This window comes from Mesorhizobium sp. Primo-A, assembly GCF_003997175.1.
Lineage (GTDB): Bacteria > Pseudomonadota > Alphaproteobacteria > Rhizobiales > Rhizobiaceae > Mesorhizobium > Mesorhizobium ciceri.
Map to the genome: position 1 here is coordinate 1 of NZ_RZTG01000022.1, position 57,671 is coordinate 57,671.

Consider the following 57,671-nt stretch of genomic DNA (forward strand, 5'->3'; position numbering starts at 1 on the left):
CCTCGATATTGCCGGTTGCCGCACCTGGAACGATCACCGCCACCAAACCGGCGTTACCCGCCTGAAGGTCGCCATTGGCGGTCACCGCGATGTTGCCGGTCAGCGACTGGCTCTGCGCATCGATCGCATCTTTGCCGAGCGCCAGTGCGGTCACAGCACCCGTGGTGACGCCAATGTCGCCGCCAAGCGCTGTATCGCGAACGTAAATGCCATGGCCGCCGGTGGAGTTGCTCGCGCCCGCAATGTCGACGGTGAGGGTGCCGGCGCCGTTGTTGAGGATGTTCGCCGCGTCGCCGGTCCCGCCGACGAAGCCCCCGACGCCGGTCACCGAGATGTCGCCGCCGCCGCCGGTCCCGCCGATCAGGGTCAGGCCGTTGGTCGCCCCGGTCACTGCCTCGAGGACGCTTACGCTCACTGCATTGTTGCCGGTCGCCACAATACCCTCGGCGAGGGTGCCGGTGATCGTGCCGGTGGCAGTGACGCCGACCGTGCCCGTGCCATTGTTGGTGGCCACGATGCCCGTCGTGCCGGAGACATTGTTCGCGCTCATGTCAACCGCGCCCGCGCCAGCTCCGGCGTGCCAGGCGACGATCGCCGTGTTGCCGGTGGCGGTGACATCGCGCGCTGCCACTATTACATGGCTGCCGACCGATGCGGCAAAGATGCCGTTGCCGGTGGTCGCGGCAATTGGACCCCCTGCGACCACCGTCGTCCTGCCCGTGCCGAGATTCTCGGCGTCGATGCCGAACCGGGCGTCAATCGACCCATTGGTGGTCACCTCGATATTGCCGGTTGCCGCACCTGGAACGATCACCGCCACCAAACCGGCGTTACCCGCCTGAAGGTCGCCATTGGCGGTCACCGCGATGTTGCCGGTCAGCGACTGGCTCTGCGCATCGATCGCGTCCTTGCCAAACGCCAGCGCGCTGACATTGTTGGTCTTGACCGAAACGCCGGTGCTGGTCGCTACGTCGCGGACGGTGATGCCTTCGCCTGTTGCCGCAGAGACACCTGCGGCGATGTTGATGTCGACCGAACCGGCACCTCCCGTCTGCGCCGCATCGAAGGCATTGCCGGTGCCGTTGTTGATGATGCTCCCACCCGTGTAGGTGATCACGCCGCCGGCTGCCGAGAGCGAGAGCGCCGCGGTGCCGCCAGCTGTTGGCATGTTGCCGGCATCAATGCTGATCGTGCCATTGTTGGTGACGTTGAGACCACCGGCGCCAGTGTTGGAAACTGCGAGGCCCTTGCCGCTTACCGTCGTTCCTGCATCGATGTTGAGGATGATCGGTGTTGCGATGGCACCAGAGTAAGCTCGGTCATTGGGCGGGTTATCAGGATACGTCGTGTCGATGGTGGTGGTATTGTCGCATTGGATCGTGGCGCCAACAACGAAGCAAGCCGACCAGGCCTGTCCCGGTGCCAGCAGGGTCGCGCCCGCAGCTGCGGCAACGCCAACAGCGGATCGCAGTGCAAGCCGGCTCACTTGAGAACGCAGCTTCCACCGCAAAGCCGAATTCGTGGAAGCCATTCCCGGAATCGAAGGCGAAAGAACAGCCTGCCTGTGCCCGATCATTCTTGCCATCACGCTCAGTTCCCGTCGAATTCTCGAATGCGGCGGAGACTGCGGCCAAGGCTGTGGACCGAACAGTCGTCATATGACGACTGTTCGTCGGTTTGTGGGTAAGCAATAGATTGCTGGCCGGCTTGTTGCCGGCTGGCCACATATTCTGTTGTGCTAATTATCGACCAAGGTGAAAATAGTGGCAGGCAGAGCTGACGCCACCCGTCAGAGCTCTGTCCGCACAATGCCTACGCACCTTTCAACAACACCACGAGCTGGCTCTGCCGGCGGCTTCCGGTTTGGCGAATATTCGCTCCAGAGAGACCGGGTGATCTGCGCCTCGACTTCGCGTGCGGCTCCGGCTCGCTGCTGCTGAACGTGCGCAAGCGCATGGGGCCGCACGGCATCGGCAGAATCTACGGGCAGGAAAAGAACATCACCACCTACAACCTCGCGCGCATGAACATGCTGTTGCATGGCGTGAAGGACACTGAATTCGAGATCTACCACGGCGATACGCTTTCCAATGACTGGGACATCCTGCGCGAATTGAATCCTGCAAAGAAGCCTTCCTTCGATGCCATTTGTGGCCAACCCGCCCTTCAGTTTGCGCTGGGATCCGACTGAGGCGATGGGCGACGATGTGCGGTTCAAGAACTATGGGCTGGCGCCCAAGTCGGCCGCGGACTTTGCCTTCCTGTTGCACGGTTTCCACTACCTGAAGGATGAAGGCGTAATGGCCATCATCCTCCCCCACGGGGTGCTGTTCAGAGGTGGGGCGGAAGAGCGCATTCGAACCAAGCTGCTGAAGGACGGTCACATCGACGCCGTCATCGGACTGCCCGCCAACCTGTTCTATTCGACGGGTATCCGGTCTGCATCCTTGTTCTGAAGAAGTGTAAGAAGCCCGACGATGTTCTCTTCATCAACGCAGCCGAGCACTTTTGAAGGACAAGCGTCAGAACAAATTAGGGGATGGCAAGAACGGGACAACGGACCATATCGGCAAGATCATCGAAACCTACAAGTTCCGTAAGGAGGAGGGCCGCTATTCCAAGCGCGTCAGCATCGATCGTATCGCCGACGAGGGTCACAACCTCAATATTTCCCGCTACATCAGAACGGCTGAGGATGAGCTCGAAATCGATCTAATAGCCGCCAATGAAGACTTGGTCGACATCGAGAAGCAGTTTCGCGCAGCGACAGCGAAGCACAACACATTCTTGCGCGAGCTTGGGCTTCCAACCTTGCCGCTTTCAAAAGGATGACGCCGGGCTCGAATCGACCATCAAGCAGCGCGCCGGTGCGCCTTGAGAGCTGCTGATTTCCCACGTCCGCTTTCGGTCTATATCGATGTTGGCTTGTACGGCGGTAATGAGGCGCATTGCTGCCGCTAGCTCACAGCTAGCTATCATCCGCTACGAGGATGGGGAAGCACAAGCAGTGCGCTGGAAATGGCGTCGGGCTCTGTTCACTTGCTATGCCTAGGAATGTGCATATATTGTGCGTAAGAGAGAGGTCGGAGATTTGTCATGACCCACGCACAGCTCGCACAATCGAAAGTGGTCTCAGGTTTTGTCGACAGCCTGCAGGAGCCGCGCACGCCTTATATCTCGCCGAAGCGCCTGTCGCAGGCGCTGGGCGTGAAGGTGGCCAACTTGGCGCAGTTGACCGGCGTCCACCGCAACACGCTCCGTAACCCGTCGTCGGAGCGACTGCAGGGTCGGATGCGCGAGATGGTGAAGGTGATTTCGGCCGCAACGGAACTCACCGGCGACGTCGACAAGGCGATCTACTGGTATCGCAATGAGCCGATCGCCGACTATGGCCATCGCACGGCGGCCGAACTCGTCGCGGGCGGCCAGGTCGAAGCAGTGCTGGCCTTCATCCGGGATCTCGAGAACGGGGCGCGCGGGTGAAGGTCACCCGCGTCGGGCCGGACGAGATCTTCCATCGCTATCTGACACCCAAATGGGCCTGCCCACCAGTGGTGGGGGCGCGGCGATCGATGGCGGGCGCTTCAATCGGCCCGGCGTCGAAGCCGTTTACCTGGGGTCGGAACAAGAGCAGTGCGAAATCGTACGCTAAGGTCGAACGGAGCAGGAACGTTATGCGGCACGGCGTAGCCCTGCCGGGAGGCGAAGCGACCTGAAGCCTTCCGGGAGATGTTGCTCGCTGTCCCAAGTGTAGATACCTGTCAGGTTGATGTGCTCCCAACTCAGCGGCGAGATATGCTTCAATAGCGTATCTGAGATGTTCCTTCCCGCTCGTTTGAGCTCTGTGACCGCGCGGTCGAGATAGACCGTGTTCCAGTGGACGATCGCGCTGACGACAAGATTGAGGCCCGATGCGCGGAATGCCTGACTTTCGAACGACCGGTCGCGGAGCTCGCCACGCTCATGAAAGAAGACTGCGCGTTTGAGTTTGTGCGCTGCCTCCCCCTTGTTGAGGCCGGCTTGGCAGCGCCGGCGCAGTGTCGAGCTCGAGTACCATTCAATCATGAAAAGCGACCGCTCGATGCGGCCGAGTTCCCGAAGAGCCTTGGCCAGTTGGCTTTCCTTCGGTGATGCCGAGAGCTTCTTCAAGATCGTCGAGGGCACGACGGCACGGGTGGTTATCGATGCCGCCAGATGAAGCAGATCGTCCCAGTGATCGAGGATCAGGGTGGTGTTGATTGGCGCTCCGATGTGGTTCGACAGCGCCGGGTATGCATCGCCTTTCTCGAACGTGTGGAACTTCCGATCTTTGAGATTGCGCAGTCGCGGTGCGAACCGCTTTCCGATCAGAGCGAATAGCCCAAAGACGTGATCGCTCGCGCCGCCTGTATCGGTAAAGTGTTCCTGGATGTCGAGGATCGTGTCCTGATCGAATAGTCCGTCGAGCACAAAGGCAGCCTCGCTTTCGGTCGGGCTGATGGGCAAGATGCTGAAGTAGCCGTACTGGTCTGACAGATGGCTGTAGAACTTCGATCCGGGCTCACTGCCGTAATGCAGATTGATATCTCCGCGCTTTGCGGCTCGGTCGCTTGCTCGGAAGAATTGGCCATCAGATGATGACGTCGTGCCATTGCCCCAAAGACGAGAATGCGGATGGCGGGTGTGTGCGTCCGTCACGCAGGCCTGGGCCGCACGGTAGGTTTCTGACCGCGCATGGAAGGTGCGCATCCAACTGATCTGGTGAGCGCTGATGCCTTTGGACGCGCTGGCCATCCGTTTCGGACCAAGGTTGGTTGCATCGGCCAGTACGCCAGCCAGCATGGCCGAGACATTCCTCGGAGTGTCACCCGTGCGAACATGGGTGAAGCAATCCGCAAAGCCGGTCCATTCATGCACCTCCCTCAAGAGATCTGGCACCTCGACCAACGGATAGAGCTCGCTGATCTCGGCATTTAGGTCCTCGGCTGCTGCGGGAACTTCGCCAGCTGCCGGCGTGACGATAAGCGTTCCACCTTCGAGACGAACACCGTCGAGCTTCCCGGATCGTGCCCTGTGCGCCAGGCGCTTCAGGTTGAAGTCGAGCATCTGCCGCGCTTCGGTAAGCCACGCCGCACCGTCCTCTTGGACACCAAGTCCGAGGCGACCTTCATCTTTCAGGATTGTGAACGTTGGCAGCGGCATCAGGTGCTCGTCGATCGGTCGGAAAGATCGGCTGCCGTCGACCCAAATGTCCGCGGATCTAAGGCGGTCTCGCAAAGCGGCGAGCGTAGCAATCTCATAGAGACGGCGATCGGGCTTCTCCTGCCCGAGGATTAGCCGTCGATCAGCTTGGCTGAGGTGGGTGACCGGGACGCGATCCGGAAGGCTCCGCCGCTTCTCGGCATAGAGCCGTTTCAGCAGCGAAATCGCCGCAAGAAGGGGGTCATGGCGGCGCGCTGAGCGGAATGTGAACGCCTGCAGGAACGCACCGGCGTACTTGTTGACGGTCGCATATTGCTCGGCCGCCAAGGTCAAAGGCGACGCCTCGTTGTCCTCGACCATCGACTCAAGCTCAGGCTACATCCGAAGCAACCGGTGCCATCCAACTTCTTGATCGAGAACCTCCAATGCGTTGCGGCCATAATCGTTCGCGGACTGCAGGGCTGTGATCGTGTCCAGGAACATGCGTAGCGCTTTGGCCGTATCCGGCCTGCAGTCCATGTGCCGCTGCTTCTTGCGGTTATTGGCTTGCGAGAACAGCCGGCCTATCAACTTGATGAACATCGACACTGCATCGTCAGTGAGCTTCTGGCCGAGCTTGATAATCTGCGCCACGATCAGCGCGTGTCGACGGCTGGCATTGAAGTCGTTGGCCAGCCATGCCGGTGTGGCGTTGCCCTCACGGATCATCTGATCCCACCGTCCAGATGATATACGCATCTGCAATTTCGGATCGATTTCTAGCTTGCGCAGGAAGGCGATCCGTTCGGTCAGCCCGACCAAGTTTGAAGCACCTGGCGCATCCGGCGCTGATCGCAGCCAATGAAAGCGCGTTTGGCCAATGGCCGGCTCAACCTCCAACAGCCTATCCAATGATTGAAGTGTATCGACCGAAATTTCTTCGATCAGCGCTCTCTCCGCCCGCCGACGGGCAATGGCGCGGGCGGCAAGACCGATCCGTTCGATCGTGTCGATCGCTGGCAAAAGAGATCCGCGTTCACGAAACATGGCGACAGTGGCACTCGCTATCGCGCCACCGTCGTCGGACGTCGTGGCCGCTTGAATTGCAGCCAGCAGCGCAGCTCTACGGTCTTGCCCCGTCGCGCTCCGCGCGGCCAGATAAACCATCAAGCGAGCAATATGATCGCGACGCGTTTCTTCACGGCGTGCATAGAGCGCAAACTTTCCAGCGTCGGCGCCAATCTGCTCAGCAACGTACTTTAGCATTGCGCGAGGCGGAGTTTAGTCGGTCGATAACACCCGGCCTGGATATCGCATCAGGCAGAGCTGAACGGCAAATCCGAACTGATTGTGTTCCCGTCTGCGAAGTCCAATCTCAAGCCTGTCAGCCGACGACAACGAATAGTGTCGGATGAGGCCGTCCTCATCGGTTGGTATATCGAAAAGTCTCTGTCGATCCTGAACCTTGAGAAGCCTCCGTTTACCCATCGCCCAACTCCATCCACGACCAATGTGCCGGGAGCGTCGTCGAGTCGGTCAGGCGAAGAAATCAAAACTGGTGCCCTGCGAGGGCAATCCACAGGGATCGGATGCTGCATAGCAGCACTACAGAAGAGTTCATGATCCTTTCGCCCTTAGCGTACGATTTCGCACTGCTCTTGTTCCGACCCCTTCTTCGTGTATTCGCGGCTCGGCCTCAACAACACGCTGACCGGCCTGGTGCTGGCGCACACGACGCTCGCCATCCCGTTCGTGATCATTGCCGTCAGCAACGGCTTGGCGAGCTTCGACATCAATCTGGAGCGCGCGGCGCGCAGCCTGGGCGCGTCGCCGGTGCGCGCCTTCCTGACCGTGACCTTGCCGCAGATTCGCATTTCCGTGATTTCGGGTATGCTGTTTGCCTTCATCACTTCCTTCGACGAAGTGGTCGTTTCGCCCTTCATCTCCAGTGGCGCGACCTCGACGCTGACCAAGCGCATGTTCGCCAACATACGCGACCAGGTCGACCCCACGGTGGCGGCGATCTCCTCGATGCTGGTGATCCTGTCGATTATCGTTCTGATCGCCGCCCAGTTCGTCCGTCGTCGTGACGGCAGCATCGCCGAGGATCATTAGCTCCCATGCTTGCCATCTTCGACGAGCGGCAACACTTGCATCGGCCGCTCACCCGCATTGCCGGCGGCGTGCTGAAACCGAACCCCGAGCAACCCGAAAGGATCACGGCGCTGCTTGCCGGCCTGCAAACGGCAGGCGTCGCCGTCCAGCCTCCCCGTGAACACGCGCTGGACGGCATCGCGGCAATCCATGATCGCGACTATCTCGCCTTCCTGCAGACCGGTTTCGAGACGTGGCGGGCAGTGCCAGGGAACGGTTCAGAACTGCGATCGAGCGTCCATCCCAGCCGGCATATGGGCCGCCTGCCAGAAGATTTGCTTGGCCGGGCGGGCTTCTACCAAGCCGACGCCAGCTGCGTGTTGGTCGAAGGCACTTGGGAAGCAGCGCGCGCCAGCGCCAACACGGCACTCGATGCCATGGTGCGGGTGCTGGCGGGAGAAAAGGCAATGTATGCGCTTTGCCGGCCGCCTGGCCACCACGCCTACCGCGATCAGGCAGCCGGCTTCTGCTACCTGAACAACACCGCGATCGCGGCCAACTGGGCCGCGTCAAAAGGCGCGCGTGTGGCAATCATCGACGTGGACGTGCACCACGGCAATGGCACTCAGGCCATTTTCTACCACAGATGCGATGTACTCACGGTATCGATGCACGGCGATCCGGCCTGGCTCTACCCTTACTACGCCGGATATGCCGATGAGGTCGGCGCCGGAGTTGGTGAAGGATACAATCTAAACCTGCCAGTGCCACTGATGAGTGGCAGCGAGGTCTATTTGGCTGCCGCGGCAAAAAGTTGCGACGCGGCGCGGCAATTCTCGCCGGATATCCTGGTTGTCGCTCTTGGTTTGGACGCCTCCCAAGCGGACCCCTTTGCCTGTATGGCTGTGGACGAAAGTGGGTTTCACCGAATGGGGAAAATGCTGGGGGCGCTGTCGCGACCGACCCTGATAGTTCAGGAGGGTGGTTATCCCTCTCCGACTCTTGAGCGTTCGCTCGCGGCATTCCTTAAGGGATTTATAGAGGGTCGTAGCTCCTGAGGGTCACCATTGGATGGCCGTTTCCGGCGTACAGCATCAGCTGGACAGTTTATGTGAGCGCTTGGTGTAGAGAGGTCATTCTCATCTACGCATAACCTTTTACTCGGTTCTTGTGCTTGTTCGACCATCACACCACGAAAAAATCCTCAATGCGCTCTTTGCCTCCAGCAGTGCCGGCAGGAGTTCCCGCTCCATCTCCGCGACCGAGAAACGGGCCGACTGGGTCGAGACGTTGATGGCCACGACCGTGCGTTCTGCCGGTCGACGATCGGCACGGCGACCGAGCGCAGGCCGAGTTCTAGTTCCTCATCGACGATGGCAAAGCCATCCGCTTTCGCCTCGCCGATGTCGCCGCCCAGCCGAACTCATCGGAACGGGTCGCGCCTGGCCGCGCGACGAGCCGACAATACCACGTGGCTGAAAGGCGAAACGGTCCGTCCGCATCAAACCCGCCGCTTGCCGGCGGCGGTCGCGCCATCGCCGACACCAGCCGCAAAATCGAAATCCCCATAGCCATCGACTGTGGCCCACGGGTTCCTTCCTCGGGGACTTTCGTACGCCTGCCGGCGCCCGAAACTCTTCACGCAAGCGGACGGGCGCTTCGGGCTGCGACCCTAAAGAGCGGACATTCCGGTTTGGCGTGGGCATCGTCGTGATTTTACCAAAGCGGGAAGTGTGCCGGCAGACTCGAACGATATGGCAGCGGCAATATTACTTCTACTCCGAACGATGGCGGTGACTGAACTGCACAACGATAGTCGCAAGATATCCACCGACACCGAAGAAGGCAAGAAGGCCGTCGCCGATCTCAAGGAAGGTCTGAAGACAAGACGCTGGGTGCATCCCTCTCGACCAGCCAGTTGACCTTCATTCAGCAGAATTTCGGCGATGTCGCGAGGTCAAGACCTGCAATTCCTCCGAACAGGTTCAGCTCGATCTCGAGAGCGGGCGACTAGACGGCCAGTTCGACAACATCGTGTTCGCGCGCGACCGCGCGTCGAAGAGCAATGGCGCGCTTGTGACCAGCGGACCGCTGCTGGTTGGCGGCATCATGGCAACCAATGTCTGCCTCGGCATCCGCAAGAACGAGCCGGAACTGCAGGCCCTTCTCAACAAGGCGCTCGCCGAGATGGTAGCCGACGGCACGTTGGCGGCCACGTCTCAAGAATGGTTCGGCGTCGACCTCAGCCCGAAAGGCTGAGAAGGCCCGCGCAAGCTCGAAAGCTGATCAAAGTCCAAGCACCGCCATGCGGAGTGGCGGTGCTGTGTTATGGCGTCATCGACCTGTCGCGCGAGCGCTTCACCAAGAACCTTTGGACGGAACGTGAATCCGCTGAGCAGCGGTTCCGATCGAATGGCAATCTGGCTTGCCTATAAAGCAACATTTCCTATCTGCGATGATGCCAACTCCCTGATATGACCGAAAAGACAATGTCCGTGCATGGTCTCATTGAGCCAGCATCTGGACCGTCATTACGCAGAGAAGCTCAAACAGGAGGGTGGCACCGGTCAGCGCGGTGACGCCTGAAGGATCGAGCGGAGGCGAAACTTCGACCAGATCGGCGCCGATGATGTCGACGCCGGCCAGCGCGCGGACCATCTTCTGGGCCTCGCGCGTCGTGATGCCGCCGATCTCGGGGGTGCCGGTGCCGGGGGCAAAAGACGGATCGAGCGCGTCGATGTCGAACGAGACGTAGGCCGGCGCCTCACCGACGATCGAGCGTGCCTCGGCCATCACCGCGTCCACGCCGCGCTCCATGAATTCCTCGATGACGATGATGCGGATGCCGGCCTCGCGGGCGAAATCGTAGTTCTCTGCATCGGAGATTGCACCTCTGATGCCGATCTGGACCATGCGCTTCGGATCCAGCAGGCCCTCCTCGACGGCACGACGGAAGGGGGTGCCGTGGTTGTAGCGGTTGCCGAAGAACTCGTCATAGGTGTCGGAATGGGCATCGAAGTGGATGAGGCCGGCTGGCTCCTTGGCGATGCCGCGCAGGATGGGCAGCGTGATTAGATGATCGCCGCCGACAACCAGCGGCCGGGCACCTGCGCGGTGGACGTTTTTGAAGAAGGCGCTGATCGTGTCCAGCGAGCCGGGCAGGTCGAGCGGGTTTACGATCACGTCGCCGCAGTCGCCGGTACGCACCTGTTCGAACGGCGAGAGGCCCGTGACATGGTGGACGCGCCGCACTAGGCTGGATTGGTTGCGGATTTCGCGCGGCCCATGACGCGCGCCCGGCCGGTTGGTGGTGCCGCCGTCGAAGGGAACGCCAATCAGGGCGATGTCGACCTGCTCCGGACGCGCCATAGGCAGGCGCATGAAGGTCGAAGGGCCGGCAAAACGTGGAACGCTGCCTGAATCTAGTGGCTGGAAATCTGCAATGCTCATGGTCTTGTGTCCTGTTGGTGCATCGGGTCACTCGACCGCGAGGCTTTCCGAAGGGTGATGCTATTTCTGTTGCGCGTCGGTCTTGTGGGCGTCGCGCCAGGCGTCCTGCCGGCCGGCGCGCTTGGCCGCGAGGCAGAACAGGGCCTCCGCCAGAAGCCGGCCAGCCAGGATGCTGGTGGTGCCGCTGCTGGCATCGAAGTCCGGCGATACCTCCACCAGGTCGAATCCAGCAAAGCCGTCGCGGGCCGCGATCCTCACGCCGCGAATGATTTCGCGCGAGGTGAGGCCACCCGGTTCCGGGCTGTTGGTCGCCGGTGCGAAGGCGGGGTCGACGCCGTCGATGTCGAGGCTGATATAGAGGTGCGCGCCGTCGGCGCTGGCGATGGTGCGCGCGCGTTCAGCAACTGTTTCGATGCCGAGGCGCTCCACCTCCTCCATGGAAAACACGGTGATGCCCAACTTGCGGTAGAGCGGTGTCCATTCGGGCAGGTTGCGGGGGCCTCGCGCGCCGATGACGACGATGCGGCGGGGGTCCACCTTGTCGAGTTCGGCAATGCGCAGCAGGGGCGAGGCGCGAGTGAGGCGGTCGCCGCCGAAGGATTCGCTGAGATCTAGGTGGGTGTCGAAGACGATGAGTCCGACGGGGGTGTCGCCGGCATCGGCGACGGCGCGCACCGCCGGGTAGCTGATGCCATGGTCGCCACCGATGGTCAGCGGCACCGCCCCGTTGGCCAGCACCGCACCAAGCCGCGCTTTGAGGCGGGCGTAGCTGGCGGCATTATCGCCCCGCACGACATCGATGTCGCCGGCGTCGGCTACAGTGATATGCGCCAGCATGTCGAGGTCCCAGTCGAAGCTGTAGCTGCCGTAGAGGAGCGAGTATTTGCGGATTTCCTGCGGCGCGCGGCGTGTCGCGCCGCCGCGAAATGTGGCGATGCCGTCATAGGGCATCCCCACCACCACGGCGTCGGCCGAAAGGCCGGCCAGGTCGCGAACATGGGGAAACGCCATGAATGGCGGCACGTCACCATACATGCGGGGAACGCCCGCTGGGCTCAGGGCTTCGTTCATGGATGCGGTCCTCCGTCTTGTCTTGTCGATGGTGTCGCTGGCCTAGCGGCCGGCGACGGACTCGTTCTGGAAGAGCATGTTGCGCTGTCTCCAGGTGTCGAGGAATTCCCGCAGGCGCGGGCTTTGCGGATCGTTGAAGAGTTTGGCAGGAGGGCCCTGCTCGACCACCTTGCCGCAGTCCATGAAGACGACGCGGTCGGCGACTTGGGCAGCAAAGCCCATCTCATGCGTCACCACCACCATGGTGATGCCCTCGACAGCCAGTTGCTTCATGGTGTCGAGCACCTCGCCCACGAGTTGGGGATCGAGCGCCGAAGTCGGCTCGTCGAATAGGATCACATGTGGTTCCATGGCGAGCGCGCGGGCGATGCCGACGCGCTGTTGCTGGCCGCCTGAAAGCTGCGAGGGATAGCGCTCGGCGAAATCCGCGAGGCCGACCTTGGCCAGCGCCCGGCGTCCGCTGTCCTTCGCCTTGGCGACGGGGGTGCGCTTGGAAAGGCGTAGGCCCAGCGTCACGTTGTCCAGCACGGTCATGTGCGGCCAGAGGTTGAAGTGCTGGAACACCATGCCGACATTGCGGCGCACGGCATCGATGTTCTGTTCGCTCTCGCGCACCAGTCCCCCGGCGCCGCGCTTGTAGCCGAGCAGCCGGCCCTCGATCTCGATCTCGCCGCTCGTATAGTCCTCAAGGAAGCTAGCGCAGCGCAACAGGGTGCTCTTGCCTGATCCCGAGGGGCCGATGATGCAGACGACCTCGGAGAGATTGATGTCGAGCGATATCCCAGACAAGGCCGCGAACGTGCCGAAATCCTTGGTCAGGTTCCGTATCTTGATGACGGGCTCGGTGGTTTCAGTGGCCATCGTTTGTTCCCAATTGGTGGTTGAGCGGCCTAGAACCGCACCCGGCGCTCAACGTATTTGCCGAGCTGCGCGACTACCTCGACCAGCAGCCAGTAGAGCAGGGCAGCGGCGAGATAGGGTTCGATGACCGCATAGGTCTCGTTGACGAACTGCGTCGTGTTTTTGGTCAGCTCGGCGACGGTGATGATGGACAGCACCGCGGATTCCTTGATGAGGATGATGATCTGGTTGACCGTCGGCGGGGTGATCATGACCAGCATCTGCGGCAACTTGATATGGCGGATGATCTGCGTGCCGGTCAGCCCCGCCATGCGCGCGGCCTCGATCTGGCCCTTGGGGATCGACTGGAAACCGGAGCGGAAGATTTCCGCGAAATAGGCGGCCCCGTAGAAGCCGAGGCCGAAAACGCCGACTGCTTCGGCACTCAGCCTGAGGCCGATACGCGGGCCGCCATAATAGAGCACGAACAGCAGGATCAGGATCGGCAGGCCGCGCATGATCTCGATATAGGCGCGAACGGCCCAGCGCAACGGCGTGAACTGCGTGCTTTCGAGGCAGGCGAGCAACAGGCCGACAGCCAGTCCGAGGGCAGCAGCCAGCGCGCAGATCCAGGCCGTCGTCGCCAGTCCGGCCAGCATCAGCGGCCCATATTGCAGCCACAGGTCGAAGAACTGCGTCATGGCTCAGGCCCTCCGCGCTAGTCGCTGCTCGGCCATGCGACCGAGCAGCGACAGGAGGAAATTGATGACGATGTAGATGATGGCGGCGGCGATGTAGATTTCGAACGGGCGGTAGGTGGTCGCGACGATCTGCTGGCTCACCCGCATCAGTTCCGTCACCGCGATAACGGAAACCAGCGAGGAATTTTTCAGAATGCTGATGGTCTCGTTGACCAGCGAGGGAATGACGAGACGCAGTATCTGGGGGACGAGAATGTGCTGGCGCGCCGCCCATTTGCGTATGCCCACCATGCGTGCCGCTTCCAATTGCCCCCGCGGAATGGCCAAAAGCCCGCCGCGAAATATCTCGGCCTGGAACGCGATCGTGTTGAGGGTCAGCGCGATGATAGCGGCAAGGATAGGAGCCACGTTGATGCCGATGAGCGGCAGCAGATAGTATATGATCAGCAACTGCACTAGGATGGGTGTGCCGCGCCACACGCTTTGATAGATGCGCGAAAAGCGGCGCAGCCATATCTTCTTCGAGGTGACCCCGAAGCAAAGAACGAGGCCGAGCGGCATGCCGAGAATGATGGCGACGCCCGACACCAGAATCGTCATGCCCGCCCCCCAGAGCATGATGGGCAGATTGTCCCGGATGAGGGCGAGCATTGCCACGTGGTCAGACCTTATGGACTTGAGGCCAGGCGTGCAGCCTGGACGTTTTTCGCAGGCGAGGCTGGGAAGCCTCGCCGTTTATCCGGGTGCTGTGAGCCCATGCCGGCTTGTCAGCTCTTAGGTTCGGGCAGGGCATCCGTCGGCAGTTTCATGGTGAAGCCGAACCACTTCTCCTGAAGCTTGGCCATGGTTCCATCGGCGGCGAGCTTGCGGAACTGGTTGTCGATGAAGTCGGCAAGCGCCTTGCTGTCGTCATCCTTGCGGAAGGCCCAGCTGAAATAGGTCGGCTCCCCGAACGTCGTGCGGATGGTTTCGAAGGCGTCGCCGCGCTGCGTCTGCAGGTAAAGCAGATTGGGCAGGGAATTCACCACGGCATCGGTACGGCCGGCAGCCAGGTCGGCATAGGCCTCATTGAAGTCGACATAGGTCTGGATGTTGGCGATCGGCGCCATGCCTTTTGCCTTGAGTGCCTCGGAAAAGGCCTCGGTGCCCTTGAGCTGTGCCGAGCCGGCCTGCGTGCCAACATTCTTGCCGCTCAGGTCTTCGGGCGTGTTTAGCGACGTATCGCCCTCGCGCTTGACGTAGGAGAACGACGCGTCGGCGATCGGCAGAGACAGCCTGTAGGTATCGTAACGCTGTTTGTTGACGGTGACGGACGTTATGATGGCGTCGAATTTTTCGGTCTGGAGGCCCGGCAGCAAGCCCTGAAACGGCAGGTCGAGCCGGTTCACCTTCACGTCCGGTAGCGCCTTCATGACTTCTTCGAAGAGGTCGACGCCATAGCCGACGACCTTGCCGTTATCGACATATTCGAATGGTGGGTAGCGCGCCTCGGACGCGATGGTGATCTCGCCCTTCTCCTTGATCCGATCCAGAAGATCGGCGGCTGTGGCGATGCTCGCCACAGCGAGCGAGAGTGACGCGGCCAGCAGTATCGAAGTGCACAGTTTCAGAGCGGATCGCATGACTTCCTCCAGCTTCGTATGTTCTCGTTTATTATGGATTATTTGGAGTCCGAGGCTTCTGTAAGCGCTCAGGAATCTCACATGCGTGACGAGCCTCAAACCTCCAAGTCGCCGGCCGACTGCGTTGCCGGCCCGGTTGTTGAACTTCCCAGCGGCAGGACGGCACGCCGCCATCTGGTAGGGCAGCATGGCAGGATTGAATCTTTGATAAACATGGAATGAATAGACTATACATCGAAATTGGCGATGTAAGGCTGATGCCGGACACCGCCTGCACAGGTTCGGGGAGGAGTGTCAGAATTGCGTCTGTCGGTAGCCGATATCCGTGCGCTCAGGGTTTTCCGTTCCGTGGTCGAACATGGCGGATTCACTGGAGCGCAGCTTGCCTTGGCGATGAGCCAGTCGACGATCAGTTTCCAGATCAATGCGCTGGAGGAGCGGTTGGGGTTTTCGCTGTGCCAGCGCGGCAGACGGGGCTTCGAACTGACCGACAGGGGCAGCGCTGTTTATGAATATTCCCATTCGCTGACATCCGCGCTGTCGGCGTTCGAGATGCAATTGGGGGAATTGCGCTCCAAGGCGACGGGCGTGCTGCGCGTCGGGATCGTCGATGCGACCGTTACCGATTCAAACCTTGGCCTCGATGACGTCATTCACCAGTTCATCAAGAAGGCCAGCGAAGTCGATCTGCGCATCACCATAGGCTCGCCCGAGCAGCTGATCGCGGACACCGCCAAGGGCGGGATCGATTTCGCGATCTCCCCGCGCATCAAATTGCTGCCCGGCTATTCGCAAACTGAGTTCCATCATGAAAGGAACTCGCTCTATTGCAGCGAGCGTCACCCGCTGTTTTCCCGCAAGCTGGTGACAAAGGCCGATGTGGAGGCATCGCAGATGGTGGTGCGGCCCTATGCCAACAAGTCGGAACTGCAGCATTTTCCCAACGCGCATGTCGGCGCCTATGCCTCGAATATCGAGGCGCAGGCGATGTATATCCTGAGCGGCCACTTCGTCGGCTATCTGCCGGATCACATGACCGTCACGTTTAGACAGAACGACCGGCTGAAGGCGCTGCTGGTACCCGAGGCACAGATACGCTCGCCCTTCGTCATCATCGCGCCAAAGCACAAGAAGGCGTCGCTGTCGGAGCGGATTTTTGTCCAGGAACTGCGCAAAAGGGTGGGGAATGCCGAAAAAACTGCCGGTAAAGGGCAACCGACTGAAGCGAAAAAGCCGCTTCCCAAGATACGCGGCGTGTAAAAACTTCTTTACGCATCAATCCCGAAAGGGGGGGGCGCTTTTCGGGATCAATGGTCTGAGCGCGGTGCTTAAAGGCGCGGCGCCTTGGCGTCGATTCGGTAGTGCGCTTCGGTTGGAACGCAGTCTTCCCCGTTCACCGGAATGAGGTCCTGCGGGCAGGCCGAGAACGCGATGATCAAATCCATTTCCGCGCGCATCGACACATAGGAGCCCGGTCCCGACACCGGTGCCTCGAACGAGACCGAACCGTCTTTGCGGACGGGAATGTTCATGAACAGGTTGAGGGGCGAAGGGGTTTCGGATGACGTCAGCCCGAGCGCGCCGAGAGCGGCCGCCAGGTTGTCAGTGCAGTTGTCATGGTGGCCGACATGGCCCAACTGCTGGTAGCGATAGCGGTCGCAGGCGGCGATCAGCGTATCGTGCACGCCGCCCGACGTATCCTGGATCAGGGTCAGCATCGGACGCCGCTTGTTACTGCGCAGCGTGTCGCCGTTCTGGGGATTCACCTTGAGCATGCCGCCACGGCTGTGCTCCATCGACATGAATTCCGCGATGTCGTCGGCGCAGAAGGCCCAGGTGTCCACCACCTGGGTGCCATGGGTGTTGATGACGGTGATCACCTGGCCTTGGGCAACGGGCGCCGCCACGCCCTTGCGGGCGGGAATGAGTTGAACCTGACCGTCACTGGCGTTCGTTGGCATCGTTGTGTTCCTTCCGTTCAGCGTCCGCGCGCTTCGCGTTCGACGAAGATGTAGCCGAGAAAATTTAGGAGCACCTGTGCTGCGAGAAAGCCGGTGATGCCCGAAGGGTCGTAGGCCGGGGCGACCTCGACGAGGTCGATGCCGACCACGTCGCCGCGCTTCACTAGGCCCTGGAGCATTTCCATTACTTCATAATACAGGAAGCCGCCATGGCTGGGCGTGCCGGTGCCCGGCGCAATCGATGGATCGAAGCCGTCGATGTCGATCGTCACATAGTAGCGCGCGCGCTCCGGGATGGTTGCCAGCACGCCTTCGACGCCGAGCTTGCGCGCCTGGCGGACGGAAAGGATGGTCGAGCCGCGCTGGCGTGCGTCTTCGTAGCCGTCGCGGGCCGTAGAGGAGACGTTGCGGATGCCGAGCTGGCTGAGGCCGCTGACATGCGACTGTTCGGCCGCTCGGCGCATCGGGTTGCCGTGGCCTTCGCGTACGCCGTGACGCACGTCGACAAAGTCGAGATGGGCGTCGATCTGCACGATATGGATAGGGCCATGTTCGCTGAACGCCCGGACGCAGGGGATGTTGATGGCATGGTCGCCGCCCAGAACGACGGGCAACGCGCCTCGTTCGAGAATCTTGCGGACCGCCTTTGCCGTATTGGCGTGGCTGGTGACGGTATCGGTGTGCACAATATCCGCATCGCCGATGTCGACGATCCGCACCTTGTCAAGCGGCAGATAGGTCTGGTCGTCCTCATGGTCGTAGGCGCCGCCATGGCCGAAGGAAAACAGCGTCGACGCCTCGCGGATGGCGCGCGGCCCGAAGCGCGCGCCGGAGCGGTACTGCGTGCCCATGTCGAAGGGAACACCCAGCACCGCCACATCGGCATCGATCTTGTCCCAATCCAGGCAGATCGGCCGTTTACCGAAGGTGCTAAGTCCTACGAAGGGGAGATCGAGCCGTCCGCCCTCATACCCGTGTCCAGACATCGAAACTCTCCCTGCTTGGATAAGCTTCAGGCCATCCGGTGACGACCTTCGACATGAGCCGAAGCGCCAGGGTGGGGTGAAGCACGACAGGCCTGCGGTCTGTCTGTCTCGTGGCTAGCAGGTGCAGCCACTCCTATCTATCACGAGTATCGGGCGTTCATATCGATTTAATCGGATCATGCCGCCTGCCTCAGCGAGACCGCGTCAGCCATTCGCGCCATCATCATCTCAGCTTGTGGCGCAACTGCTGACAACCGATTTGGGGTGTGGGCATCGGAGATCACTCGCCGACGTCAACTGTCCTCGAACTGTGGCGTGAGCGTGTCGTTCAGCCCGTCGCCCAAGAGGTTGAAGCCGAGCACGACGGCGATGATCGCAGTCCCGGCCAGACCGTCATCCACGGGGCCTCACTCAGGAACTGTCTGCGCCGGCTGGCGCCGGCGGAGCCCGAGAAAGGCAAGGCTGCCCTCGGCGAGGACGGCGACCGCCATGGTGATGGTGATTTGGACGACGATTGGAGCCAGCACCTTGGGCAGAACATGTGCGAGGATGATGTTGCGGTCGCGCGAGCCGAGCGCGCGCGCCGCGGTGATGTAGTCCTCGTTCTTGATCGACAGCACTTGGCCTCGCGTCAGCCTAATGAAAACCGGCGTGGCCGAGACGCCGATGGCGATCATTGCGTTCTGAAGGCTTGCCCGAGAAACGCCGCCAGCGCGAGGAGCGGCGTTATGTCTGGCGTCCGCAATTGGTCAAGCTCTACGACGAAGCCAAAACATACATCGATGGAAAATGGCTGACGATTGCCATTTCATCGGCAGATGAACTGCATGATGTGACGGAGCTTCTCACTATGAAGCGCCGGCCAAAGTTGCGCGGTTGAAGGCAACAAAAATCCTGGATCCGCGGCGCGCGATGGCTCCGAGGACTCCAGGCAGCGGCCTAGTCTACATCACACAGCAATTCGACATCGAGGTCGTCGTGGAAGGCTCTCGTATGGTTTGGCGAACCTAAGGACGATGAACGCGACTAATTACAGGCTGGTAGGCCGCTGAAATCGTAGCCGACGACGGCGCCGCCATCGCCGCTATCATTACCTTCGCCGAGACCGCCGATCACGGCAGCTAGGCGGTTATAGAGTAACCGCTCATACTCCTGTTCCGGCTCGCTGTAGGTGCCGTCCGCGATCTAGAGCAGACCCATACGGTCCCGGATCACTATCTCACCCCGTTATTCGGATTTTCTACGCAGAGCAGCGATCACGTCGTGCCAGGACTCTGGCAGCTCAGGCAGTAGAAGAAATTTCTTTGTTCCAGCATAGCGTCCGTCCGAAATGGTCTCGCCGCCACCGGTTTGCGGCTCAAACTGAGACGAGAAATATAGGAATGGCGCCCATTTCAGCTTCCTCGACCGGCGGCAACCAGGGTCAGCTCGGCCAAGGTGAGCCAAGGATGATCGAGCAGAAATTCTGGCGGACATAGTTCATGTCCTTCAGCGCTAGGACGTCAGCCTTCACATTTCCGAACGTCGTCAACGGCTTCTTGATGATGCCGTTGGCGAAGTGGTCTATGATGTTCTCCTTGAAGTTCGTCTCGCGCGGATGATGGACGCACACACTGTCGCGCTGCTCATGCGTGAAGTCGTGATAGGCGACGCCGAGCACGTCCATCTCCACACCGGCGGTCACCAGCCCGATTGTGGGACGCATATGCTCTGGGATGCCGGGGGTTGTGTGGAGCGCAATGGCAGTCCAGACGTCCTCGACATCACGCTCCGGCACCCCGTAGCCCTTCATGAAGTCGCGCGCGGCATTGGCGCCGTCGACCTCGAAGCGCAGGTCAGGGCTGGCATATTTCTCGGTGAGGCCCATGTCGTGGAACATGGCGCCAAGGTAAAGCAGTTCCGGATCAAATTTTAGGCCGCGGCGCTCGCCGGTCAGCGCGCCCCAGAAGAAGACGCGGCGACTGTGGTTAAAAAGCAGGTCGTCTTCGGTATCGCGCACAAGCTGTGTGGCGGCCCGCGCGATAGCGCTGTCAGGCACGCGAATTTCGGCGATGATCTCAGACATGGAAAAATCTCCTTCGTTGGGCAGCCGCCGGCGGGGCTTGTCGGCATTACGCAACAAGGCCCTGCTTCGGGCAACGAACGGGATCGTGCGGATCAGGACAGCCGTGCGTCGTTTCCTGACAAATGCCCGTCTGAGCCTTCACGTCTCAACCCGCCGTGACTTCGCGATCTATTCCGATTCCGCCCCCCGGAAGCTGGCGCGATATTGGCCGGGGGTCACGCCAATACGGCTGGTGAAAACAATCCTCATCCGGTCTGCGGATCCGAACCCGCAATTGAAGGCGACGGCTTTCAGCGGTCTGTCGCTTCCTTCCAGCATACTGCGCGCCGCATCGACGCGGGCGCGCTCGATGAACTCATGCGGTGTAATCCCCGTCGCCTGCACGAAATGCCGGGCTAGATTTCGCGGGCTCATGCCGACGACAGCAGCAAGCGACTCCAGCGTGTGGCGATCCCCGATGTTGCCCATCACGTGGTCCTGAATGCGTGCGATGGGCGATTCCAGATCGGCAGGTGCCGTAAGGTAGGGACTGAACTGCGACTGCCCGCCCTGGCGTTGGGCCACCACGACCAGCCGCTTGGCGACCTTGAGCGCCGTTTCCGCGCCGTGCTGCTGCCCGACGAGCGCCAAGCCCAAATCTATTCCCGCAGTCACACCGGCCGCGGTGATCAGCCGCCCATCGCGCACATAGATCAAGTCCGGTTCGACCCTTGCCTTGGGGAACCTGGCCGCCAGAGCCTGCGCATCCTGCCAATGGGTTGTGACGCGTCGATCATCCAGGAGGCCGGCATAGCCAAGGACAAAGGCTCCGGTGCAGATTGATCCATAAACGCTCGAGCGCCACGGCAACTCTTTGACCCACTGGACCAAGTACGGTTCCGGCTCCGTCGCCGGAGGCGTCGGCGCGCCGGCCACCAGAATGATGTCGAAGCCCCCCGCTGCCTCCTCAAAGGTCAGGTCCGCTACCAGTCGCATCCCGTTCGACGCGCGTAGTGGATTGCGGTGAGCGGCAACCAATACTGTCTCATAACGGTCGGCACTGTCCAGAAACGTGTTTGCCTCGCTGAACACGTCCATCGGCCCTGCCGCGTCCAGGGCCTGAACACCCTCATAGACAACGATCGCGACAACGTGTTTCGGCACCTCTTACGGCCTCTCCAGTCAGATGCCGTACTATGCATGTAGTTAGCACACTGCAAAAGGCCCAGTCCGGTCTGTTAATCAACCAACCGAAATGTCCGTGCGTCAGGAACTGGACTTAATTGGTCGATTTTCCAGCCGATACCGGACGATCTATACCGGCCAAAAAAGTCGTCGCGGCGACAGGCGAGTTTGTCGCGCTACTATTGTGATCCTGCCGCCTTGTCAGGCGTCGTCAAGGGCTTGTCCTTCGAGTCCAAAACGAAGAGCGCCAATAGGCTGGCTGGCTCGGTCTCACTCGCGTTCTCGCTGATGCGGTGATGTGAGCCCGGCATTTCGTAGAAGCCTTCACCTGCATGATAGATCTTCGCCGGCTCATCGCCGACTTGGCTGCGGATAGCCCCGGAGAGCACGTAGGCGTAAATAAATGCCGAGGCTGCGTGGTGATGAGCGAGCGATTTGCCTCCCGGAGGATAAGTCACGGTCACAGCAACTATTCTCGTTCCTTCGACATTCGGCAGTGAGTGCTCGAAGGCCATTCTCACCTGCTCCCGGTCCTGTGCCATCACGGGCGAAGCTCCCAGAGCGATCGCCGTTGCTATCAGTGGGACGGAGGCCGTTCGCATTGCTCTTGACAGCGCACTAATCCGATTGGCAGATCCATTGATCAACATCATCGCACTTTTTCTTTAATGTCTCACGCTTGGTTCAAACAAGACCCAGGGCCGAACTGATTGTCACCGCTACGGTTCACGTCCGAAGCCATCGTCACGATATCACGGTCGCTTTAACCTGCTTCTTTCCTTGAGCAGCATAGAGAGCAGCGCCGCCAGACTGATCCCGCAGCCCCCAGCCGATCCGCTCCGTCGCGCCGCCGGCAATGACCTGAGCACCCGCAGCGGCATCCAATACGCTCAGGGCGCCCATTCTGGCGCCAGCGCCACCAGCGGCTTGCTGCCCGGTTATCAGCCCCCAGCGGGCCAGTCGCCAAAAGCCGGACCGGCATTGCCCGGGCGGTCGGAGCGCCGCGCTGACCGAGAGGCAAGATAGGCAAGCAGCTCAATTTCCCACCAACGATTGGGGTCCGGCGCGCGGCAAATGCGCCGAGAGTTAACCACCTGGGAGAGATCAGCGATTCATCGTCGGCAGCCCGCCCGCAATCGCGATCAAGCTCCTGGAGCACGGGATACGTCCTCGTCATCATGTTGAGTTCTGCGGTGCGGAATCCGGGAACGGAGACGCGGCGATCAAGTCGCATGCGTTGGGAGTCTTAAATCCCGGCATGAAACGTTCGCAGACGGCCGCGTTAACGGTGCCATACGTCGTCGCGGGCTTATGCGCAAAGCCAGCGAAATACTCCTGGATAAAGCCCTCTTTGAAATTTGCCCGCGGGTACTTGACCACGATTTCCTCACGCAGCTCCACGGGAAACTGATCGAAGCCCACTCCGATGACATCGAGAAGAACACCTGAGTTGAGTAGCGCTACTTCGGCGCCCATATATCGGGGAATGCCGGGGGTGGTGTGCAGCGCGATTGCTTCCCACACGGTCTGCACCTGGTCTTCAGCAATGTTGTGGACGTTTAGAAACTGTCGGGCGGCATTTGCGCCATCGACCTCAAAGCGTTCGTCTGGGCTCGAAAACTTCTTGATAAGGCCGAGATCATGAAATGCGGCCGCCACGTAGAGGAGTTCAGAGTCGAAGCGCAGTTTCCTCTGACGACCCTGCTCAGCTGCGAAAAGGTAGACGCGGATCGAGTGATTGAAGAGCAGATCGCTGGCGTGCTCGCGTAGGATATCTGTCGCCTCTTTCGCGAGCAAAGAATCGGGAATGACGAGGGCATTGGAGAGATTTAGCTTAGTCATTTGCTTGGTCCTTCAAGACTAGCTTTGGAAGTGGGCAAATCGGGGCTCGCGAGTGCAACGACGAGGCTTGATCGATCATCTCGCTCCGACATCGAGCACGATCTTTCCCTTCGGTGGAGTCCGCACGCGCTCCAACATCAAATGCGCCTCGCGCGCGTCCGCGAGCGGCAAGACCGCCCCCACCCTGGTTCTCAGTTTTCCACCGTCGACGAGACAGGCGATCTCCGCCAGGTCCTGCCTCGTGACGTTGACCAGGAAGAAGGAGGCTTCAACGCCATGGCGTTCTGCGAGTTTCTGATCCGGATTTGACACAGCCGAAATCAGCTTTCCGCCTCGACGAAGGACCTGGAACGAGCGGTTCTGCGTCTCGCCGCCGACCAGATCGATGACAGCGTCCGCGTCCCTAACCTTTTCCTCAAAGCGTTGGGTCTGGTGGTCGATGACCGTGTTTGCTCCGAGATCGCGTACGAAAGTAATGTCGTCCGTCGCTGCAGTCGCAATCGCTTGCAGGTGCGCCTCACGCGCCAATTGAACCGCATACGAGCCGACATTTCCCGCCGCCCCGTGGATCACAACCGTTTGACCGGCTTTGAGCTGCGCGTGGTAAAACAACGCCTGCCATGCCGTCACGGCAACGACAGGAACAGAGGCGGCTTCAGCATAGGTTAGCGACGTCGGCTTGTTCGACACCATCTCAGCGGAAGCCACTGCGTATTCGGCGTAGGCCCCTATAAACCGCGGATTCGTAACGCCATAAACCTGATCTCCCACACGCAGTTCTGAAACTCCGGACCCCTTGGCGACGATTTCGCCGGAGAGATCCGAGCCTAGCGTGAGAGGGAGCGGTTGCGGTAAGGCGCTCTTGCCCGCCCGGATCCAACCATCCCACGGTCCGACGCCGGCGGCTTCAACTTTGACGAGGACCTCGCCGGGGCCAGGATCAGGCCGCGGAACGCGCTCGTACTTCATGATCTCTGGTGGCCCGAACTCGTGCACGCGCCAAGCCATCATTGTTGAATGAGTTCGCTCTCCGTTATCTTGACGAACGATGCTGCTGGAAGTCATGTCATTCTCCTTGCGCTCGGCTCGTCATGACTGCTACCGCCGATGGGTGGACCTTGTTGTCGAGGACGGCCCTGTTGCACTCTCGGCCGACCTGGGGCGAAGCCTCGAATGTCACGCTCTGCGTCGGCGACTTGGCGCTCGCCGGTGACGCATCACGCCTGTTCGATGCGACTGCCGTGAAGCGGACTTTCTCGCTCGTGCCTCGGTGAGAGGTGCCACGGCAGTCGCATGGTCGCTCTCCAAGGCGATTTATCGGACGGCTTGTCCATATATCGCGCTGGACCCTGCTTTGGACAACGAACCCGATCCTGTGGATCAGGACAGTGGAACGTCGTTTCCTGACAAGGTCCATCCGAGCCTTCGGGGCAGCAGCGGTCGTTTATTTCCAACGTACGAGTTGGGCCGCGTTCGCGCATTCGACCGGCGCGGCATGCGGTGGCATAGCCTTTTGGTCGGCGCCGAGCTGCAAACTTCAAAGGCCGCTAAGTTTCCGCCACCGAGAGCTCACCAAGGCTGCAAGGACGTTCGGACGTCGACCTCGAACGACCAAGCCTTGTGGTGCTGCCGATAGAGGAAGGCGGAGCATTCCACGACGCCCTCGATATCGAGCAACCGGTCACGGCGCGAGTCGTCGTCTGGAAAGCGTCGGCGGATTTTGTGGCCGTCGACGGCACCATCGACGATGACGTGGCCGACGTGGATCCCCTCCAAACCGTATTCCTTGCCTGCGCGACCCGCCTCGGTCAGCATACCTCCGCGTGCAACGCTGCCGATCGATATGCAGGGAAGTCCGTGTAACCCACCTCGCCCCGTCGGGTGTAATAGGTTGATCGGTCCGCTTCTGCGAACGGCCAGCCATGCTCGAGATGCTCAGCAAGATCCGGCTCGATCGCATGGCATGCTGTTTCCGTCAAACATGAACTCCAGGATTTCGAGACGGTGCGGATGGCAGTAGGGGACACGGGCTTGGGCAGGTTCCACTATGGATAGTTCAAGATGACATTCGCGATGGAAAGCTGCTGACCGAACTGGATGGGATGTCCGGCGGCGAGGTGACGGTCAACGTCCTTGGGCTGCGTACAAAGGCTCTGCCGGCTAAGATAAGAGTTATCGTAGACGGTCTGGTTCAAGAGGTGCGCGAACTATGACTGCTATCGCTTAGGCGATGTCGCATTTCACATTCTATGTGTCCGATACTACTCACGCACTACCCTGCAAACACGGTCGACGGTCCGAATGGTTCGCTGCTCGGGAAATATCAGAGCCGGCGTGAATGCGTCGAAAGTCATCGCCAAGCCTGAAAAGCTTTAGCTGGCTGCCACGCCTGGCCGGGCTTTCTTCCTTTTCATGGACAATGAGCGATGCTGGTCGGGCGGCGCGACGGGTTGATAGAAGCAAAATTAGCCAATTGTCCGGTGTGATCGTTTATTTGGAGCGATAGAAATGCGACATCCCTGCCCCACAATGCCGTTTTTGGCAGCCCTTCAAAGCGACATAATCACCGACTTGGTCTCCGTGTAAAGGTTCAGCCCTTCTTGTCCCCGTTCTCTGCCCCAGCCGGATTGCTTGAAGCCGCCGGTGGGTATCGCCGCATCAACCGAACCGTGTACGTTGACCCCAATCCGGCCGGCGCGAATTCGCCGTACCATCTTGTGGGCGACGCTCAGGTCCCGCGTCCAGACACTGCCGGCAAGCCCGAAGATACTGTCATTCGCCTGCCGGGCGATCTGTTCCAGGTCGTCGTCATCGAAACTCATGGCGCACAGGACGGGACCAAAAATCTCTTCCTGCACCACCGCCATGTCGGGTCGGGTATCGGTCAGCACCGTGGGGGCAATGAAGTTGCCTTCGTTGCCGATCCGCGTGCCGCCAAACGCCACCGTTGCGCCGGCGCTCCTGCCCTGCTCGATATAGTCCATTACGCGGTTGCACTGGACCGGGGAAATGACGGGGCCCATCTGGACGCCTTCGCTGAGGCCATGGCCGACCCGGATATTCCCGGCCCGCTGGCCGATCCCATCCACGATCTGGTCAAACACTTTCTTATGGGCGAACAGTCGCGATCCCGCAGTGCAGACCTGGCCGCTATTGGCAAAAATGCCCTGCGTGACACCGGGAATGGCAACCGACATGTCAGCATCGGGAAAGACGATAACGGGCGACTTCCCTCCCAGTTCGAGCGACACTTTCTTCAAATTGCCAGCGGCGGCCCTGACGATTATACGACCGATTTCGCTGGAACCCGTAAAGGCAACCTTGTCGATCTGCGGGTGTGAGGCGATCGCCGCGCCCGCCGTCGGCCCAAAACCGGTCACGATGTTGATCACGCCAGCGGGAATGCCGGCCTCCTGGGCCAGTTCGCCGAAGCGCAGCGCTGTCAGCGGGGTCTGCTCTGCCGGCTTGAGCACGATCGTGCAGCCGGTGGCCAGCGCCGGAGCGACCTTCCAGGCCAGCATGAGCAGTGGCGCATTCCACGGAATGATCTGCCCGACGACCCCGACCGGCTCACGCACGGTGAAGGCATGGTACTTGTCCGGCGCCGAGATCGAAATGGTTTCCCCCGTGATCTTGGTCGCCCAGCCCGCCATGTAGCGGAACATATCTACGCTGAGCGCAACGTCTGAATTCCTAGCATTGGCAAGCGGCTTGCCATTGTTGAGAACCTCCAGTTCGGCCAGTTCATCGGCGTTCTGTTCCAGCAGATCCGCGAGTTTCCAGATGAGACGTCCACGCTCGCTGGGCGTGATGCGGCTCCATGGGCCTTCTTCAAAGGCCCGCCGGGCAGCTTTGACGGCCATGTCGATATCCTTGGTGTCGCCCTCCGGAACCTGCGCAATTACGCGTCCCGTGCCCGGATCATATGTGTCGAAAACCTTCCCGGACCGAGCCGGCACCCATTTTCCATCGATAAGGAGTTTTTTGTCCTGTCGTAAAAAGGACGCCGCCTTCACTCCAATTTGGAACTGCTCAGCATATGTGTTCATCGAATTCTCCATCGGTATAGGGAAGCGCCTTGCTCGGATTCGTCCAAAGGCGTCCATCTGAAGCGCCCTTTAGAGCCTGTCACTCGATCACGAAGTGGTCGGGTCCAACCACGCGAGGCTGCCGCTTCGGCGGAATGAAATCGAGCGACCGCATGGGCGACGGCAATTCGGTCACCGGCTTGCCGATCAAGCGGTGCCTGTCGGCGGTCGGCTCTGGGACCGGCACCGCCGACATCAGCTTTTGGGTATAAGGATGTTTCGGATTCCCTATCACCTCGCGGCTGGGCCCGATCTCCACGATCTCGCCAAGATACATGACAGCCACGCGGTGGCTGACACGTTCGACAATAGCCATGTCGTGACTGATGAAGAGGTATGACAGCCGTAGTTCCTCCTGCAGCTCAAGCAGCAGGTCGATCACCTGGGCCTTGACCGAAACGTCGAGCGCCGAGACGGCCTCGTCGGCTATGATGACCTTCGGGTCGAGCATCAGGGTCCGGGCGATACAAATTCTCTGGCGCTGACCGCCGGAAAACTCGTGCGGAAGACGGGTTATCATCGACGGTTCGAGGCCGACACGCTCCAGAAGATGTTTCGCCTTCTCCAAAGCCTTGGCCTTGGTCGCCAACCCATGGCATAGCAGGGGCTCTGCCAGGATTGCACCGACGTTTTGCTTCGGGTCCAGGGAACTGAAAGGATCCTGGAAGATCATCTGCACGTTGCGTCGGAGGTCCGAAAGATCGGACCTGTTGTCGCGCCGCACCGTGCGTCCGTCGAAGACCACTTCGCCGGAATCCGGCGGATTGAGAAACAGGATGCTGCGGCCGGTGGTCGACTTACCGCAGCCGGACTCGCCAACAAGCGACAGCGTTTCTCCAGGCATGATATCGAAGCTTAGACCCTCGACGGCATGGAGACGCCCAACCTTGCGGCGCATTGCTCCGCCACGCACATCGAACCGGGTCACCAGGTTGCGCACGCTCAAAACCGGCTTGGGCACAGCATCCTTGGCAGGCGCGCGGTAGGTGCGGGCCACGCCTTGCCCCAAGCGCGGGACCGCGTCGATCAGCATCCTCGTATAGTCCTCGCGCGGACGTTCGAAAACGTCCTTTACTGCTCCCATCTCCACCACACGTCCCTTGTGCATGACCATGACGCGGTCGGCGATGTTGGCCACTACGCCCATGTCATGCGTGATGAACAGGATCGCGGTGCCGGTATCGCGCTGGACCTCGTCCAGGAGGTCGAGGATCTGTGCCTGTATCGTCACATCGAGCGCTGTTGTCGGCTCATCGGCGATAAGCAGCTTCGGCGAGCACGCCAAGGCGATGGCGATCATGATCCTTTGCCGCATTCCCCCGGAGAACATGTGAGGATAGTCGTTGAACCGCCGCCGCGCGTCCGGAATGCGAACGCGGTCGAAAAGCCGGATGCCCTCCTCCCGCGCCTCGGCATCGCTCAAGGGTCGATGCTGGCGCAGCATTTCCTTGATCTGGGTGCTGACCTGCAGCACCGGATTCAGGCTCATCATCGGTTCTTGGAAGATCATGCTGGCAATGCCGCCACGCACCTGCCGCAATGTCGATGTCGACGCGCCCACCACTTGCTGGCCATCGACAATGACCGAACCGCTCACATGGGTATTGCCGGCAAGCAGTCCCATTATCGTCATGGAAGTGACGCTCTTGCCGGATCCCGACTCGCCGACAAGCGCCAGCGTCTCGCCGGCATGGATGGCCAGATCGACGTCATGCACCACCTGATGCTTGCCGAAAGCGACGCTGAGGCCGTTCACCTCAACCACCGGATTGGATATCGGTTCATTCATGAGCTTGGTGCCGGTGCAACAGTGAAGCCCGCCTGCGAGCGGGAGCGCTCCGACGTTGGAGCCCAGGTGAGCATTTCGAGCCCGTACAGCGCATCCAGTGTCTCGCGCGATACGGGAATACCCTTGTTGTGTGCCAAGGCGATCTTCGCCCCAGGCCGAACGGCAGCGCATCCGGACGCCTTCAGTTCAGGTCTGCGGGCGCTGACCATGAGAAGCGCGCACCCCGGCGCCGGCCTGGCGGCGTCGATCGATTTCAAGGCTGCCGTTTCGCCGCCGAGGAGCGCCGCTAGGGTATCTTCCCCTTGGCCCGAATACAGCACACCCCTTGGATCCGGTTCAGCCAACAGCCAGTCGAAGGTTCCGTCGCGGGCGACGATACCGATAGAAGAGAGATTGTAGTTCATCGCGCCGATCAGCGTGGCCGGAACAAGCGACAACTCGGTCGCCGAAGATATCCGACATAGCTCCCATTTGGCGTCGCTTACATGGGCGGCGAGAGCATCGACTGCGGCTGGTCCGGTTTCCAGAAATGAAATGCCAGCGGCATCCAGCATCGTGAGGCCGTTCGACTTGTGATAGCTGAAGCCATGAGAGGGCCGCGGGCCTGCCTGACGGATATCGTCCAGAACAGCCGGATCGAGTGCTGCACCCGCTGCCACGATATGAGCCCCCCGATCAGCGGTGCCGAACGCATACCCCAGAGCTCTAAGCGACCATGGTAGGATGCGGGTCAGTTCGGAATATGCAACGGTGGTCATGCTCACAGGGCAACCTCATTGTCATGCTTGCGAAGCTGGGGACTCGGCCTGTCAGGCGTCAGGATTTCCGAAGGCAGCGGCTGATCTTGGAAGAAAGTGCCCCGCACATAGCGGATGCTGAGCGGCGTCGAGCCACGAATGCCCAGCGACGCAAGGAAAAAACGTATGAGCTCGGCGGGGACGAAATCGCGATGCGCGAGCGGATCCCGTATTTCGGCGTAGGGTAGGCCATCCAGATACTGCACGCGCGACATGGCGTAGTGCAGATCCGGATGGTCGAGGACGACATCGCCGACGTGCTCGTTATCATCACGGCTGACCAGCACTGCCGCCAGCCTCTGGATCAGTCCGATATGATCGATGAAGGATTCGAAACGCTCGTGCGGATCGACGATTCTCTCGCCGCGTCTCTGTTCGCCATTGTCGATCGAATGGTACCAGAAATGCTGGTGCGTTTCGGCGAGCGTACGGTCGGCAGTTAAGGCCCAGACGTAATTTCTGCGCAGGATCTCGCGCAGTTCACCGATCCTCATTGCTGGCTGAAGTTGCCGCTTGCGGCCTGCGCCGATCTGGAAATAGGGCGCGATGGCGTCACAGAAGTCCGGCACTACGTCGAGAAGCAAGCTGTGAAACTGCTCACTGGTCTCGCCATCCATGACCTCCGCGACGTGCGCAGCAACGTCGCCCCAGCAATGCCACTGACCTTCGCGCAGGCTTGCCGAAATGCGTTTCAAGTTCTCGATGATGGTTTCGTTAGCCGCCACATAGTCCTGCGTCTGTGGGTCAGTCTGCGCATAGATACGTATGGTGCTCTCTATCGAGCTGCGGACAAGTGCAATGCTTCCCGCTTCGACCGGCAGGCTTTTTGCGTAGCCAAGCGCTGCCTCGCGCACGGTCACCCAGGTGGCGACCCAATGCGGCCAGCGTTGGAGGGCTACACACATCCCCTGACCTGAGGAGTTGCCTATTCCAAGCCCGCGCGCGATCGCGATGTCGAGCTGCGCCGCGTCCGAATTGCGCCGCCGCGCCACGGCATTGACGAGATCGATGGAGACAAGCCGAACCAGGTAGATCGCGAAGATGTCCGCAAAGAACGGGTGCGCCAGCGGGTGCTCCTCGGGAATGCCGGGATAGGAAACCGTGCCGTTCCTGCCACTGCTTTGAAAGCCACCGTTCCGCATGAGGTAGGCGATGCCAAGCTCTGGGGCAGGCTGTTCGCCGCGGGACAATGCTTCGACGACGGCGTCGAAATGCCGGCTGCTGCGATTGGCGGGGGTCCAGCCGACCACATCCGAATCCGTGCGCATCTGGCCTTCAGCCTTGATGTCGAAGGTTTCAAATTCCCGCTGGATACGCTGTTGGCTGGCAAGATTGACGAAGAGCGCGCCGAACATGTCGCGATCCGCGCCGTCGGAGCGGCGTCCGACTTTTTCGATTCCGTCCCATGGATATGCTCGGGCGATATAGGAGAAGGAATGGCCTTCCGCGTCGATCCGGTAGACAAATCTCGCCGCGCCGTCATCGTCGCACTCCGCCGAGATCATTCTTATCTGCCAGCGTTCGCGAACGATCCTGCGCAGCAGCATATCGGCAAAACTGACGCGCGAAGCCTTGAAGCAGCGAAGGTTCTCGACGCGCATCAACACATCGGCCGGCCGCATCCATCGCCGCGCCTTCAACGCACCTTCCGGACCCGCGAACTCCTGCAGGCGTTGTTCTATGAATGCCGGCAGCGGCGGCTCGACCTGGCTAGACGTCATTTCCCTGCTCCAATCAGCGATCATTGCGGGACGCGGCCTCGTTCATGCTCGACCCGACTAGATAAAATGTGAAAACGGTAAGGGCGACCGCAGCACCCGGCCCCAAGCTGAGCAGCGGCAGGATCGGCAGGAACATCGAACCGTCGCGCACCATGCCGCCCCAATCCGGAGCCGGCGGAGGCACGCCCAGCCCCAGGAAGCTGAGGCTTGCGGAGGTGAAGATCGCGAAGGCCACATTGATTGCGAACTGCGCCCACACCACGCGCATCGTGTTTGGCATGATATGATGGCGGATGATCCAGAAAGAGCTTGCGCCCGTGGCACGCGCAGCTTCCACGAAGACCATTTCCCGGACAACGAAAACCTGGCCACGAACCAGGCGGGCGACCGTCGGCGCAGTGACGACACCCAGCGTGACCGCCAGGTTGACCACCGATGGCCCGAGCATGGCGGTGATGATCAATGCGAGAACGAGCCCCGGCAAGGCGATGAAAATGTCGATTATCTGGACCAGGACAAAATCGACCCAGCCACGGAAAAACCCGGCGATCAGGCCAATGGGCGCGCCGATCAGCACAGCCACGATCGCCGCCGAAGCACCCACCTGCAACGAAACCCTTGTCCCGTAGATGACGCGCGACAGCACGTCCCGGCCCAGTTGGTCCGTGCCAAGAATATTCTCAGCCGAAGGCGGCCCGAGGACATTGATCGTCGTAGCGGTCGGGTGCAGTGGCGCGATCAAGGGCGCGAACACCGCGATCAATGTGATGATCACCAGAAGCGTCAGGCCAAGGACCAATCGGAACGGAAGTTTTCTCATTGGATTCTAAGCCGATGTTCGCACGAGCGGATTGACGAGGCTGTAGGTGATGTCCGCCACAAGGTTGAGGATCATCACGCCGACGATGATCACCATTCCCACCGACAGCATCACCGGAAAATCCCGGGACGAAATCGCTTCGACCAGCAGCCGGCCCATGCCTGGCATGGAAAAGACGGTTTCGGTCACGACCGCCCCGCCTACCAGTTGTCCAAGCGAAAGTCCGGCATAGGTGATCAAGGGCAATATGCTGTTGGGCAGAATGTGCCGGTAGGAAATGCGCGCCTCCGACAGCCCCTTGGACCGCGCGGCCTGGATGTAAAGGTTGCCTTTCACCGACTGATATTCGGCCTTGTAGACGAGCGTGAAGGAGCTGAAATAGAAGGTCGTAAGCGTGATAATGGGCAGGATCATGTGGATGAGATGTTGCCCAGCGCCCCGTGACCACGGCGACCATCCGGTCGTCGGCAGCCAGCGTAGCTGAACCGAAAACAGGTAGATCAGCAGCAGTCCGAGAAAGAAATTCGGTACAGTGATGCCAACGATGCTTATGGCGGCGGTGAGCCGGTCCACCAGCTTTTTCATGAACGTAGCCGAATTGATTAGCGTGGCCCCCAGGAATGCGATGAGGATCGCCCAGGATGCCAGCTCGAGCGTTAGAGGAAGAGCATCCGCGATCATTTGCGCGACAGGCTGCTGGGTGGAGTAGGATCGACCCAGGTCGCCCGACAATGCCGCGCTGATCCAGTTCCAGTAACGCGACAGGATGGGCTGGTCGAAGCCCAGCTTCGCGTTGAGATCGGCAATCGATTGAGGGGACGCGTTCTCTCCCAGCATGATCGCCGCCGGTGTCCCCAGAAAGGACGTAACCGACGTGAACAGCAGAAAGGTCAGAACGATAACGTTCGGAACCATGATCGCTATGCGGGAAAGTACAAGCGCAAGCATTTCTGACCTCAGTGCATCGCGAGGGGATTGAACGAACGGCTCCGGGCGCGCGTCTCGCAAAGCGGGCGGTTGGTGCGCATCTGATGGGCGGCGGTCATATGGCGATCAAATCCTTTCCACCGGTTGCAGGCGGGATAAGGTTCCACCCGCGCCAGAAGCCGCGGCGCACCACGCCGCGGCAAAGCATGACGATCAGGCCTGCGTTTTCCAAACATAACGGAACCGCGGGATTTCATCCGGCATCGGAGCAAACCCCTTGACGGTGTTGCGCATGGCGTTGAATTCGACGCTGAAGCCGACGGGCATGTAAGGCAGATCGGCAGAAATCTGACGCTGGATCTTCTCGTACAGTTCCTTGCGGCGAGCCTGGTCGGAAATTACCCGCGCCTCATCGATCCATTTGTCCACGTCGGGATTCTTGTAGCCCGTGGAATTTGCGGTGCCTTTGCTGGAGAAGAGGTAGTGGATAAGGCCATCGGGATCCGCCCGTTGCGTCCAGCGCATAGGCGTGAAGCGTATCTCGCCGGAAACCGCCTTGGCGTAGTAGTCGCTTTGCGGAACCGGATCGAGCTCAATGTTGAGGCCGATCGCGTCAAGGTCTTCCTTGGCAAGCTCGGCGAAGCGTCGAAGCGTATCGCCGCTTGGCGCCGCAAGCTTGATGGTGGTGCCCTTCAGGCCAGAATCAGCCACGATCTTGCGCGCCTTTTCCGGATCGTATTCGTAGTGCACCAGATCGGTCGGCGTCCACCAGAGGCCATCTGGCGTGAAGCTATCGGATATCTTGCCTTGTCCAGCCCATATGATCTGGTTGAGGCGGTCGCGGGTGAGGCCGTGCGCTATGGCCTGGCGTAGTTCCGGCTTGTTGTATGGCTCGGCGTCCCACCGCCACTGGTAGGAATACCAGACGCCACCCTTCGATGGCACAAGCTCGATATCCGGGCTGGCCTTGGAAAGGCGCGTATCCAGCGGATCAAGCTGGCTGATGAAATCCAGTTCGCCGATGGCCATGCGCTGAATGCCGACGACGTTCGTGGGAATGTCATGGAAAATAATACCGTCGAGATAGGGCATTCCCTTCTGCCAATAGCTGGCGTTCTTGGTGAGCGCGATGCGCGACCCGCGGACCCATTCGCCGAAAACGAACGGACCGGTCCCGACAGGGTTGGAACCGACGTCGCTGCCGTTCTTCTTGGCCGCCGCCGGTGACGCCATGAGCCCAGCGCGGTCGGCAAACAGCGCCAGCAGGGGCGGATAGGGTTCCTTCATGTCGATGGCGACAGTGAATTCGTCCAGCACTTCGACATTCTTGACGCCTTCCAGCAACTTGAGCTGCGATGAGTTGCCTTTCGGATCGAGACGCGAGTCTAGGTTCCATTTCACCGCCTCGGCGTTAAATGGCGTGCCGTCATGGAACTGCACGCCTTCCTGCAGCTTCAGGATCACGCGCTTGCCGTCGTCCGAAAACTCCCAGCTTTTCGCCAAGGCGGGCTTCAGGGAGAAGTCGGCCTCGGTTTCGAGAAGCGTATCGAATATCAGGAAAAGGATCTGGCGCTCGGTCCATTGCGACGACTGAAGGGGGTCAAGCGTGCGAACGTCGCTGATGAAGCCGACGTTGAGCGTGCCGCCGGTGACCGGCTGGGCATCTTGAGCCAGCGCTACCGTCGGCAAAGAGGCCACGATTGCGAAGCCGCTGACGGCGGCCATAAATTGCCTTCTATCCATGACAAGTCCTCCGTAGGTTCAGTTCCCAATATTATCGGCATTGCCGTTATTAGCCTCGGGACGAGAACCCGAGGCTTGCACGTTATCTGCTCTCGGCTGGCAGCGGCCGGCCGGCCTGATCGACTCCCATGATCCGCATGTCGTTGAACCGATCACCAATGCGATGGTGCGGTCGCCCACCGTTCGCGGCGCCTAACGCGATGACGATCTCGTCATGGGCAGGCGCGTCTGGAATCGTAAATTCCACGGTTAGAAAATGAGCGCGGCTACCCTTCCTCTCGGCATCCTTGTGGGTCAAAGGAACGGTGAGTGAGGTGCCGGCGCCGGCACGTTTGTTGGTGAAGGGGAGAAAGGAATCTCCACCGGCGGCGATGCGGAAGACATTGCCGAAATGCAGCGTGTGGATCAGGCCGGCGGCATGTTCGACTTCACCGTCCGTTCCGGTCACCGCGCACTTTCCAAACGCTTCTATCCGGTCTGGACCGCCCATGATCGCCACTAGGCGAGGCACGAGGGCGTCCGTGAGAGCCGTGGCGTGCTCCATAATGTGCGGCTGAAGATCCTCGACGAATGCCGATCCCGCCCAGGGATTACGGATTACCGCCGCGCAGGCGGCCATGCGAAGCGGAACAGGCGCGGCGCGACCCCCTTCGACAAGCGTGTCCTCGACGAAATCGACGATCTTGCGGATCAAGACGCCAGTCATTTTTCCGCTCCGCCGGCTGCGCGCTCGGCAAGGACGCGGTTGGCGATGCGATGGCATTCGACGCCGACAGGAACGCCACAATAGATCGTGAGATGGGTTATCAGCGCGTCCAGCTCATCACGGGTGACACCGTTGCGAAGGGCGCCGCGAAAATGGAGTTCCCACTCATCCATGCGGTTGAGCGCGGCAATCATCACGATGTTCAGCATGCTGCGGGTCTTGGCATTCAGCCTGTCGTCGCCCCATGCAGCTCCCCAGCAATATTCTGTAACAAGCGCCTGAAAGCCCTTGGAAAATTCGGTCGCTTTGCTCAGTGAATTTTCAACGTATTCGCTGCCCAGCGTCGCCTTGCGGCGCTCCAGTCCACGCTCAAATAACGTCTCGTTCATTCGTCTTCCCTTCATTTTCAGCGTGGGCGCAAGAGAAACTCGCGGACGTGGTCGGACACCAGTTTGGATGCCTCGACCAGGACGCTGTGCTTCAGGCCGGTCAAAATGCGCAATTCCGAATCAGGGATCAGCCGGTGCATCGTCTCGGCCATTCGGATATTCGACCCCTGATCAAATTCGCCCGTCATCACCAGCGTCGGCTGCCTGATTTCGGCAAGCCGATCCACGAGTTCGGTAAGGCCGAACACCCGATACGCCTCCAGATAGGAAGGCACATGGACAGCCTTGAGCTCGGCAATTCTCTGCTCGATTACATCCGGGTGGCGATCGGCAAACTCCTTGGTGAACCAGCGGTCGTGCGCGGCCCCGACGATTGCATCCATGCCACCGTCGCGGATCATCCGCAGGCGCGCCACAACCTTTTCCCGTTCGGCCGGTGTGCGGCCAGCAACGGCGGAAAGAAGAACGACACGCTCGAAGCGAGCTGGATAGGAGTAGGCCAGCTCCTGCGCGATCAGACCACCTAGCGAAAAGCCGACCAGATGGGCTTTGCGCACGCCCGCTTCGTCCATCACCTTAACGATGTCGGCGGCGAACTTCTCGACGGAATATTCCGAGTCGATGCGCGCGGACTGGCCATGCCCGCGCAGGTCGGAACGAACAACGTCAAAACTGCCTTCCAGTTCGCGGCTAACGCCGTCCCAGCTTTCTAGATTGGCGCCGACACCGTGCACCAGCACGAGAGGATGACCCTCACCGCTTCTCTTATAGGCGATCAGACCATCTTTGGTGCGCATCAGCGCCATTCTAGGCACTCCCGTTCAAGCTCATCTTTTTGGTATACCAACAGGCAAACATATGGTCAACCGTATTTAAATGGGCTACTTGTGGTGAATGAATCGAACGCGTAGCTGTGATGACAGGAACGACGGGAGAGCCGCGATGCATGAATGGACTGGGTGATAGATTGCTGGTTCGCCGACGTTGCGCGAGCAGACCGTTGTCACGTTGCGCGAGGCGCTGCTCAACGAGGTGCTCAAGCCGGGTGACAAGCTGGCGGAACGGAAGCTGGCCGAGCAGACCGGCGTAAGCCGCACAAGCATCCGGGAAGCGCTTAGCCAGCTTGAATCCGAAGGGCTCGTCACTCGGATAGCCGGCAAGGGCATGTTCGTGACGCGTCTGTCGGAACAGGAAATCCGGCAAATCTACGAGGCCCGCGCAATCCTCGAATCGGCGATGACGCGCATGTTTGTCGAACGGGCCAGCCTGGGACAAATGGACGAATTGGCGGCGCGTATTTCAGAAGCGGGCAAAACCGACACCGCCGAGCTCGCCCGGCAGCATGCCGAGAAGCTCGATGCGGTGTGGGAGATCATCATGCAAGGCGCAGGCAACGACATCACCAGGCAAATGACCTTTCTGCTACGTGCCCGCGTCACTTATCTGCGCACCATCACCACCCGCGTCGCATCGGCTGAACGACGTAGGAACACGATGGCTTTGCTCAACGGCATTTTCGACGCGTTGCGCGCGCGCGATGCCGACCTCGCCGAAAAGCTCACGCGCGAGTATGTTGAAAGGTCCGCGGCTTTCGCGCTGTCGCTGCTGCGCGACTCTGGGCAGAAACCCAAATCCTCACCACGCAAGCAAAAGATCGACAAATGAACTACGTCAGGCTCGGCAAGAGCAATTTGAAAGTATCCCGGTTATGCCTCGGCGCGATGGGATTCGGATCCGCGCGATGGCGGGCCTGGGTGCTCGATGCGAAGGCGTCGGCTCCGATCCTTGCGCGCTCCCTCGACCACGGCATCAATTTCTTCGATACGTGCGACTTCTATTCTGCTGGCGAGAGCGAGCGCATTCTGGGCCAGATACTCGTTTCCCAGCAGCCGCGCGACAGCTTCGTCATCGCCACCAAGGCGGGCAACCCGATGGCTTCGCACTGCAATGGCCGCGGCTACTCCAGGAAGCATCTGTTCAAGGCAATCGATGATTCATTGGTCCGCCTTGGAACCGATCACGTGGATCTCTTCCAGACACATATCTGGGACAAGGATACAGATCTCGACGAACTGGTCGAAGCCATGGCGGACATCGTGCGCGCCGGAAAGGCGCTCTATGTCGGGGTCACGACGATGCCCGGCTGGACACTCGCAAAATGCCGTGCGGCTGCCAGCGCACGTGACCTTCCGGCGTTCATCTCGATGCAATGCGAATACAACCCCGCTCACCGGGAGTGCGAGCGGGAACTGCTTCCCTATTGCAGTCACGATGAGGTTGCCCTGATACCGTTCAGCCCCATCGCACGCGGCTTCCTTGCCGCGGACCGTCGCGATCCCGGCCAGCAGACGGCGCGCACGAAAAGCGACGACTATACGCAGAAATATTACTACCGCGAGGGCGACCACGCCGTACGCGAAGCCGTCGCTGCCGTTGCCGCTGATATCGGAAAGACACCGGCCCAGGTGGCTCTCGCTTGGACATTGGCGCGCCCCGGCATAGCCGCGCCCATCTTTGGAGCAACCTCGATAGAGCATGTCGACGAGGCCGTCGCGGCATTGGACATAGCGCTTGCCGCCGAACAGATTGACTGCATCGACCGGGCCTACGAGCCACGGCCGCTGAACGCCTCAGGCCACTGAGTGAGCACAATGCCTTGCGGTAAGGTGATATGCTTGTGAAATTGCACTCGTCCACGCACCTTTCAAAGGATCAAAGTCGCCGTGTATGACCTGCGAGTCCATGTTGCGCCGCGGCTGTATACGCAGGTGGCCGATATCATCCGCAACGCCATCGTCGTCGGAGAACTGGCGCCGGGAGAGCGGCTGGTGGAGCGCACACTTTGCGAGCGCATGGGCGTTTCGCGGACGTCGCTCAGGGAAGCGATGCGCGAGCTCGAGAACGAGGGCCTAGTCACGAACCTGCCCAACCGGGGGCTGATCGTCTCTGTCGTCGATCCTAAGGTCGCGAAGGACATTTTTGATCTTCGCGAAGTGCTGGAGGCGCTTATATGCAGGTTGTTTTGCGAGAATGCGGCTGACGATCATATCACGCGTTGCGGGGACATGTATGACGAGCTGATGGAAGCTTATCGCGTCGGTGTACCGCGCGAAATGATTGCCGCAAAAACCCGGTTTTACGACGTTTTGATAGCAGGCGCGAACAATTCCGAGGCGGAACGGATGCTTCGCAGCATACATATGCGGGCCTCACAGTTGCGCATGATTTCTCTTTCCAATGCAGAGCGGCGAAAGGCATCTCAAGAAGAGCTGGCAGCCCTGCTCGACGCCCTGGTGAACCGCAAGGCATCGGATGCCGAGCGGCTTGCAAAAAAACATGTACGCAAAGCCGCACAATTCGCACTCGGGATGATCGAACAGCTTGAAAACCAATCCGTCAGCTAATCGGCGCTTGCAAGCGCCTGACGCCGCCCGTCCGCCGCTACCCTCTTCGAGAGCTGAGGAAAATTATGTCTCGGCGGGCGGAATCCGTACGCGCTATTTCGAAGCTGGGAGCGGACCGACCGTGATCCTTCTGCACGGCTCGTCACTGGCGATCGACGCCTGGTCTACCTGGCACAACACCATCCCGGCACTCGCGGATGAGTTCCGGGTGCTGGCGCCCGATCTGGTCGGTTTCGGTCTCTCAGATGCGTCGGCAGATGGGAAACACGTTCCCCGCCTCGACCGGCGCCATCACGTGTCAGCCTTCATCGAAGCGCTCGGGATCACCCGATGCGCGCTGGTCGGCCATTCCGAAGGCGGTTTCATCGCGGCAATGCTCGCCGTTGAAAATCCGGGTCTGGTCGACAAGGTGGTCGTCGTGAGCAGCGGCGCCACCGCGCCGCGTCTCGGCGGGAATGAGGACCACGCTTGGCAGGCAGCAGCGGCGGCAGCGTATAATGTGCTCGAGGGCTGCGATACAGAGGATGACTTTCTGCGCACCAACGCAAGGCTAAGCATGAAGAATCCGCCGGAGTTCGTGGACCTGCTAAGAAAGAACTACCGCCTAGCCTGCGAGACCGGTCAACTGGAACGCTTCAGGCAGGCTGCCCGGATAAAGGACGACACCGAATATACCCAGATTCAGGAGGACCATCTCCTTCCGCATTTGCCCACCATGCGGGCCAAACTATTCCTAGCTTGGTCGGCCTGTGACGAAACCGTGCCGGTGGCGCGTGGCATCAAGCTGCTGGAACGCGCCCCGCAAGCCGATATGTACATTTTCGCCAATGCCGGTCACATGGTAATGATCGATCGCCCGCGCGAATTTAATGGAGTCATTCGGGACTGGCTTGGCAGCTAGCGCCGGCGTTGCAGAATGGGCCGGGCTGAGGAGTGAAGAAAGCGAGCCTTTCGACGAAACCGCGATCAAGGATGCGATGACAGCCGTGCGCACCGCCACAATAAGCCTTCAGGCGACGATGCTGGACTATTCTCCTGACGGGCACTGAAAAATGTCAACGCAAAGCCCACGCAGGGAGGCTGAGCGCGACAGCCCTGCTGGCGGCACAATCGTCGCCGACCTATGTCGGTATCCAACCGGTTGCGAGGCCCGATCGCGATGATGGAACAGTGTGGCACGATGGCTGACCCTGCTCCGGCCTGAGCTGTCGGTCGGCGCTCGTTGCGACGCCGCGACCTTGCCTAGATCGTGCTTGGCGGCGGCGCCTTGGTATGCCATCGCCGACATCGTGCTCGCCTGCTGGCGGGTCTCGGCCTGGTCGCCAGCGTCGGAATCGGGGGCGCGCTTATCTATGCCCTTCAGACCCGCGATGCGGGTCGGCCGAACGAAGAACTGTCAATGGCCACGGAATCGGGACCCTGTTTTTTCCCGCAAAAGGGACCCCGGCTTTCGGTGTTGAGAGGCACGCCGGTAAGCGCCCGATCAGGCGAAGCTGGTCGGGGTTGCACAGCCTGATCGGGCGCGACTGATTGGCTTTCGAACTTCAGCTTTGAGAGCGGCTCTTGAAGCGCCAGGATTCGTTGCCAGTCTCGGCGATCTCGCAGTGATGGGTGAGGCGGTCGAGCAGCGCGGTTGTCATCTTGGCGTCGCCGAAGACGCTCGGCCATTCCCCGAAGGCGAGATTGGTGGTGATGATGACGCTGGTGCGCTCGTAAAGCTTCGAGACCAGATGGAAGAGCAACTGCCCGCCGGCCTGGGCGAAGGGAAGATAGCCGAGTTCATCGAAGACGACGAAGTCGAGCCGGGTAAGATGATCGGCAATGCGGCCCTGCCGGCCGGCACGGGTCTCGGTCTCGAGCCTGTTGACGAGGTCGACAACGTTGAAGAAGCGCCCGCGTGCGCCGTTGCGGATGAGAGAACGGGCAATGGCGATCGCCAGATGCGACTTGCCGGTGCCTGTCCCGCCGACCAGGACGACATTGCGCTGATCGGCGACGAACGCGCCGGCGGCGAGGTCGCGGATCAGGCTCTCGTTGACCGGCGTGCCGGCAAAATCGAAGTCCTCGATATCCCTGGCCAGCGGAAGCTTGGCGACGGTGAGCTGGTACTTGATGGAACGGGCCTGCTTCTCCGATATCTCGGCCTGCAACAGATCGCCGAGGATCTTCGGCGGTTCGTGCTGCCGCTTAATGGCGACGCCCATGATCTCGTCATAGGCCGCGCGCATCCCGAAGAGTTTCAGCGCCCCCATCAGTTCCAGTACTTCGGTGCGTTCCATGGCTGTTCGTCCTCCTGAGGCTGTCATAGCGGGCGCAGTCGGCGACCGGCTCGTGATCCAGCTTCAGCGCCTGGGGAATGGAAAGGATCGTGCCCGGCGCCGGATCGCGGCTGCGGGCCAGGATGTTGAGGATCACCGCGGCCGACGAGACGCCGTGCTCGATGGCTTCCTGGCAGGCGGCCTCGACCGCGCTCAATCCGTCGGTCAGCACGCAGGTGAGGATCGACACCATCTGCCGGTCGCCGTCATCAACCGCCTTGAGCTTGCGGCGCACCTTCTCCATTGCCGACGGCAGGACCCAGCCAAGGAACGGCGCGCCGTTGCGCAATCCGCCCGGCTTGCGGGCCAGCACCGGCACGTAGTGCCAGGGATCGTAGATGACCTCGTTGCGGCCGAAGCAGCGGGCATGCTCGCCCACGACCACGCCGTCCTGGCGGATAATGATCCGGTCGGCATAAGCATGGATCTCGACGGGCCGGCCGACGGCACTCGACAGCACCGAGTATTTGTTGTTGTCGAAGCGCACCGTGCAGGTCTTCGACACCGACGCGGGAATGCAATGGAAGCCGTCAAAGCGCCCGGCATAGGGAATGAAGCTGGCGCGCTCTTCTTCGAATACGTCCCAGATCGTGCGCTCGCCCTGTTCGGGATGCCGATGCGCCTTGGCATAGGCAACGCATTTGTCGGCCAGCCAGCCGTTGAGATCCTCCAACGTCTTGAAGCGCAGCCTCGGTGTGAAGAAGCGCTCGCGCACCAGCCCGACCTGGTTCTCGACTTGCCCCTTCTCCCTGCCGGCCGCCGGCGTGCAGGCCTCCGGCTCGACAAGGTAATGCCCGCACATCTGCGCAAAGCGGCGGTTGTAGCGGCGATCGCTGCCGATGAAGATCGCGTCCACCGCCGTCTTCATGTTGTCGTAGATGCCACGCGTGCAGGCGCCGCGGAAGAAGCTGAACGCCCGGTCATGGGCGTCGAACACCATCTCCTGCGTTTCGCGCGGATAGGCCCGCACGAAGAACATACGGCTGTGGCAAAGCCGCATGTGCGCCACCTTCACCGTTACCGTCACGCCGTCGAGCAGAACGATCTCGTGGCTCCAGTCGAACTGGTAGGCCTCGCCCGGCGCAAAGCTCAACGGAATGTAGGCTTCGGCCGCGGCGCTGCCGCGATCCGCCGCCCAGCTCTGAGCATGCCGCCACACCGAACTGTAGCTGCCGTCATAGCCGAGGCCGCGAAGCTCCTCAAAGATGCGGATCAGTGTCAGCCGCTCCCGCTGAGACTTGGCCGCATTCGCCGATAGCAGCCGATCCAGCTCGTCACGCCAGGCGCCCATCCGGGGATAAGGCTGATGCTTGCGCTCGTAGCGGAACTCTGTCTCCTCGGAACGCAAAACCTTGCGCACCACCTTCCGGGAGATCTTCAGCTCCCGGCAGATCGCCTTGATCGACTTCCCCTGCACCAGCGACAGCCGGCGTATCTTCGCAATCGTCTCCACAACCAACATCCAAAACACAAATGCCTCCGATCAAACCGGAGGCATCTTGATGACCCATCGTTAAGGGGTCCCGTTTGGACGAAAATCACCCCTCAAACAGGGTCCTCATTCCATGAAAAATCACACGATGTAGCCGAGGAGCGAGCCGGGGCCACTTGCCGTTGCGCTTGAAGAGCGTGTCGTGATCCTGGAGAACGCCTTTCGCAGCATAGTCTTCTCGCAGGTGAGGATCGGGCATGGCATCGCACGAAAGCTTTGTCTGTCGAACTGAGCGGACGGCCGTGGTTGTAGGAATGGGGTTTGCTTGATCTCCGTGCTCGCCCTTTACCTGGCGATGACCCACGGGATTGAGCAAATAGTTCGCGGGCCCCCTGGGACTGCCATATCCCTAAGGAGTGAAGACTGGTGGGCGTTTAGCCCACCAATGACAGCCGCGGTTTGTGCTTTGGCCGCTCGTGCACTGCGTGTCGCGTCAAAGACGGAGCGAAAACCACCAGAGATTGCCAATTTGCGGGTTGAGAATTGCCTTTAGTCCGCAGTCCATCCGCCGTCGATGACCATGGACGACCCCGTCATCAGAGAGGATGCATCGGACGCAAGAAAAACAACTGCTCCGGTTATGTCGTCGACATGACCGATGCGGCCGAGCTTTATTTTGCACATGACCTCCGCCTTAAATGTTTCGTTCTTCAGGAAATTTTGAGCGAGCGGGGTTTCTACAAACGTCGGGGAAATGGTGTTCACACGGATCTTGTATGGCGCAAGATCGATTGCCACCGCCTTGGTCATGCCCTCCATTGCCCATTTCGAGGCGCAGTAGACGCTGCGCGTCGCGGCGCCGACATGGCCCATCTGCGACGACATGTTTATGATGCTGCCACTGACGCCTTGCTCGACCATGCGTCGCGCGACGATCTGCGCGACAAAAAAGGAAGCACGGAGATTGAGGGCCATAATATCATCGAAATCGGCCTGCGTTACATCAAGGAATGGGTTGGTGCGGTTCATCCCGGCATTGTTGACCAGCACGTGAAAAGCCGGCCTGTGTGAAACAGCTTCACTCACTGCCGAAACGTCCCGGATATCGAGAGCGATTGCTTCGGCTCGTCCGCCCGCGCGAGTGATATTGGCAGCGGCAGCCTCGATCTCGCTCAATGTGCGGGCGATCAGAACGACCTCGGCACCAAAGTGGGCGAGCGCATGGGCGGCGGCCAGTCCCAAACCCCGCCCGGCTCCGGTAACAAGCGCCCGTTTTCCGTCCAGCCTGAAATTTGGCGCGACTTGATTTTCCTTCATAAATCACTCTCCATTTCCTTAACTTGAGAATACGTATGCATATGAATTTGCTAAATTAGTATCTGGCGTTGATCAGTTCAGACGGTTGCAGGACCAATGTTGGTAGAGCCGCGAATGATCAGTTCGCCGGGTATGCGAATAGCCGCTGGTGGAAAGTCTGCCGGATCAAACAGCAGGGACAGGGACCGCCCCACCATCGCCTCGATCGGCTGGCGGAAGGTGGTGAGGTCGTATGCCGGCCAGGCGGCCGAGGGAATGTCATCGAAGCCCACGATGGAAACATCGCGCGGAACTTTCAGCCCAAGCCCGAAGCGCGCTGCATCCAGCGCGCCAAGCGCCATGACATCGGCGATACAGAAGATGGCGTCCGGGGGAGTCGGGCCGGACAGCAGATTGATCGCTGCCCTGTAACCCCCGCCATAGGTGTTTTCGCCGAATTGCTCGCTAATGATTTGGACTCCATGGCGGCGCAATTCATCCTGAAAACCGGCGCTACGTTCGCGGTGGGTCGACGTATCAGGGCGGCCCCCTATAAGGGCTATACGCCTATGCCCTGCGGCAACAAGAAGGGCGGCAACTTCCATAGAAGCCGACCTGTTCTCGCAGCACACTGAATTGATCGAAAAGTCGTCGACGGAGCGGTTGAACAAAACCACCCGAGTGTTCCTGTTGTGCAGGATGTCGCGCATTCGCGACGACAACACAGCTGACGTGACGATCAAACCGTCGATCTCGTACTGAAGCATCGATGGCAGCACGTCATCGACTTCGAAACCCTTGGGCACGGAAAGCAACAGGAGCTGCTTGCCCATGGCGTTGAGCTTCTGGGTGTAGATTTCCAGGACGGCCGGGTAGAACGGATTGAGGATATCGGCCATGATCAGGCCAACCATATTCGTCTTCTTCGTCTGCAGGCTTCGCGCGATCCCATTTGGCGTATAGCCCAAGCGCTCCGCCGTCTTGCGAATCTTTTTCTTTGTCTCCTCTGAAATCCTCCCGTCGCCGGCGAGCGCGCGAGACACCGTCGATTGCGATACGCCAGCCTCCCGCGCGACATCCACCGAAGTTGACCGTCTCATGCATTGGATCCTTGCGCAAATCAGCTTTTGCGCCTGTTATGCTGCCTTGCGCGCAGCAATAGCAAGACGATGCGCGAGATCAAACGCTGCTGTCAGGCCGGCGGGGTCGGCGCGATTTTGGCCAACAATGTCGTAGGCTGTTCCTTGCGAGGCGGTAACGATTGGCAGCGGCAATCCGCCAAGAACGGTCGAGGTGTTGGCGAAACCGAGTGTCTTCAGCGCGATCTGGCCCTGATCGTGGAACATGGTGATGATCAAGTCGAGCTTCTCCGGCCCCACACGCAGAAAGACGGTATCGGCCGGATAGAGGCCGGCGACATCGTATCCAAGTTCCTTTAGCCTTTCGATGGCGGGGAGGATAATCTCGATCTCCTCAGTGCCCATTGCGCCGCCTTCTCCCAAATGCGGGTTAAGGCCGGCAACGGCTATTCTCGCACGTTTGCCGCTTGATGATTCGACCGCCTTGGCGCCGGCCACCGTGGCCGCAATGATGGACTCCACGGAGATGTTGTCGGCCACGGCGCGAAGCGGGATATGCGAGGTTACGCGGGCCGTCCAGAGAGCCCCCTGGTTATTCATTTCGCAGCAGAAGCCAGTAACACCGAGGCGACTTGAGAAAAAATGCAGTTCGTCGATCGCCTTGTGACCGGCCAGCCACATCGCCTGTTTGTTGAGCGGACCATAGACAATCGCATCGAGCTGCCCTGCCCCGGCCGCGTCTGCTGCACTCTCCAGCGCCGCGAGCGTGGCAGTTCCGCCCTCCGCACTCGCCACACCGGGTTTGTAGCCGCCTCGATCCAGACCTGAAATCAGCGCCACGCCGCCACGCTCCGGAATCGATGAGACGCTATCGACGACCGGGATTTCACCATCGAGACCAGCGATTCGTATTCCGTCGCGAAAGCTCCCTTTCCCACAAAAGACGGCAACGCGGAGGTCACTCTGGCGCCCCTTTGCATTGACCAATTTGGCACAAAGTTCCGGACCGACACCGGATGGGTCTCCAGCGACGAGGCCGATTGTTGTCACAGACATTTCTCACTCCCGTTTGACAAACTCATTTCAAATGTCTAACAGAGTGCATACGTATGCTCAATCAAAAACAACAGAAGCCATCTCGTATGAACGCCTTTGCAACAGACTCCCTTGAAGCGCGCATCGGCGCGCAAACCACGGAAGCGAGACGACTTTCGGGCCAGATCGTCTGCGGCGGCGGCTTGAGAAAAGCGCTCACAACAGCGCAATTCGATATCGAGAACCCCGCCACCGAAGAGATCATCGGCTCTGCGCCACGCTGCGGCATAGAGGATGTCAATTCTGCGGTGGATGCGGCTTCCCTTGCGTTCCGGTCTTGGTCGGCAACGCCGGCGAGAGAGCGCGGCGCCCTGCTCATGCGGGCAGCCGATCATCTCGACGGCTTCCGTGAAGACATTGCCCGGCTCTCGTCGCTGGAGACTGGCAACGCACTTCCAACCCAATCGCGCAATGAAGCCGGCACCATGGTCGACATCCTGCGTTATTTCGGTGGCCTGGCTGGCGAGATCAACGGCCGGACCTATCCGCCCGATCCTGGCCGGCTGCTCTATACGCGACGCGAGGCGCTTGGTGTCGTTGGCGCGATCATTCCGTGGAATGCACCGCTGATGCAGCTTGCCAGCAAGATCGCCCCGGCACTCGCCGCGGGCAACACCGTCGTGCTAAAGCCGGCCGAGCAAGCACCCTTGGCAGTGCTTCGGGTGTTCGAACTGCTACAGGCGGTTCTGCCACCCGGCGTCGCGAACGCAATCACCGGGCTCGGCGAGGAAGCAGGTCGCCTGCTTTGCCAACATCCGGCTGTACGCAAGATCAGCTTCACCGGATCGAGCGCCGTCGGCGCCTTGATCATGCACTACGCCGCCGACAAGATCATACCAGTCACAGCCGAACTCGGTGGCAAGAATCCGAACATCGTCCTGGCTGATGCCAATGTCGATCGCGCGGCGCGTGGCATTCTGCAGGGGCTTCGGCTTCAGCGTCAGGGCCAGTCGTGTTCCGCCGGTACGCGGATCTATATCCACGACGCCATCTATGATGCGGTGATCGAGCGCGTCCTGGCCGGCATTCCGTCTTTCCGGGTTGGAAACCCGCTGGATGAAGCGACACAGGTGGGCTGTATCGTATCGCGCAAGCAGTTCGATCGGGTCGAACGCTATATTGAAATGGCGCGGCAGACGCCGGGCGCCCGTATCCTTTGCGGCGGCCAGCGTCCCGAAGGTCTGGACAAGGGTTACTACTACTCGACGACGCTGATCGAGGGCGTTCCCGCAAGCTCACCCGTTTGCCGTGACGAGATCTTCGGGCCGGTCGCGACTGTCTCACGCTTTACCGATTTCGAGACCGTGCTGCAGGAGGCCAACGATACGCCTTACGGCCTCGCGGCAACGATTTTCACGGAAAACCTCCCGGCGGCGTTCGACTTCGTGTCGCGCATCGACGCCGGCTTCGTGCAGGTCAACCAGTTTGCCGTCGCGGAAGCCAACATCGAATATGGGGGGACGAAAATGAGCGGCATGGGGCGTGAACTCTCGCTGGCGAGCATGATCCAGCATTTCACCTGGTCGAAGACCGTCATCGTCAACACGTCGGCTGCCTGACCGGGAGAATGCTCAAGTGAAAACCGTCGCTTTCCTTGGCCTTGGCAATATGGGTCAACCAATGACCCGCAATCTGGTCCAAGCCGGCTTTCCAGTCATTGGCTTCGACCCGTCTTCGGCCGCACAGGACGCGGCTGAGAAGCAGGGCGTGAAACGTGCCACCTCCGCCGCCGAGGCGGCTTCATCGGCCGATGTGGTTATCACCATGCTTCCGACCGGAGACAATGTCCGCGACGCCTATCTTGGAGCGTCGGGTGTCATCGCGGCATCCCGCAAGGGTGCGCTCTTGATGGATAGCAGCACGATTTCATCGACCGTCACCGTGGAAATCGCCGCTGCCGCCCGCGCCGCCGGCCGGCGCATGATCGATGCACCGGTTTCAGGCGGGACGCCGCGCGCCCATTCCGGCACTTTGACTTTCATGGTCGGCGGCGAGGCCACGGATGTCGAGCATGCCCGCCCTCTGCTGGAAGCAATGGGACAGCGCATCTATCATGTCGGGGCTTCGGGAGCGGGCCACACGGCGAAGCTCTGCAACAACATTCTGTCCGGAATATGCATGGCGGGAACTGTCGAGGCGCTGGCACTCGGTGTCGCCAATGGTCTCGACCCAGCAATCCTAAGCGATGTGATGCGCAACTCCTCGGGCAACAACTACGCGCTCGAGCGCTATCACCCATTCCCGGGCCTGATGGAGAATGTGCCCTCTGCCAACGGTTTTGCCGGCGGTTTCCGCTCGGATTTCCAGTTGAAGGACATGCGGCTCGCCAAGGAACTGGCGAACAGCTCGAAAGTCCTGGCAGCGATGGGAAATCTGGCAACAGAGCTCTTCGCCATCCATTGCCAGAATGGACATGCCGGCGAGGACTATTCGAGCATCATCAAACTGGCGCTCGATCTCGACAGCTACTTCGAAGGCAGGACGACGGAAGGGGCGACCAAGTGATCCGCAAACTCAAAGAGGGGCGCGATCCGAGCGCCGTGGCAGCCGATCAGGCCACCGTCAGAGCCACTGTAGAGGGCATCATCGCCGATGTCCGTGCGCGTGGCGATGTTGCGGTGCGCGAGCTTTCGATCCGCTTCGACAAATGGGACCGCAAGGATTTTCGCCTGACCGATGCGGAAATACGCGCCTGCCTTGCGGAACTGTCCGAACAGAACCTGAGCGACATCCGCTTCGCGCAGGAACAGGTTCGCAACTTCGCGCAGCATCAGCGCGAAGCGTTGCGCGATATCGAGATCGAAACCCTGCCGGGCGTTGTTCTTGGGCACAAGAACATCCCCGTTCAGTCCGTCGGATGCTATGTGCCAGGCGGAAAATATCCATTGCTGGCTTCGGCCCATATGTCGGTCATTACGGCCAAGGTTGCCGGCGTGCCGCGCATCTTCACGGCTGCGCCGCCCTACGAGGGGCGCCCTGCCGCGGCGATCGTTGCGGCCCAGCACCTGGCAGGCGCGGATGAAATCTACTGCCTCGGCGGTGTTCAGGCGGTAGCCGCCATGGCACTGGGCACACAAAGCATCCAGTCCGTTGCCATGCTGGTCGGTCCAGGCAACGCCTTTGTGGCGGAAGCCAAGCGCCAGCTCTATGGACAAGTCGGCATCGATCTCTTCGCCGGTCCGACGGAAACCCTGGTCATTGCCGATGACAGCGTCGACGCCGAGCTATGCGCGACCGATCTTCTCGGCCAAGCCGAGCATGGTCCCAACTCACCGGCAGTCTTGCTAACCAATTCAGAGGCTCTCGCCAAAGCCACGATCGCAGAGGTCGAAAGGCTGCTGAACATCCTGCCGACTGCCGTCATCGCCCGTCGCGCATGGGAGGATTACGGCCAGGTAATCCTGTGTTCGACAGAGGACGAAATGGTCGGTGAAGCAAACCGCATGGCATCGGAACATGTGCAGGTGATGACTCGCGATCCGGATATCTTCCTCGAGCGGATGACGAACTACGGGGCGCTGTTTCTCGGGCCGCGAACCAACGTCGCCTATGGCGACAAGGTGATTGGAACCAACCACACGCTGCCGACGGCGGGAGCCGCCCGTTACACCGGCGGCCTTTGGGTCGGCAAGTTCCTGAAGACCGTTACCTATCAACGCGTCCTGACCGATGAGGCCTCGGCAATGATCGGAGAATACTGTTCGCGCCTTTGCATACTTGAAGGATTCGCCGGCCATGCCGAGCAGGCAAACGTTCGTGTCCGTCGCTATGGCGGGCGCAACGTCCCCTATGCGGCCGCCGCTGAATAAATCGCGATAAATCGCGGCGACGACTGCGGATGCCGGAAGAGGAGCTGGCATCCAATCTGACACGGGTCGTCCCGAGACGGAGAGGAGACAGACGTGACTGATATGCCGATGGTGGATGCTCACGTCCACTTCTGGAATCCCGAGCAGAACTATTATCCGTGGCTCAACGATCGGCCGCTGATCCCATTCCGCTATGGCGACTACTCCTCGATATGCCGGCCGTATCTGCCGGCCGATTACATGCGGGACGCTGCCGGTCACCACGTTGTCAAGACGGTCTATATCGAAGCCGAGTGGGATCCGAGTGATCCAATCGGCGAGATGGATTATATCGCCTCCCTTCGTCGTGAGACGGGGTGGCCTAACGTCGCTGTCGGCCAGGCATGGCTCGACCGGGACGACCGCGCCCGGGTGCTGGAGCGGCTGGCCGGTTTCGACTTCGTACGCGGCCTGCGTCACAAGCCGAAATCCAATCCCAAGCCCGGCTCAGCCGCTCCAGGCAGCATGGTCGACCCGCATTGGGTCGAAGGTTTCGCCATGCTGTCCAGCTATGGTTTGCGGTTCGATCTGCAGACACCATGGTGGCATCTGCACGAGGCGAGCACGCTCGCCGACCGCTTCCCGCAGACGCAGATCATCCTGCTGCATTCAGGGCTGCCGGCCGATCGCAGTGCCGAGGGGATTGCCGGCTGGAAGGCGGCAATGACCGAATTCGCCAAGCGGCCGAACGTGGCGGTGAAGATCTCCGGCATCGGCCTGCCTGGCCAGCCATGGACGGTCGCCAACAACCGCGACATCGTGAGGTCGATCATCGAGATTTACGGCGTCGAGCGCTGCATGTTCGGGAGCAATTTCCCGGTCGACAGTGTGTGCGGCACGCTCGATAAGATCTTTGGTGGCTACAAGGAGATCACGGCGGATCTCGGACCCGAAGCGCAAAAGCGCCTGTTCCACGACAATGCGGTCCAATTCTATGACATCCGGTAAGCCGCGCCTTGCCTATATCGGCGTCGGCCTGATGGGCGGACCCATGGCCGCGCGCCTTGCAGGGCTTGGCTACAAGCTACGAGTCTTCGACGCCGATGCCGGCCGGCAAGCTGCGGCTATGGCTTCGGGTGCAGTCGGCGCTGCGTCGCCAAAAGACTGTGTCGAGGACGCGGATCTCGTGCTCCTCAACCTGCCGTCGCAGGCGGCAGTCGAAACCGTGGTGTTTGGCCAAGCGGGCCTGTCGGATGCTCTGCTGTCACCGCAGATCGTGGTGGATTTCTCAACCGTGTCGCCGGATTTCTGCCGGTCCATCGGTTGGCGCGTCCAAGCGGCCACGGGATGCGAATGGATCGACGCTCCGGTTTCAGGTGGTCCCTCGGCGGCAGGCGAAGGCACACTGACGATCATGGCCGGCGGCTCGGATTGGGCGATCGCACGCATCCGTTCCTTGATCCAGGACATCGGCCGCCAGTTCACCCATGTCGGACAGACAGGCATGGGTTCGGTTGCCAAGATGATCGCGCAGCTCGTGGTCGGCACGAATTATGCTGTTCTGGCCGAAGCCGTGCGCCTCGCTGAAGCGGCAGGAATGGATGCTGCGCTGCTGCCTGAATGCGTGAAATACGGCCATGCCGACGGCGTTCTGATGCAACAGCTCTATCCACGTATCGCCGCACATGATTTCGCGCCGCGGGCCTATGCGCGTCAGCTGCTGAAAGACCTCGACATGGTGCAGGAGCTCGCCCGTAGTTCGGGCACGGCGACCCCAATGTCCGGCCAAGCCGCCCAGCTCTTTGATCTGCTTATCGCCGCCGGCCACGGCGACATCGACGGCACCGGCATCTACCGCCTCTACGAAGGCGCGCCGTCACATCTTACAGCGATCGGGGAGAGCGCGCGTGCCTAGTAATTCTTACGGATTCATCGGTCTCGGTGCGATGGGCATGCCCATGGTCACCAAGGCTCTGGCAGCCCAGCTCGACGTGCACATTTTCGATACCAACGCTGCGGCCGTCGATGTCCTTGTCGCGCAGGGAGCAAAGCGGCAAGACAGCGCCGCCGCGGTCGCCAATGCGGTCGAGACGGTCTTCGTCAGCCTGCCAAACGCGCCGATCGTCGAGGCCGTCGCGCTGGGTGAGGCCGGCCTTATCCATGGCAAACGCATCAAGCACTATATCGATCTCTCGACCACCGGCCCGACAATGGCGCGCAAGGTCGGTGATGCGATGGCGGAACGCGGCGTATCTGTGCTGGATGCGCCCGTCAGCGGCGGACCAATCGGCGTCCGCAACGAGACGCTGGCGGTCATGGCGTCGGGGTCGGAGCAGACACTGGAACGGGCACGACCGTTCCTGGCGACATTTGCAAAGACTTTTGTCCATCTCGGCCCGGACGTCGGCAAGGCACAGATCCTCAAGCTCGCCAATAATCTTCTCACCGCAACCAACATGGTGATTGTCGGCGAAGCGCTAGCATTCGCCGAAAAGGGCGGTATCGAGCCCGAGGATCTGTTCCGGATCATCAATGCCGGCTCAGGCCGGTCCTGGGTGTCCGAGATCGCCTATCCAAAGCATGTGGTGACACGCCGCTACGACCAGAATTTTCGCACCGAGCTCATGCACAAGGACGTGACGCTTTGCATGCAGGAAGCCGAGCGTATGGGCGTGCCAATGTGGCTCGGGGCCAACGTCCGCCAGTTCTGGCAGTTCGCCATGACGCAAGGCATGGCCGACGCCGATTGCTCGCGCATCGCGGCCCTCATCGAGGGTTGGGCAGGCCTGAATATCGAAGACGCGGCCGAGGCCGCCGAATGAATTCATATGGGGAGGAGTACACCGTGATGCTGAACGACAAGACCGCCATTATCACAGGCGCCGCCTCGCCGCGCGGCATAGGCAAGGCCACGGCCCGGCGGTTTGCCGCGCAGGGCTGCCGCGTGGCGATCTTCGACCTCGACGAAGAGGCCGCCATGAATGCGGCCCGCGACATCGGCTCCGAACACATCGGCGTGGCTTGCGATGTCCGGGATCCTGTTTTTTGTCGCAAGGCAGTTGGTGACGTCATGGCCCGCTTCGGACATGTCGACATCCTGGTCAACAATGCCGGCATCAGCCAACCAGACCGGCTGATGGATATCACCCAGGAGAATTTCGACCTGGTCATCGATTCCAGCCTGCGTGGCAGCCTGAACATGACCCAGGCTACCGTGCCTTCGATGATCGAACGGCGCTCCGGCGCTATCGTTTCGATCGGCTCGATCGCGGCCCAGATCGGCGGCGGCATTTTCGGCGGACCGCATTATTCCGCCGCCAAGGGCGGCATCCACAGCCTCACCAAGTCGATGGCGCGTGAACTGGCGCAGCACAATATCCGCGTCAACGCGATAGCCCCCGGCACGATCGACACGGACATCTTTGGCGACAAGCTGACCGAAGACAAGCGGCGCGACATCGTCGTGAACATCCCGCTGGGCCGGCTCGGGACGGCTGACGATATCGCAAAAGCCTGCCTGTTCCTGGTCTCGGACCTGTCCGACTACGTGACGGGACTCATTCTCGACGTGAACGGCGGCCGATTCATGCACTGAAAAGACAGTCCGCACGGGCCTGCGGATCGATGCAACGACGAACATTGGAGGCGACGCATGCTTACGATCAATTCCGGACAAGACGAGGCTCCGCTTTCGGGTGGGGCGGTGCTTCTAACGTTTCGTCGCGAATTTCCAGCGCCTTCTTCAGGGATCGAAGGCGTGCATCGTCCCACCTGCTCGATATGGGACACCCCCCGCGAGTACCAGCCCGATGCGTTGTTGAAGTCAGGGATCAAGGATGAAGCGGTTGCCTCCTACCTGTCAGACACCCGTCCGCTCTATGACGCCGCCAAGCGTTGCGTTGGCCAGCTTTCGGGAATCCTGCTTCTGCTCCAGACCGACAGCCTCGACCGCAACCGCAACGATCTCTTGCTGGCGTCGGTGACAAGGCAGTTGCGCGAGGCAACCGACCGGCTTGGTGCGGTGAAGGCGACGCCGACGGGGGCCCGCCACCAAGCCGCGCTCGCCGATCTGCTAGTGCTTCTCGGCCGGATACTCTCGCGGCTTGATCGTCTTGCCGATCTCATTGATCCGGCAAGTCCCGATCTCGATGCCGTCGTTGACGCGCTTTTTTCCGCGCAGCGGTCGCTGCGGATGGTTTCGGAACCTTCCGCCGGACTGACCCCCGTGGATTTCACGGCGGCCTGCTGCAACTGCCGACCCGCGAAAAATTAATCGTCTGGATCAAGGGAGGAAACCGGTGTCACTCTATTCGATCTACGTCCTCGAATACGGCTACGTACCCGAATACCACAAGAGCGGCGTCATCTACGGCGCTCACAATGAAGGCTATGTCAAGCTGCCCTACTGCTACGCCGTCATCAAGGGAGACGGTTGGGCCGCGATGGTCGACGTCGGTTACAACGACCGCGACTACGGGAACTATCTTGGCACGCTGTTCAATGTCCAGAACTGGCGCGGACCGCGCGAGGTTCTTGCCGAAATCGGATTGACGCCGGAAGACATCAACGCGGTCTTTATCACGCACGCGCATTTCGATCATTTCGGCAATGTCGATGCATTTCCCAATGCCACCTTCTACGTCCAGAAGAAGGAGCTGCAGGAATGGATCTGGGCGATGTCGCTGCCGGATCGCATGCGCTGGATCCTGTCCGGCATCGATACGGCGGATATCCTGCGCGGTGTGCAGCTGGCGCGCGACAAGCGCCTCATTGCGGTCGATGGCGCCATGGAAAACGTATTCCCCGGCATCGATCTTCACGTCGCTTATGACAGCCACACCTTCGCATGCATGTGGGTGACGGTGCGCAATGATGGCAAGACGGATTCCCAGGACACCTGGGTGCTTGCCGGTGATCTTGTTTACCAGTTCGAGAACCTGAACGGCGCCTCCGAACAGCTCAAGATCGATGACATGTATCTCCCTGTCGGCCTGGCCACCGGCAGCCAGATCAATCTGATCATGGCCACCGAAGCCATGATGAAACAGGTCGGCCATGAGTCTCGACGGGTCATACCCGTTCACGAGTCGCGGCTCGAACAGACATTCCCGTCCCGGCTCTCCAGCCAGAAGCTGCGGATCAGCGAAATCTGTCTGGCCAGCGGAGCAAGATCCGCACTGCTTTAACCGACAAGTTCGATGCCGCGAATCCGCAGAAGGACAAGACACGTGGAAAATCCTTCAGAGAAGCCAAAGCCGGTCACGGCCTTAGGAGAAGGTGCATCCGGACCGAGCAGTTGGTTTGCCTCAGCTGGTGGGCCGACCGCGGGTATCGCGGCGGCAACGCTGGTCCTGTTCGTCTTCGGCGGCCTGATCGCCCCGCAGAGTCTTGGCACCGGAGCGATGAGCGGAATGCTTCCCTTTGCCGCGATCCTGGCCCTGGTCAGCCTGGGTCAGACACTCGTCATCCAGCAGGGCGGCATCGATCTGTCCGTGCCGGGGATGGTTTCGCTCAGCGCTGTCATCGTCTGTTACTTCTCGGAGAGCCAACCGAATGCCGAGGGCAGTGTCGTCCTGGCACTCTTTTACGCTTTCGCCGCGGCAGCTGTAGCGGGGCTGATCAGCGGCCTGCTCGTCAGCAAGGTTCGTGTTGCGCCGATCGTGGCCACAATCGGCATGAACGCGCTGCTCTATGGCATGAACGTCAAGATTTCGGGCGGCACACCGGTGTCGGTACCCGGGTCGATAGCGGCATTCGCCAACGGCAAGATATTTGGCATCACGCAGCTCGCCTATTTGGCAGTAGCGATGGCTATTGTCGTCATTTTCGTCGTCAAGGCGACGACCTTCGGGCGCAATTTCGAGGCTGTCGGCGCAAACAGCCGGGCGGCACGCGCGGCGGGTATCGTCGCTGACCGCTACCAGATCGCCGCGTATGTGGGCGCGAGCCTGCTCTATTCGGCCGGCGGCATTCTGCTCGGCGGCCTTATGCAACTGCCAAGTCCGCAGCAGGGCGACAACTACCTGATGCCGTCGATCGCCGCGACGGTTCTGGGTGGAACCTCGCTGTTTGGCGGCAAGGGCAATCTGGCGGCAACCGTGATCGCCGCTCTCTTTCTCACACAGCTCCAGCAATTGGTGCTGACGACGGGCGCCAGCATCGGCGTTCAATACCTTTTTCAAGGTGCCGCGATCCTGGTCGGGGTCGGCATCTATGGTCTTAATTTTCGCAATCTCAAGCGTGCAATCAGCTTGAGGAACAGGTCGACCGCATGATGTCGGCGGCCAAGGGAATAAACAGTTTCAACGCTGTCCATCACGGCAGGTTGGAGAACAGCAACCAAACTTCGTTGGGAGGAAATGATGAAGTCTTATCTTGGATTAAACGTGATATCGGGCGCCGCGCTCGCCCTGTCGGCCTTTGCAACTGTCTCACCGCTGTCGGTCACACAAGCCGGCGCCGCGGATTGGTGCAAGGGCATCGCCGGCGGTGTCTTCTGCGCCGAACCGGCGGCGACACCACCGAGCTTTTGCGGAACGAAGGAGATTTCTGTCGCGCTGGCAGATGGCTTCGCCCAGAACCCCTGGCGGCAGATGACGACGGCCGCAGCGATCAACGAGGCCAGCCAGTGCCCGAACGTCACCGGCTGGGATCACACAGACGGGCAAGGTAACACCCAGAAGGCGATTTCCGACCTCAGCGGTCTCGCAGCGCGCGGCGTCAACGCCATTGTCGTGTTCCCCGATGCCGGCCCGGCCATGCTGCCGGCGATCCGCGATGCCTTCAAGCAGGGCAGCACCGTCGTGCCGTACCGAGCCCGTGTCGGTGGTGAGGAAGGCAAGGATTACAGCGTTTTCGTCGGCACGAACTTCCACCAGGACGGCGTCGACTGGGGAAAATGGATGGCGAAGGCCCTCCACGGCAAGGGAAATGTCGCCTATCTCGGCGGACCTGCCGGAACCAGCCAGAGCCGTGAGCGCGCCGATGGCATCCTCGAAGCGTTCAAGGACTATCCGGGCATCGTCCAGATCGGGCAGAAGCCGTTCGAAGTGACGAATTGGGATTCCAGCATGGTCGCCAAATCACTGGGCGCGCTGATTGCCCAGTATCCGCAGATCGACGGTGTCATCGCCGACCTCAGCATGGGCGTTGTCGCCTCGGGCGTCTTCGAACGCGCCGGTCGGCCGCTTCCGCTTATTGCCGGTGAAGACGCCAATGTGTTCGGCTGCACCTGGAAGAAGCTGCATGACGCCGACGCGAAGTCCACCTTCCAGTACACGACAAACAGCGCCGAGCAGTGGAACGTACGTCTGGCCGTACGCT

General features: G+C 60.6%; 53 protein-coding genes and 5 pseudogenes (1 of these 58 running past the window's edge). 24 read left to right on the forward strand and 34 right to left on the reverse strand.

The genetic code is table 11. The features are described from left to right. Positions 1 to 1,486: pseudogene (locus EOC83_RS29535) on the reverse strand (autotransporter outer membrane beta-barrel domain-containing protein); the annotation flags it as partial. Positions 1,487 to 1,942: 456 nt separating this feature from the next. Here EOC83_RS29535 and EOC83_RS33620 point away from each other — a divergent pair. The 4 genes from EOC83_RS33620 (at position 1,943) to EOC83_RS29545 (ending at position 3,483) form a co-directional block, all read left to right on the forward strand. Beyond that, positions 1,943 to 2,191, forward strand: a complete 249-nt coding sequence (locus EOC83_RS33620) for an N-6 DNA methylase (protein WP_198032133.1) — start codon at positions 1,943 to 1,945, stop codon at positions 2,189 to 2,191. Positions 2,192 to 2,195: 4 nt separating this feature from the next. Next, positions 2,196 to 2,456 carry an N-6 DNA methylase gene (locus EOC83_RS33625; protein ID WP_275955649.1) on the forward strand — a complete coding sequence of 87 codons (261 nt, stop codon included), beginning with the start codon at positions 2,196 to 2,198 and terminating at the stop codon, positions 2,454 to 2,456. A gap of 52 nt (positions 2,457 to 2,508) precedes the next feature. Further along, on the forward strand, positions 2,509 to 2,832 hold the full coding sequence (locus tag EOC83_RS33630) for an N-6 DNA methylase (RefSeq protein ID WP_206516559.1): 324 nt from the start codon (positions 2,509 to 2,511) through the stop codon (positions 2,830 to 2,832). A 264-nt stretch (positions 2,833 to 3,096) separates the two neighbouring features. Then, on the forward strand, positions 3,097 to 3,483 hold the full coding sequence (locus EOC83_RS29545; protein WP_013525337.1) for a hypothetical protein: 387 nt from the start codon (positions 3,097 to 3,099) through the stop codon (positions 3,481 to 3,483). Between the two features lie 189 nt (positions 3,484 to 3,672). Here EOC83_RS29545 and EOC83_RS29555 read toward each other — a convergent pair. Continuing rightward, positions 3,673 to 6,648 (reverse strand): annotated as a pseudogene (locus EOC83_RS29555) (Tn3 family transposase). Positions 6,649 to 6,837: 189 nt separating this feature from the next. On the opposite strand from EOC83_RS29555, the gene EOC83_RS29560 reads away from it, so the two are divergent. Further along, a complete protein-coding gene (locus EOC83_RS29560; protein WP_063170517.1) occupies positions 6,838 to 7,275 on the forward strand; it encodes an ABC transporter permease subunit in 438 nt (145 codons plus the stop codon). Positions 7,276 to 7,280: 5 nt separating this feature from the next. Beyond that, the gene (locus tag EOC83_RS29565; RefSeq protein ID WP_063170518.1) at positions 7,281 to 8,312 is read left to right on the forward strand and encodes a histone deacetylase family protein; all 1,032 of its coding nucleotides are present in this window, start codon (positions 7,281 to 7,283) and stop codon (positions 8,310 to 8,312) included. Between the two features lie 127 nt (positions 8,313 to 8,439). On the opposite strand, the pseudogene EOC83_RS29570 reads toward EOC83_RS29565, so the two are convergent. Further along, a pseudogene (locus EOC83_RS29570) lies at positions 8,440 to 8,659 on the reverse strand (IclR family transcriptional regulator C-terminal domain-containing protein); the annotation flags it as partial. Positions 8,660 to 9,153: 494 nt separating this feature from the next. Here EOC83_RS29570 and EOC83_RS29575 point away from each other — a divergent pair. Then, positions 9,154 to 9,513, forward strand: coding sequence for a transporter substrate-binding domain-containing protein (locus EOC83_RS29575; protein WP_082826736.1), 360 nt, complete (start codon positions 9,154 to 9,156; stop codon positions 9,511 to 9,513). Positions 9,514 to 9,759: 246 nt separating this feature from the next. On the opposite strand, the gene speB (EOC83_RS29580) is transcribed toward EOC83_RS29575, so the two are convergent. The 6 genes from speB (EOC83_RS29580) to EOC83_RS29605 form a co-directional block, all read right to left on the reverse strand. After that, positions 9,760 to 10,704, reverse strand: a complete 945-nt coding sequence (gene speB, locus EOC83_RS29580; protein ID WP_174564978.1) for an agmatinase — start codon at positions 10,702 to 10,704, stop codon at positions 9,760 to 9,762. Positions 10,705 to 10,764: 60 nt separating this feature from the next. Continuing rightward, the gene (locus tag EOC83_RS29585) at positions 10,765 to 11,775 is read right to left on the reverse strand and encodes an agmatinase family protein (RefSeq protein WP_127326006.1); all 1,011 of its coding nucleotides are present in this window, start codon (positions 11,773 to 11,775) and stop codon (positions 10,765 to 10,767) included. Positions 11,776 to 11,817: 42 nt separating this feature from the next. Then, positions 11,818 to 12,636 (reverse strand): amino acid ABC transporter ATP-binding protein, encoded by an 819-nt coding sequence (locus EOC83_RS29590; protein ID WP_063170521.1) that lies wholly within the window; start codon positions 12,634 to 12,636, stop codon positions 11,818 to 11,820. 29 nt (positions 12,637 to 12,665) lie between these two features. Next, the gene (locus EOC83_RS29595; protein ID WP_063170522.1) at positions 12,666 to 13,316 is read right to left on the reverse strand and encodes an amino acid ABC transporter permease; all 651 of its coding nucleotides are present in this window, start codon (positions 13,314 to 13,316) and stop codon (positions 12,666 to 12,668) included. A 3-nt stretch (positions 13,317 to 13,319) separates the two neighbouring features. Then, the gene (locus tag EOC83_RS29600) at positions 13,320 to 13,967 is read right to left on the reverse strand and encodes an amino acid ABC transporter permease (RefSeq protein WP_063170523.1); all 648 of its coding nucleotides are present in this window, start codon (positions 13,965 to 13,967) and stop codon (positions 13,320 to 13,322) included. Between the two features lie 116 nt (positions 13,968 to 14,083). Then, positions 14,084 to 14,938, reverse strand: a complete 855-nt coding sequence (locus EOC83_RS29605) for a transporter substrate-binding domain-containing protein (protein WP_063170524.1) — start codon at positions 14,936 to 14,938, stop codon at positions 14,084 to 14,086. 300 nt (positions 14,939 to 15,238) lie between these two features. Between EOC83_RS29605 and EOC83_RS29610 the strand changes: the two genes are divergently transcribed. Continuing rightward, positions 15,239 to 16,198 (forward strand): LysR family transcriptional regulator, encoded by a 960-nt coding sequence (locus EOC83_RS29610; protein WP_063170525.1) that lies wholly within the window; start codon positions 15,239 to 15,241, stop codon positions 16,196 to 16,198. 68 nt (positions 16,199 to 16,266) lie between these two features. Here EOC83_RS29610 and EOC83_RS29615 read toward each other — a convergent pair whose 3' ends face one another. The 3 genes and pseudogenes from EOC83_RS29615 to EOC83_RS29625 form a co-directional block, all read right to left on the reverse strand. Beyond that, positions 16,267 to 16,899 carry an urea carboxylase-associated family protein gene (locus EOC83_RS29615; protein ID WP_063170526.1) on the reverse strand — a complete coding sequence of 211 codons (633 nt, stop codon included), beginning with the start codon at positions 16,897 to 16,899 and terminating at the stop codon, positions 16,267 to 16,269. 17 nt (positions 16,900 to 16,916) lie between these two features. Continuing rightward, positions 16,917 to 17,885, reverse strand: coding sequence for an agmatinase (speB, locus tag EOC83_RS29620; protein WP_063170527.1), 969 nt, complete (start codon positions 17,883 to 17,885; stop codon positions 16,917 to 16,919). A gap of 293 nt (positions 17,886 to 18,178) precedes the next feature. After that, positions 18,179 to 18,603, reverse strand: a pseudogene (locus tag EOC83_RS29625) (ABC transporter permease); the annotation flags it as partial. Between EOC83_RS29625 and EOC83_RS29630 the strand changes: the two are divergent. Further along, positions 18,589 to 18,765 (forward strand): annotated as a pseudogene (locus EOC83_RS29630) (DUF3788 family protein); the annotation flags it as partial. The pseudogenes EOC83_RS29625 and EOC83_RS29630 overlap by 15 nt on opposite strands. A gap of 543 nt (positions 18,766 to 19,308) precedes the next feature. Here EOC83_RS29630 and EOC83_RS29635 read toward each other — a convergent pair. From EOC83_RS29635 to EOC83_RS29710, 17 genes are all read right to left on the reverse strand, one after another. Next, entirely contained in the window at positions 19,309 to 19,950 is a 642-nt protein-coding gene (locus EOC83_RS29635; RefSeq protein WP_063170529.1) for an HD domain-containing protein, read from the reverse strand. 168 nt (positions 19,951 to 20,118) lie between these two features. Beyond that, positions 20,119 to 21,093 carry a GlxA family transcriptional regulator gene (locus tag EOC83_RS29640; RefSeq protein ID WP_063170530.1) on the reverse strand — a complete coding sequence of 325 codons (975 nt, stop codon included), beginning with the start codon at positions 21,091 to 21,093 and terminating at the stop codon, positions 20,119 to 20,121. A 200-nt stretch (positions 21,094 to 21,293) separates the two neighbouring features. Further along, positions 21,294 to 21,716: a cupin domain-containing protein gene (locus EOC83_RS29645; RefSeq protein ID WP_063170863.1), complete on the reverse strand. Its 423-nt coding sequence runs from the start codon at positions 21,714 to 21,716 to the stop codon at positions 21,294 to 21,296. A 142-nt stretch (positions 21,717 to 21,858) separates the two neighbouring features. Beyond that, positions 21,859 to 22,017, reverse strand: coding sequence for a hypothetical protein (locus EOC83_RS32920; protein WP_158515811.1), 159 nt, complete (start codon positions 22,015 to 22,017; stop codon positions 21,859 to 21,861). Between the two features lie 273 nt (positions 22,018 to 22,290). Continuing rightward, entirely contained in the window at positions 22,291 to 22,956 is a 666-nt protein-coding gene (locus EOC83_RS29650; protein WP_063170531.1) for an HD domain-containing protein, read from the reverse strand. Between the two features lie 75 nt (positions 22,957 to 23,031). Further along, positions 23,032 to 24,021, reverse strand: coding sequence for an NADP-dependent oxidoreductase (locus EOC83_RS29655; protein ID WP_127224675.1), 990 nt, complete (start codon positions 24,019 to 24,021; stop codon positions 23,032 to 23,034). A gap of 504 nt (positions 24,022 to 24,525) precedes the next feature. After that, positions 24,526 to 24,771, reverse strand: coding sequence for a hypothetical protein (locus tag EOC83_RS29660; RefSeq protein ID WP_063170534.1), 246 nt, complete (start codon positions 24,769 to 24,771; stop codon positions 24,526 to 24,528). A gap of 734 nt (positions 24,772 to 25,505) precedes the next feature. Then, on the reverse strand, positions 25,506 to 27,005 hold the full coding sequence (locus EOC83_RS29670) for an aldehyde dehydrogenase family protein (RefSeq protein ID WP_063170535.1): 1,500 nt from the start codon (positions 27,003 to 27,005) through the stop codon (positions 25,506 to 25,508). 79 nt (positions 27,006 to 27,084) lie between these two features. Further along, complete coding sequence (locus EOC83_RS29675) at positions 27,085 to 28,833, reverse strand: ABC transporter ATP-binding protein (RefSeq protein ID WP_063170536.1); 1,749 nt, start codon at positions 28,831 to 28,833, stop codon at positions 27,085 to 27,087. Further along, complete coding sequence (locus tag EOC83_RS32925) at positions 28,830 to 29,597, reverse strand: hypothetical protein (protein ID WP_127224475.1); 768 nt, start codon at positions 29,595 to 29,597, stop codon at positions 28,830 to 28,832. The genes EOC83_RS29675 and EOC83_RS32925 overlap by 4 nt, the downstream gene beginning before the upstream one ends. Continuing rightward, positions 29,594 to 31,252, reverse strand: a complete 1,659-nt coding sequence (locus EOC83_RS29680; RefSeq protein WP_127326008.1) for a hypothetical protein — start codon at positions 31,250 to 31,252, stop codon at positions 29,594 to 29,596. Before EOC83_RS29680 ends, EOC83_RS32925 begins: the two co-directional genes overlap by 4 nt. 112 nt (positions 31,253 to 31,364) lie before the next feature. Then, positions 31,365 to 32,105: an ABC transporter permease gene (locus EOC83_RS29685; RefSeq protein WP_244507023.1), complete on the reverse strand. Its 741-nt coding sequence runs from the start codon at positions 32,103 to 32,105 to the stop codon at positions 31,365 to 31,367. 72 nt (positions 32,106 to 32,177) lie between these two features. Beyond that, the gene (locus tag EOC83_RS29690) at positions 32,178 to 33,119 is read right to left on the reverse strand and encodes an ABC transporter permease (protein WP_063170540.1); all 942 of its coding nucleotides are present in this window, start codon (positions 33,117 to 33,119) and stop codon (positions 32,178 to 32,180) included. A gap of 192 nt (positions 33,120 to 33,311) precedes the next feature. Further along, positions 33,312 to 34,823, reverse strand: a complete 1,512-nt coding sequence (locus EOC83_RS29695; protein ID WP_164762428.1) for an ABC transporter substrate-binding protein — start codon at positions 34,821 to 34,823, stop codon at positions 33,312 to 33,314. 100 nt (positions 34,824 to 34,923) lie between these two features. Further along, the gene (locus EOC83_RS29700) at positions 34,924 to 35,547 is read right to left on the reverse strand and encodes an amino acid synthesis family protein (protein WP_063170542.1); all 624 of its coding nucleotides are present in this window, start codon (positions 35,545 to 35,547) and stop codon (positions 34,924 to 34,926) included. Beyond that, a complete protein-coding gene (locus EOC83_RS29705; RefSeq protein ID WP_063170543.1) occupies positions 35,544 to 35,936 on the reverse strand; it encodes a carboxymuconolactone decarboxylase family protein in 393 nt (130 codons plus the stop codon). Before EOC83_RS29705 ends, EOC83_RS29700 begins: the two co-directional genes overlap by 4 nt. Positions 35,937 to 35,953: 17 nt before the next feature. Then, positions 35,954 to 36,742 carry an alpha/beta hydrolase gene (locus EOC83_RS29710; protein ID WP_063170544.1) on the reverse strand — a complete coding sequence of 263 codons (789 nt, stop codon included), beginning with the start codon at positions 36,740 to 36,742 and terminating at the stop codon, positions 35,954 to 35,956. Positions 36,743 to 36,920: 178 nt separating this feature from the next. On the opposite strand from EOC83_RS29710, the gene EOC83_RS29715 reads away from it, so the two are divergent. The 4 genes from EOC83_RS29715 to EOC83_RS29730 all read left to right on the forward strand — a co-directional run bounded on the left by EOC83_RS29715 (position 36,921) and on the right by EOC83_RS29730 (position 40,241). Beyond that, the gene (locus EOC83_RS29715; protein WP_127326012.1) at positions 36,921 to 37,601 is read left to right on the forward strand and encodes a GntR family transcriptional regulator; all 681 of its coding nucleotides are present in this window, start codon (positions 36,921 to 36,923) and stop codon (positions 37,599 to 37,601) included. Beyond that, entirely contained in the window at positions 37,598 to 38,578 is a 981-nt protein-coding gene (locus tag EOC83_RS29720) for an aldo/keto reductase (RefSeq protein ID WP_063170546.1), read from the forward strand. Before EOC83_RS29715 ends, EOC83_RS29720 begins: the two co-directional genes overlap by 4 nt. Before the next feature lie 81 nt (positions 38,579 to 38,659). Then, positions 38,660 to 39,340 (forward strand): GntR family transcriptional regulator, encoded by a 681-nt coding sequence (locus tag EOC83_RS29725; RefSeq protein WP_082826741.1) that lies wholly within the window; start codon positions 38,660 to 38,662, stop codon positions 39,338 to 39,340. A 121-nt stretch (positions 39,341 to 39,461) separates the two neighbouring features. Beyond that, a complete protein-coding gene (locus EOC83_RS29730; protein ID WP_063170548.1) occupies positions 39,462 to 40,241 on the forward strand; it encodes an alpha/beta hydrolase in 780 nt (259 codons plus the stop codon). A gap of 643 nt (positions 40,242 to 40,884) precedes the next feature. Here the strand turns inward: EOC83_RS29730 and istB are convergent. From istB to EOC83_RS29760, 5 genes are all read right to left on the reverse strand, one after another. After that, a complete protein-coding gene (gene istB / locus EOC83_RS29740) occupies positions 40,885 to 41,619 on the reverse strand; it encodes an IS21-like element helper ATPase IstB (protein WP_063170549.1) in 735 nt (244 codons plus the stop codon). Next, positions 41,552 to 43,120, reverse strand: coding sequence for an IS21 family transposase (gene istA, locus EOC83_RS29745; RefSeq protein ID WP_063170550.1), 1,569 nt, complete (start codon positions 43,118 to 43,120; stop codon positions 41,552 to 41,554). The genes istB and istA overlap by 68 nt, the downstream gene beginning before the upstream one ends. Positions 43,121 to 43,639: 519 nt before the next feature. Further along, the gene (locus tag EOC83_RS29750; protein WP_063170551.1) at positions 43,640 to 44,407 is read right to left on the reverse strand and encodes an SDR family NAD(P)-dependent oxidoreductase; all 768 of its coding nucleotides are present in this window, start codon (positions 44,405 to 44,407) and stop codon (positions 43,640 to 43,642) included. Positions 44,408 to 44,484: 77 nt separating this feature from the next. After that, a complete protein-coding gene (locus EOC83_RS29755) occupies positions 44,485 to 45,486 on the reverse strand; it encodes a LacI family DNA-binding transcriptional regulator (RefSeq protein ID WP_082826744.1) in 1,002 nt (333 codons plus the stop codon). A gap of 36 nt (positions 45,487 to 45,522) precedes the next feature. Next, positions 45,523 to 46,521: a 4-hydroxythreonine-4-phosphate dehydrogenase PdxA gene (locus tag EOC83_RS29760; RefSeq protein WP_063170553.1), complete on the reverse strand. Its 999-nt coding sequence runs from the start codon at positions 46,519 to 46,521 to the stop codon at positions 45,523 to 45,525. An 86-nt stretch (positions 46,522 to 46,607) separates the two neighbouring features. Between EOC83_RS29760 and EOC83_RS29765 the strand changes: the two genes are divergently transcribed. The 11 genes from EOC83_RS29765 to EOC83_RS29815 all read left to right on the forward strand — a co-directional run. After that, positions 46,608 to 48,119, forward strand: a complete 1,512-nt coding sequence (locus EOC83_RS29765) for an aldehyde dehydrogenase family protein (RefSeq protein WP_063170554.1) — start codon at positions 46,608 to 46,610, stop codon at positions 48,117 to 48,119. Positions 48,120 to 48,135: 16 nt separating this feature from the next. After that, positions 48,136 to 49,065 (forward strand): 3-hydroxyisobutyrate dehydrogenase, encoded by a 930-nt coding sequence (gene mmsB, locus EOC83_RS29770; RefSeq protein ID WP_082826745.1) that lies wholly within the window; start codon positions 48,136 to 48,138, stop codon positions 49,063 to 49,065. Beyond that, complete coding sequence (gene hisD / locus EOC83_RS29775; protein ID WP_063170555.1) at positions 49,062 to 50,369, forward strand: histidinol dehydrogenase; 1,308 nt, start codon at positions 49,062 to 49,064, stop codon at positions 50,367 to 50,369. The genes mmsB and hisD overlap by 4 nt, the downstream gene beginning before the upstream one ends. Before the next feature lie 102 nt (positions 50,370 to 50,471). Next, the gene (locus EOC83_RS29780; RefSeq protein ID WP_063170556.1) at positions 50,472 to 51,356 is read left to right on the forward strand and encodes an amidohydrolase family protein; all 885 of its coding nucleotides are present in this window, start codon (positions 50,472 to 50,474) and stop codon (positions 51,354 to 51,356) included. Further along, complete coding sequence (locus tag EOC83_RS29785; RefSeq protein ID WP_063170557.1) at positions 51,343 to 52,263, forward strand: NAD(P)-dependent oxidoreductase; 921 nt, start codon at positions 51,343 to 51,345, stop codon at positions 52,261 to 52,263. The genes EOC83_RS29780 and EOC83_RS29785 overlap by 14 nt, the downstream gene beginning before the upstream one ends. Then, complete coding sequence (locus tag EOC83_RS29790; RefSeq protein WP_127224576.1) at positions 52,256 to 53,170, forward strand: NAD(P)-dependent oxidoreductase; 915 nt, start codon at positions 52,256 to 52,258, stop codon at positions 53,168 to 53,170. Before EOC83_RS29785 ends, EOC83_RS29790 begins: the two co-directional genes overlap by 8 nt. A gap of 23 nt (positions 53,171 to 53,193) precedes the next feature. Then, positions 53,194 to 53,943 carry an SDR family NAD(P)-dependent oxidoreductase gene (locus tag EOC83_RS29795; protein ID WP_063170865.1) on the forward strand — a complete coding sequence of 250 codons (750 nt, stop codon included), beginning with the start codon at positions 53,194 to 53,196 and terminating at the stop codon, positions 53,941 to 53,943. 162 nt (positions 53,944 to 54,105) lie between these two features. Beyond that, on the forward strand, positions 54,106 to 54,621 hold the full coding sequence (locus EOC83_RS29800; RefSeq protein WP_127326014.1) for a hypothetical protein: 516 nt from the start codon (positions 54,106 to 54,108) through the stop codon (positions 54,619 to 54,621). Between the two features lie 25 nt (positions 54,622 to 54,646). Next, on the forward strand, positions 54,647 to 55,534 hold the full coding sequence (locus tag EOC83_RS29805) for an N-acyl homoserine lactonase family protein (protein WP_024505467.1): 888 nt from the start codon (positions 54,647 to 54,649) through the stop codon (positions 55,532 to 55,534). A 42-nt stretch (positions 55,535 to 55,576) separates the two neighbouring features. After that, positions 55,577 to 56,623, forward strand: coding sequence for an ABC transporter permease (locus EOC83_RS29810; protein WP_063170560.1), 1,047 nt, complete (start codon positions 55,577 to 55,579; stop codon positions 56,621 to 56,623). Between the two features lie 87 nt (positions 56,624 to 56,710). Next, positions 56,711 to 57,671: the 5' portion of a substrate-binding domain-containing protein gene (locus tag EOC83_RS29815; RefSeq protein ID WP_158515813.1), read on the forward strand. Its footprint extends 233 nt past the window's final position; only the first 961 of its 1,194 coding nucleotides appear in the window; it begins with the start codon at positions 56,711 to 56,713; the stop codon falls past the right edge of the window.

What these genes read in the sequence shown, in the direction of transcription:
- EOC83_RS29635 (WP_063170529.1), bottom strand. Translation starts at nt 19,950, where the DNA reads ATGTCTGAGATCATCGCCGAAATTCGCGTGCCTGACAGCGCTATCGCG.
- istA (WP_063170550.1), bottom strand. Translation starts at nt 43,120, where the DNA reads ATGTTGGTTGTGGAGACGATTGCGAAGATACGCCGGCTGTCGCTGGTG.
- EOC83_RS29655 (WP_127224675.1), bottom strand. Translation starts at nt 24,021, where the DNA reads ATGACTTCCAGCAGCATCGTTCGTCAAGATAACGGAGAGCGAACTCAT.
- EOC83_RS32920 (WP_158515811.1), bottom strand. Translation starts at nt 22,017, where the DNA reads ATGGGCGCCCTGAGCGTATTGGATGCCGCTGCGGGTGCTCAGGTCATT.
- EOC83_RS29545 (WP_013525337.1), top strand. Translation starts at nt 3,097, where the DNA reads ATGACCCACGCACAGCTCGCACAATCGAAAGTGGTCTCAGGTTTTGTC.
- EOC83_RS29565 (WP_063170518.1), top strand. Translation starts at nt 7,281, where the DNA reads ATGCTTGCCATCTTCGACGAGCGGCAACACTTGCATCGGCCGCTCACC.
- EOC83_RS29780 (WP_063170556.1), top strand. Translation starts at nt 50,472, where the DNA reads ATGCCGATGGTGGATGCTCACGTCCACTTCTGGAATCCCGAGCAGAAC.
- EOC83_RS29705 (WP_063170543.1), bottom strand. Translation starts at nt 35,936, where the DNA reads ATGAACGAGACGTTATTTGAGCGTGGACTGGAGCGCCGCAAGGCGACG.
- EOC83_RS29690 (WP_063170540.1), bottom strand. Translation starts at nt 33,119, where the DNA reads ATGCTTGCGCTTGTACTTTCCCGCATAGCGATCATGGTTCCGAACGTT.
- EOC83_RS29755 (WP_082826744.1), bottom strand. Translation starts at nt 45,486, where the DNA reads ATGAGACGGTCAACTTCGGTGGATGTCGCGCGGGAGGCTGGCGTATCG.
- speB (WP_174564978.1), bottom strand. Translation starts at nt 10,704, where the DNA reads ATGAGCATTGCAGATTTCCAGCCACTAGATTCAGGCAGCGTTCCACGT.
- EOC83_RS29595 (WP_063170522.1), bottom strand. Translation starts at nt 13,316, where the DNA reads ATGACGCAGTTCTTCGACCTGTGGCTGCAATATGGGCCGCTGATGCTG.
- EOC83_RS29670 (WP_063170535.1), bottom strand. Translation starts at nt 27,005, where the DNA reads ATGAACACATATGCTGAGCAGTTCCAAATTGGAGTGAAGGCGGCGTCC.
- EOC83_RS29605 (WP_063170524.1), bottom strand. Translation starts at nt 14,938, where the DNA reads ATGCGATCCGCTCTGAAACTGTGCACTTCGATACTGCTGGCCGCGTCA.
- EOC83_RS29700 (WP_063170542.1), bottom strand. Translation starts at nt 35,547, where the DNA reads ATGACTGGCGTCTTGATCCGCAAGATCGTCGATTTCGTCGAGGACACG.
- EOC83_RS29695 (WP_164762428.1), bottom strand. Translation starts at nt 34,823, where the DNA reads ATGGCCGCCGTCAGCGGCTTCGCAATCGTGGCCTCTTTGCCGACGGTA.
- EOC83_RS33625 (WP_275955649.1), top strand. Translation starts at nt 2,196, where the DNA reads ATGGGCGACGATGTGCGGTTCAAGAACTATGGGCTGGCGCCCAAGTCG.
- EOC83_RS29720 (WP_063170546.1), top strand. Translation starts at nt 37,598, where the DNA reads ATGAACTACGTCAGGCTCGGCAAGAGCAATTTGAAAGTATCCCGGTTA.
- istB (WP_063170549.1), bottom strand. Translation starts at nt 41,619, where the DNA reads ATGGAACGCACCGAAGTACTGGAACTGATGGGGGCGCTGAAACTCTTC.
- EOC83_RS29785 (WP_063170557.1), top strand. Translation starts at nt 51,343, where the DNA reads ATGACATCCGGTAAGCCGCGCCTTGCCTATATCGGCGTCGGCCTGATG.
- EOC83_RS29675 (WP_063170536.1), bottom strand. Translation starts at nt 28,833, where the DNA reads ATGAATGAACCGATATCCAATCCGGTGGTTGAGGTGAACGGCCTCAGC.
- EOC83_RS29710 (WP_063170544.1), bottom strand. Translation starts at nt 36,742, where the DNA reads ATGGCGCTGATGCGCACCAAAGATGGTCTGATCGCCTATAAGAGAAGC.
- EOC83_RS29590 (WP_063170521.1), bottom strand. Translation starts at nt 12,636, where the DNA reads ATGGCCACTGAAACCACCGAGCCCGTCATCAAGATACGGAACCTGACC.
- EOC83_RS29750 (WP_063170551.1), bottom strand. Translation starts at nt 44,407, where the DNA reads ATGAAGGAAAATCAAGTCGCGCCAAATTTCAGGCTGGACGGAAAACGG.
- EOC83_RS29600 (WP_063170523.1), bottom strand. Translation starts at nt 13,967, where the DNA reads ATGCTCGCCCTCATCCGGGACAATCTGCCCATCATGCTCTGGGGGGCG.
- EOC83_RS29615 (WP_063170526.1), bottom strand. Translation starts at nt 16,899, where the DNA reads ATGCCAACGAACGCCAGTGACGGTCAGGTTCAACTCATTCCCGCCCGC.
- EOC83_RS29660 (WP_063170534.1), bottom strand. Translation starts at nt 24,771, where the DNA reads ATGCTGACCGAGGCGGGTCGCGCAGGCAAGGAATACGGTTTGGAGGGG.
- EOC83_RS29645 (WP_063170863.1), bottom strand. Translation starts at nt 21,716, where the DNA reads ATGCGAACGGCCTCCGTCCCACTGATAGCAACGGCGATCGCTCTGGGA.
- EOC83_RS29680 (WP_127326008.1), bottom strand. Translation starts at nt 31,252, where the DNA reads ATGCGGCCGGCCGATGTGTTGATGCGCGTCGAGAACCTTCGCTGCTTC.
- EOC83_RS29650 (WP_063170531.1), bottom strand. Translation starts at nt 22,956, where the DNA reads ATGACTAAGCTAAATCTCTCCAATGCCCTCGTCATTCCCGATTCTTTG.
- EOC83_RS29760 (WP_063170553.1), bottom strand. Translation starts at nt 46,521, where the DNA reads ATGTCTGTGACAACAATCGGCCTCGTCGCTGGAGACCCATCCGGTGTC.
- EOC83_RS29765 (WP_063170554.1), top strand. Translation starts at nt 46,608, where the DNA reads ATGAACGCCTTTGCAACAGACTCCCTTGAAGCGCGCATCGGCGCGCAA.
- EOC83_RS29585 (WP_127326006.1), bottom strand. Translation starts at nt 11,775, where the DNA reads ATGAACGAAGCCCTGAGCCCAGCGGGCGTTCCCCGCATGTATGGTGAC.
- speB (WP_063170527.1), bottom strand. Translation starts at nt 17,885, where the DNA reads ATGTCTGGACACGGGTATGAGGGCGGACGGCTCGATCTCCCCTTCGTA.